Source organism: Pseudomonas sp. 8(2025) (assembly GCF_052665325.1).
Map to the genome: position 1 here is coordinate 1 of NZ_JBQOIE010000001.1, position 56,570 is coordinate 56,570.

The 56,570-nt window shown below is 62.9% G+C and carries 53 protein-coding genes (1 of these 53 running past the window's edge); 32 read left to right on the forward strand and 21 right to left on the reverse strand.

From position 1 onward, the window contains the following. Positions 1-204: 204 nt before the first annotated feature. On the reverse strand, positions 205-1,425 hold the full coding sequence (locus tag ACUXVH_RS00005) for a CaiB/BaiF CoA transferase family protein (RefSeq protein WP_065364946.1): 1,221 nt from the start codon (positions 1,423-1,425) through the stop codon (positions 205-207). 13 nt (positions 1,426-1,438) lie between these two features. After that, positions 1,439-2,620, reverse strand: coding sequence for an acyl-CoA dehydrogenase (locus ACUXVH_RS00010; RefSeq protein ID WP_011058503.1), 1,182 nt, complete (start codon positions 2,618-2,620; stop codon positions 1,439-1,441). A 159-nt stretch (positions 2,621-2,779) separates the two neighbouring features. Here ACUXVH_RS00010 and ACUXVH_RS00015 point away from each other — a divergent pair, with 159 nt between their 5' ends. The 11 genes from ACUXVH_RS00015 to ACUXVH_RS00065 all read left to right on the forward strand — a co-directional run bounded on the left by ACUXVH_RS00015 (position 2,780) and on the right by ACUXVH_RS00065 (position 12,910). Then, positions 2,780-3,679 carry a LysR family transcriptional regulator gene (locus tag ACUXVH_RS00015; RefSeq protein WP_011058502.1) on the forward strand — a complete coding sequence of 300 codons (900 nt, stop codon included), beginning with the start codon at positions 2,780-2,782 and terminating at the stop codon, positions 3,677-3,679. A 451-nt stretch (positions 3,680-4,130) separates the two neighbouring features. Further along, complete coding sequence (locus ACUXVH_RS00020) at positions 4,131-5,252, forward strand: Re/Si-specific NAD(P)(+) transhydrogenase subunit alpha (protein ID WP_065364947.1); 1,122 nt, start codon at positions 4,131-4,133, stop codon at positions 5,250-5,252. A gap of 15 nt (positions 5,253-5,267) precedes the next feature. After that, entirely contained in the window at positions 5,268-5,591 is a 324-nt protein-coding gene (locus tag ACUXVH_RS00025; RefSeq protein WP_005783507.1) for an NAD(P) transhydrogenase subunit alpha, read from the forward strand. Then, positions 5,591-7,027 carry an NAD(P)(+) transhydrogenase (Re/Si-specific) subunit beta gene (locus tag ACUXVH_RS00030; RefSeq protein WP_019095629.1) on the forward strand — a complete coding sequence of 479 codons (1,437 nt, stop codon included), beginning with the start codon at positions 5,591-5,593 and terminating at the stop codon, positions 7,025-7,027. Before ACUXVH_RS00025 ends, ACUXVH_RS00030 begins: the two co-directional genes overlap by 1 nt. A gap of 179 nt (positions 7,028-7,206) precedes the next feature. Beyond that, entirely contained in the window at positions 7,207-8,700 is a 1,494-nt protein-coding gene (locus tag ACUXVH_RS00035; protein ID WP_065364948.1) for an acetyl-CoA hydrolase/transferase family protein, read from the forward strand. A gap of 319 nt (positions 8,701-9,019) precedes the next feature. Further along, the gene (locus ACUXVH_RS00040) at positions 9,020-9,235 is read left to right on the forward strand and encodes a DUF1127 domain-containing protein (protein ID WP_011058498.1); all 216 of its coding nucleotides are present in this window, start codon (positions 9,020-9,022) and stop codon (positions 9,233-9,235) included. 268 nt (positions 9,236-9,503) lie between these two features. Beyond that, complete coding sequence (locus ACUXVH_RS00045; RefSeq protein WP_019095628.1) at positions 9,504-9,707, forward strand: DUF1127 domain-containing protein; 204 nt, start codon at positions 9,504-9,506, stop codon at positions 9,705-9,707. A 167-nt stretch (positions 9,708-9,874) separates the two neighbouring features. Continuing rightward, positions 9,875-10,192: a DUF2388 domain-containing protein gene (locus tag ACUXVH_RS00050; protein WP_011058497.1), complete on the forward strand. Its 318-nt coding sequence runs from the start codon at positions 9,875-9,877 to the stop codon at positions 10,190-10,192. Between the two features lie 103 nt (positions 10,193-10,295). Next, positions 10,296-10,604 (forward strand): DUF2388 domain-containing protein, encoded by a 309-nt coding sequence (locus tag ACUXVH_RS00055; RefSeq protein WP_011058496.1) that lies wholly within the window; start codon positions 10,296-10,298, stop codon positions 10,602-10,604. Positions 10,605-10,631: 27 nt separating this feature from the next. Continuing rightward, positions 10,632-10,952, forward strand: coding sequence for a DUF2388 domain-containing protein (locus ACUXVH_RS00060; protein ID WP_011058495.1), 321 nt, complete (start codon positions 10,632-10,634; stop codon positions 10,950-10,952). Further along, entirely contained in the window at positions 10,949-12,910 is a 1,962-nt protein-coding gene (locus ACUXVH_RS00065; RefSeq protein ID WP_065364949.1) for a DUF7844 domain-containing protein, read from the forward strand. Before ACUXVH_RS00060 ends, ACUXVH_RS00065 begins: the two co-directional genes overlap by 4 nt. 103 nt (positions 12,911-13,013) lie before the next feature. Here ACUXVH_RS00065 and ACUXVH_RS00070 read toward each other — a convergent pair whose 3' ends face one another. Beyond that, positions 13,014-13,415 carry a GFA family protein gene (locus ACUXVH_RS00070; protein ID WP_065364950.1) on the reverse strand — a complete coding sequence of 134 codons (402 nt, stop codon included), beginning with the start codon at positions 13,413-13,415 and terminating at the stop codon, positions 13,014-13,016. Positions 13,416-13,734: 319 nt separating this feature from the next. On the opposite strand from ACUXVH_RS00070, the gene ACUXVH_RS00075 reads away from it, so the two are divergent. From ACUXVH_RS00075 to ACUXVH_RS00115, 9 genes are all read left to right on the forward strand, one after another. Continuing rightward, positions 13,735-15,042, forward strand: a complete 1,308-nt coding sequence (locus ACUXVH_RS00075; protein ID WP_015633664.1) for a CitMHS family transporter — start codon at positions 13,735-13,737, stop codon at positions 15,040-15,042. Between the two features lie 67 nt (positions 15,043-15,109). Continuing rightward, positions 15,110-15,877: a TerC family protein gene (locus tag ACUXVH_RS00080; protein ID WP_011058491.1), complete on the forward strand. Its 768-nt coding sequence runs from the start codon at positions 15,110-15,112 to the stop codon at positions 15,875-15,877. A 216-nt stretch (positions 15,878-16,093) separates the two neighbouring features. Further along, entirely contained in the window at positions 16,094-17,752 is a 1,659-nt protein-coding gene (locus tag ACUXVH_RS00085) for a Na/Pi cotransporter family protein (protein ID WP_011058490.1), read from the forward strand. A 56-nt stretch (positions 17,753-17,808) separates the two neighbouring features. Beyond that, the gene (locus ACUXVH_RS00090) at positions 17,809-19,191 is read left to right on the forward strand and encodes a M16 family metallopeptidase (protein WP_065364951.1); all 1,383 of its coding nucleotides are present in this window, start codon (positions 17,809-17,811) and stop codon (positions 19,189-19,191) included. Positions 19,192-19,369: 178 nt separating this feature from the next. Continuing rightward, positions 19,370-20,413 (forward strand): DUF5924 family protein, encoded by a 1,044-nt coding sequence (locus ACUXVH_RS00095; protein WP_015633662.1) that lies wholly within the window; start codon positions 19,370-19,372, stop codon positions 20,411-20,413. A 54-nt stretch (positions 20,414-20,467) separates the two neighbouring features. Then, positions 20,468-21,616 carry an ABC transporter permease gene (locus ACUXVH_RS00100; protein ID WP_011058487.1) on the forward strand — a complete coding sequence of 383 codons (1,149 nt, stop codon included), beginning with the start codon at positions 20,468-20,470 and terminating at the stop codon, positions 21,614-21,616. Continuing rightward, positions 21,613-22,416 carry an ABC transporter ATP-binding protein gene (locus tag ACUXVH_RS00105; protein WP_011058486.1) on the forward strand — a complete coding sequence of 268 codons (804 nt, stop codon included), beginning with the start codon at positions 21,613-21,615 and terminating at the stop codon, positions 22,414-22,416. Before ACUXVH_RS00100 ends, ACUXVH_RS00105 begins: the two co-directional genes overlap by 4 nt. 1 nt (position 22,417) lies before the next feature. Beyond that, entirely contained in the window at positions 22,418-23,356 is a 939-nt protein-coding gene (locus ACUXVH_RS00110) for an MlaD family protein (protein ID WP_011058485.1), read from the forward strand. Beyond that, positions 23,353-23,982: an ABC-type transport auxiliary lipoprotein family protein gene (locus tag ACUXVH_RS00115; RefSeq protein WP_011058484.1), complete on the forward strand. Its 630-nt coding sequence runs from the start codon at positions 23,353-23,355 to the stop codon at positions 23,980-23,982. The genes ACUXVH_RS00110 and ACUXVH_RS00115 overlap by 4 nt, the downstream gene beginning before the upstream one ends. 72 nt (positions 23,983-24,054) lie before the next feature. Here ACUXVH_RS00115 and ACUXVH_RS00120 read toward each other — a convergent pair whose 3' ends face one another. From ACUXVH_RS00120 to ACUXVH_RS00140, 5 genes are all read right to left on the reverse strand, one after another. Beyond that, on the reverse strand, positions 24,055-25,284 hold the full coding sequence (locus tag ACUXVH_RS00120) for a nucleoside recognition domain-containing protein (protein ID WP_019095624.1): 1,230 nt from the start codon (positions 25,282-25,284) through the stop codon (positions 24,055-24,057). A gap of 176 nt (positions 25,285-25,460) precedes the next feature. Further along, positions 25,461-26,792 (reverse strand): glutamate/aspartate:proton symporter GltP, encoded by a 1,332-nt coding sequence (gltP, locus tag ACUXVH_RS00125; RefSeq protein ID WP_011058482.1) that lies wholly within the window; start codon positions 26,790-26,792, stop codon positions 25,461-25,463. A 745-nt stretch (positions 26,793-27,537) separates the two neighbouring features. Then, complete coding sequence (locus ACUXVH_RS00130; protein WP_065364952.1) at positions 27,538-28,005, reverse strand: inhibitor of vertebrate lysozyme family protein; 468 nt, start codon at positions 28,003-28,005, stop codon at positions 27,538-27,540. Positions 28,006-28,007: 2 nt separating this feature from the next. Continuing rightward, positions 28,008-28,172 (reverse strand): DUF1328 domain-containing protein, encoded by a 165-nt coding sequence (locus ACUXVH_RS00135; RefSeq protein ID WP_003170804.1) that lies wholly within the window; start codon positions 28,170-28,172, stop codon positions 28,008-28,010. 81 nt (positions 28,173-28,253) lie between these two features. Then, positions 28,254-28,538: a hypothetical protein gene (locus ACUXVH_RS00140; RefSeq protein ID WP_015633659.1), complete on the reverse strand. Its 285-nt coding sequence runs from the start codon at positions 28,536-28,538 to the stop codon at positions 28,254-28,256. A gap of 441 nt (positions 28,539-28,979) precedes the next feature. On the opposite strand from ACUXVH_RS00140, the gene algB reads away from it, so the two are divergent. Both algB and ACUXVH_RS00150 read left to right on the forward strand, forming a co-directional pair. Then, the gene (algB, locus tag ACUXVH_RS00145) at positions 28,980-30,326 is read left to right on the forward strand and encodes a sigma-54-dependent response regulator transcription factor AlgB (protein ID WP_011058479.1); all 1,347 of its coding nucleotides are present in this window, start codon (positions 28,980-28,982) and stop codon (positions 30,324-30,326) included. 10 nt (positions 30,327-30,336) lie between these two features. After that, positions 30,337-32,121 carry a KinB sensor domain-containing domain gene (locus ACUXVH_RS00150; RefSeq protein ID WP_011058478.1) on the forward strand — a complete coding sequence of 595 codons (1,785 nt, stop codon included), beginning with the start codon at positions 30,337-30,339 and terminating at the stop codon, positions 32,119-32,121. Positions 32,122-32,125: 4 nt separating this feature from the next. Here ACUXVH_RS00150 and ACUXVH_RS00155 read toward each other — a convergent pair whose 3' ends face one another. The 7 genes from ACUXVH_RS00155 to ACUXVH_RS00185 all read right to left on the reverse strand — a co-directional run bounded on the left by ACUXVH_RS00155 (position 32,126) and on the right by ACUXVH_RS00185 (position 39,542). Further along, positions 32,126-33,745, reverse strand: a complete 1,620-nt coding sequence (locus tag ACUXVH_RS00155; protein WP_015633657.1) for an EAL domain-containing protein — start codon at positions 33,743-33,745, stop codon at positions 32,126-32,128. A 76-nt stretch (positions 33,746-33,821) separates the two neighbouring features. After that, on the reverse strand, positions 33,822-34,601 hold the full coding sequence (locus ACUXVH_RS00160) for an N-acetylmuramoyl-L-alanine amidase (RefSeq protein ID WP_011058476.1): 780 nt from the start codon (positions 34,599-34,601) through the stop codon (positions 33,822-33,824). A 101-nt stretch (positions 34,602-34,702) separates the two neighbouring features. Beyond that, positions 34,703-36,886: a GGDEF domain-containing protein gene (locus ACUXVH_RS00165; protein ID WP_065364953.1), complete on the reverse strand. Its 2,184-nt coding sequence runs from the start codon at positions 36,884-36,886 to the stop codon at positions 34,703-34,705. Further along, positions 36,883-37,761 carry an endonuclease/exonuclease/phosphatase family protein gene (locus ACUXVH_RS00170; RefSeq protein WP_011058474.1) on the reverse strand — a complete coding sequence of 293 codons (879 nt, stop codon included), beginning with the start codon at positions 37,759-37,761 and terminating at the stop codon, positions 36,883-36,885. The genes ACUXVH_RS00165 and ACUXVH_RS00170 overlap by 4 nt, the downstream gene beginning before the upstream one ends. Positions 37,762-37,773: 12 nt before the next feature. After that, complete coding sequence (locus tag ACUXVH_RS00175) at positions 37,774-38,403, reverse strand: thiol:disulfide interchange protein DsbA/DsbL (RefSeq protein ID WP_011058473.1); 630 nt, start codon at positions 38,401-38,403, stop codon at positions 37,774-37,776. A gap of 197 nt (positions 38,404-38,600) precedes the next feature. Next, positions 38,601-39,206: a c-type cytochrome gene (locus ACUXVH_RS00180; protein WP_011058472.1), complete on the reverse strand. Its 606-nt coding sequence runs from the start codon at positions 39,204-39,206 to the stop codon at positions 38,601-38,603. 45 nt (positions 39,207-39,251) lie between these two features. Beyond that, complete coding sequence (locus ACUXVH_RS00185) at positions 39,252-39,542, reverse strand: c-type cytochrome (RefSeq protein ID WP_015633654.1); 291 nt, start codon at positions 39,540-39,542, stop codon at positions 39,252-39,254. 191 nt (positions 39,543-39,733) lie between these two features. Between ACUXVH_RS00185 and yihA the strand changes: the two genes are divergently transcribed. Continuing rightward, a complete protein-coding gene (gene yihA / locus ACUXVH_RS00190) occupies positions 39,734-40,375 on the forward strand; it encodes a ribosome biogenesis GTP-binding protein YihA/YsxC (RefSeq protein ID WP_065364954.1) in 642 nt (213 codons plus the stop codon). A 415-nt stretch (positions 40,376-40,790) separates the two neighbouring features. Here yihA and polA read toward each other — a convergent pair whose 3' ends face one another. Then, positions 40,791-43,583, reverse strand: a complete 2,793-nt coding sequence (gene polA / locus ACUXVH_RS00195) for a DNA polymerase I (protein ID WP_065364955.1) — start codon at positions 43,581-43,583, stop codon at positions 40,791-40,793. Between the two features lie 74 nt (positions 43,584-43,657). Here polA and ACUXVH_RS00200 point away from each other — a divergent pair, with 74 nt between their 5' ends. Both ACUXVH_RS00200 and ACUXVH_RS00205 read left to right on the forward strand, forming a co-directional pair. Then, positions 43,658-43,945, forward strand: a complete 288-nt coding sequence (locus ACUXVH_RS00200) for a DUF2782 domain-containing protein (protein ID WP_011058469.1) — start codon at positions 43,658-43,660, stop codon at positions 43,943-43,945. Positions 43,946-44,010: 65 nt separating this feature from the next. Next, positions 44,011-44,961: a homoserine kinase gene (locus ACUXVH_RS00205; RefSeq protein WP_011058468.1), complete on the forward strand. Its 951-nt coding sequence runs from the start codon at positions 44,011-44,013 to the stop codon at positions 44,959-44,961. A gap of 90 nt (positions 44,962-45,051) precedes the next feature. Here the strand turns inward: ACUXVH_RS00205 and ACUXVH_RS00210 are convergent, their stop codons facing one another. After that, entirely contained in the window at positions 45,052-45,972 is a 921-nt protein-coding gene (locus tag ACUXVH_RS00210) for a zinc ABC transporter substrate-binding protein (protein WP_053154825.1), read from the reverse strand. A 66-nt stretch (positions 45,973-46,038) separates the two neighbouring features. Between ACUXVH_RS00210 and zur the strand changes: the two genes are divergently transcribed. Genes zur through ACUXVH_RS00230 form a run of 4 tightly spaced genes read left to right on the forward strand, consistent with a single transcriptional unit; the run spans position 46,039 to position 48,844 of the window. Further along, positions 46,039-46,521 (forward strand): zinc uptake transcriptional repressor Zur, encoded by a 483-nt coding sequence (gene zur, locus ACUXVH_RS00215; protein WP_011058466.1) that lies wholly within the window; start codon positions 46,039-46,041, stop codon positions 46,519-46,521. Next, complete coding sequence (gene znuC / locus ACUXVH_RS00220) at positions 46,521-47,306, forward strand: zinc ABC transporter ATP-binding protein ZnuC (RefSeq protein WP_011058465.1); 786 nt, start codon at positions 46,521-46,523, stop codon at positions 47,304-47,306. The genes zur and znuC overlap by 1 nt, the downstream gene beginning before the upstream one ends. Further along, positions 47,299-48,087 (forward strand): zinc ABC transporter permease subunit ZnuB, encoded by a 789-nt coding sequence (gene znuB / locus ACUXVH_RS00225; RefSeq protein WP_011058464.1) that lies wholly within the window; start codon positions 47,299-47,301, stop codon positions 48,085-48,087. Before znuC ends, znuB begins: the two co-directional genes overlap by 8 nt. A 37-nt stretch (positions 48,088-48,124) precedes the next feature. Next, positions 48,125-48,844, forward strand: coding sequence for a PA5502 family lipoprotein (locus tag ACUXVH_RS00230; protein ID WP_041114991.1), 720 nt, complete (start codon positions 48,125-48,127; stop codon positions 48,842-48,844). A 56-nt stretch (positions 48,845-48,900) separates the two neighbouring features. On the opposite strand, the gene katE is transcribed toward ACUXVH_RS00230, so the two are convergent. Next, the gene (gene katE / locus ACUXVH_RS00235; RefSeq protein ID WP_255313376.1) at positions 48,901-51,093 is read right to left on the reverse strand and encodes a catalase HPII; all 2,193 of its coding nucleotides are present in this window, start codon (positions 51,091-51,093) and stop codon (positions 48,901-48,903) included. Between the two features lie 215 nt (positions 51,094-51,308). On the opposite strand from katE, the gene ACUXVH_RS00240 reads away from it, so the two are divergent. Genes ACUXVH_RS00240 through ACUXVH_RS00250 form a run of 3 tightly spaced genes read left to right on the forward strand, consistent with a single transcriptional unit; the run spans position 51,309 to position 53,814 of the window. Beyond that, a complete protein-coding gene (locus ACUXVH_RS00240) occupies positions 51,309-52,316 on the forward strand; it encodes a methionine ABC transporter ATP-binding protein (protein WP_019095617.1) in 1,008 nt (335 codons plus the stop codon). Further along, positions 52,316-52,981, forward strand: coding sequence for a methionine ABC transporter permease (locus ACUXVH_RS00245; protein ID WP_011058460.1), 666 nt, complete (start codon positions 52,316-52,318; stop codon positions 52,979-52,981). Before ACUXVH_RS00240 ends, ACUXVH_RS00245 begins: the two co-directional genes overlap by 1 nt. 59 nt (positions 52,982-53,040) lie before the next feature. Next, positions 53,041-53,814, forward strand: coding sequence for a MetQ/NlpA family ABC transporter substrate-binding protein (locus ACUXVH_RS00250; protein WP_015633648.1), 774 nt, complete (start codon positions 53,041-53,043; stop codon positions 53,812-53,814). Between the two features lie 191 nt (positions 53,815-54,005). Here ACUXVH_RS00250 and ACUXVH_RS00255 read toward each other — a convergent pair whose 3' ends face one another. The 3 genes in view from ACUXVH_RS00255 to ACUXVH_RS00265 are tightly spaced (each overlapping or abutting the next) and all read right to left on the reverse strand, a layout consistent with a single transcriptional unit that may run on beyond the window. Next, positions 54,006-54,641 carry an SCO family protein gene (locus ACUXVH_RS00255; protein ID WP_015633647.1) on the reverse strand — a complete coding sequence of 212 codons (636 nt, stop codon included), beginning with the start codon at positions 54,639-54,641 and terminating at the stop codon, positions 54,006-54,008. Beyond that, entirely contained in the window at positions 54,638-55,540 is a 903-nt protein-coding gene (gene cyoE / locus ACUXVH_RS00260) for a heme o synthase (protein WP_065364959.1), read from the reverse strand. Before cyoE ends, ACUXVH_RS00255 begins: the two co-directional genes overlap by 4 nt. Beyond that, positions 55,528-56,570, reverse strand: partial view of a COX15/CtaA family protein gene (locus tag ACUXVH_RS00265; protein WP_011058456.1) — the 3' portion only. The gene runs 37 nt beyond the window's last position; 1,043 of the gene's 1,080 nt are visible here — the last part of the coding sequence; the start codon falls outside the window, past its right edge; it ends in the stop codon at positions 55,528-55,530. The genes cyoE and ACUXVH_RS00265 overlap by 13 nt, the downstream gene beginning before the upstream one ends.

Below are 56,570 nucleotides of genomic sequence, written 5' to 3' on the forward strand. Positions count from 1 at the left end.
TGTCGAAAACTGCGTAACTCGTTGAATCTCAAGGAGTTTTCCGTTTCGACTGCGCCGGAAGTGGGGCGAATTATAGACCTGTAGAATCTGCCGTCAAGACTTAATTTGCATTTTCTATGAATGAGCTCAAAAGAACCCTCTAAGGGTGCTTCTACAAGACTATATAGAGGCACAGGGTGCGCCTCTATATATAGAAGGGCAGCGCTACACCACTCGCGAATGCCTCAAGGCGTCCACAGCCTCGACCCGCATCCCCAATACACGTTGCAGAACCTCTGCAGTATGTTCGCCCAATAGAGGAGGGGCGTTACGGTACTCAACGGGGGTTTGCGAAAGACGAATCGGGCTAGCCACCTGAGGCACCATCCCAGCCAACGCGTGTGGTAGCTCCACAGCCAGGCCTCGAGCCACGACCTGTGGATCAGCAAACACCTGCGCCAGATCATTGATCGGCCCACAAGGCACCCCAGCCAACTCCAGCTGACTCACCCACTCCGCCGTAGTCTTGAACACCGTGGCCTGGCGAATCAGCGGGATCAGCACCGCCCGATTGGCTACCCGCAGCTTGTTAGTGGCAAACCGAGGGTCGTCCGCCCACTGCGGCTGACCTGCTACCTCGGCAAACTTGCGAAACTGCCCGTCATTACCCACGGTGAGGATGAAGTCGCCATCCGCCGTCGGAAAATCCTGATAGGGCACTATATTAGGGTGCGCATTACCCAAACGCTTGGGAGCGACCCCTGTGGTCAGATAGTTCATGGCCTGGTTGGCCAGGCAAGCGACCTGCACATCCAGCAATGCCATATCGATGTGCTGACCACCGCCACCCTGATCTCGATGAGCCAGGGCCGCCAGAATCGCCACAGAGGAGTAGAGCCCGGTAAGGATGTCGGTCAAGGCCACCCCCACTTTTACCGGCCCAGCCCCCTCATCACCCTCAGGTCGCCCAGTCAGGCTCATCAGACCACCCAAGCCCTGGATCATGAAGTCATAACCCGCGCGCTTGGCATAGGGCCCGGTCTGACCAAAACCGGTGATAGAACAGTAGATCAGCCGCGGATTGACGGCCTTGAGCGACTCATAGTCCAGACCGTAAGCCGCCAGCCCACCCACCTTGAAGTTCTCGATGACGATATCCGACTTGGCAGCCAGCTCACGCACCAACTGCTGCCCCTCAGGGCGCGTGAAGTCGATGGTCACTGACTGCTTGTTACGGTTGGCCGACAGGTAATAGGCAGCCTCCGTGGTGTTCTCGCCATAGGCATCTTTAAGGAAGGGCGGCCCCCAGGCGCGTGTATCGTCACCATTACCCGGACGCTCGACCTTGATGACCTCGGCCCCCAGGTCCGCAAGGATCTGCCCGGACCAAGGCCCGGCCAGTACCCGCGATAAATCCAGTACCCGCAGATGCGATAACGCGCCCATGGTCGCTCTCCTATTAATAGAACGCCTGGATACCGGTTTGTGCACGCCCGAGAATCAGCGCATGCACGTCGTGAGTACCTTCGTAGGTGTTGACCACTTCCAGGTTCACCAGGTGACGAGCAATACCGAACTCATCGGATATCCCGTTGCCGCCCAGCATGTCACGGGCCATGCGCGCGATATCCAGGGACTTGCCGCAGGAGTTGCGCTTCATGATCGAGGTGATTTCCACCGCCGCAGTCCCTTCATCCTTCATCCGCCCCAGGCGCAGGCAGCCCTGGAGGGCGAGGGTGATTTCGGTCTGCATGTCCGCCAGCTTCTTCTGGATCAGTTGGGTTGCCGCCAGAGGACGACCGAACTGCTGGCGATCAAGGGTGTATTGACGTGCGGTGTGCCAGCAGAACTCCGCAGCCCCCAAGGCGCCCCAGGAGATGCCGTAACGCGCCGAGTTCAAGCAGGTAAAAGGTCCTTTGAGCCCACGCACATCCGGGAAGATGTTCTCTTCCGGCACGAACACGTTGTCCATGACGATTTCGCCGGTGATCGAGGCCCGCAGGCCGACCTTGCCGTGAATCGCTGGTGCACTCAGGCCCTTCCAGCCTTTCTCCAGGACAAAACCACGAATGTCGCCGGCATCATCCTTGGCCCAAACCACGAATACATCAGCAATCGGGCTGTTGGTGATCCACATCTTGCTACCAGTCAGGCTGTAGCCACCGTCCACTTTGCGTGCACGAGTAATCATCGCACCCGGGTCAGATCCATGGTTCGGCTCGGTCAGACCAAAGCAGCCAATCCATTCGCCGGACGCCAGTTTCGGCAGGTACTTCTGCTTTTGCGCCTCGGTACCAAACTCGTTGATCGGCACCATCACCAAGGACGACTGCACACTCATCATCGAGCGGTAGCCGGAGTCCACTCGCTCCACTTCACGAGCGATCAGGCCATAGCACACATAGTTAAGGCCGCTGCCGCCGTACTGCTCAGGAATGGTAGCGCCCAACAGGCCGACTTCACCCATTTCCCGGAAGATGGCCGGGTCGGTCTTCTCATGGCGGAAAGCTTCGAGAACCCGTGGTGCCAGCTTGTCTTGAGCGAACTGCTCGGCACTGTCGCGGACCATGCGTTCTTCTTCGGTGAGTTGCTGGTCCAGCAGAAGGGGATCGATCCAGTTGAAGCTTGCTTTACCGCCCATGAGTGAATCCTCGTGAAGTAGGTCAACTATCGTGGAACAGATCCTAGGCCTACGGCGCGCCCCCAGGCAAACGAGGATTTCGCATAGTGTTGTGCTAATTTCTCACTTCGTAAGGGCCTAAACCGCCTTTTACAGCATCTATTAGTGAGATTGCCGTACATGCGCAGAAAGATCCCCAGTACCACCGCCTTAATCAGCTTCGAAGCCGCGGCACGTCATGAGAGCTTTACCAAGGCAGCCCAAGAGCTTTCCCTGACCCAGGGCGCGGTCTGCCGACAGATCGCCAGCCTTGAAGAGTTCCTCGGGCTGGAACTTTTCCGGCGTTCACGGCGGGGAGTCAAGCTCACTGAGGCCGGGCTGTCCTACAGCCGCCGGGTCGCCACACAACTGGACGCAGTGGAGCGCGACACACTTTCAGTGATGGGCCAGCAGGGGGCCAACGTCATCGAACTGGCGGTGGTTCCGACCTTCGGGACGCAGTGGTTATTGCCACGCCTGAAGGACTTCCAGCAGCAGCACCCCGAAGTCACGGTCAACCTGACCAACCGCACGCGCCCCTTCCTCTTTGCCGACACCCCCTTCGACGCCGCCATCTACTTTGGCGACGCCGATTGGTCGGGTACCCAGTCTCACTGGCTGATGGGCGAAAACCCGATGCCGGTGTGCAGCCCGGCAATGCTCGGCAAGCAGCAAGAGTTGAGCGCCGAGGCCATAGCCGAACTGCCCCTGCTGCAGCAGACCACGCGGCCTTATGCCTGGCGGCAATGGTTCAACTCACAGCAGCTGAATATCCCCCGCGACATGACAGGCCCGCGCTACGAGCTATTCTCCATGCTCGCCCAGGCCGCCATGCACGACATGGGTATCGCCTTGATTCCGCCCTTCCTTATCCAGCGCGAGCTGGCCGAAAAACGCTTGGTCATTGCCAACCCCCAGGCACTCTCGAGCATCAAGGCGTATTACCTGATGATTCCCGAACGCAAAGTGGAATCGGCCTCTTTACGGGCTTTTCGCGACTGGCTGGTGAACCAGGCAAACAGCTACAACCTTGAAAAATAAAGGCTCACAGCCAATAGCTGACCCCGTAGTCAAATAAATTAGAACCCTACAGATATAACTATTTGTCGCATTTTCACAGACTGTACCGACACCTTGAACAATCGTTCTACAAGCGCCTAACCACGCGGCTTGTAGGGTTTATTCAAGGGCAATGTAAGACTATTCATGTCACGGATGAGAAAAATCTTATTTTCCATAGCAAAGCCTTGAAAGGCACGGCTTACAAGGCTTTAACCTGGTACGTTGCGACATTCGGTCACGGGGTGACTTGTAGTTAATTTTCCGTCACTAGTCAGAATCCCTTGAAGGCCTCAAAGTTCGCCTGCAAAATGCCGCGCCCCGCTGTGATTTCAGCGGGATCGTGCTGATCGGCCGCCCCAGCCGCACCCTCCGAAGTGCGCTGGCCTTCTAAGAAAGATCGAAAGCAATAAGATCAAGCAGGAGATTTGACGTGCACATTGGTGTTCCTCTCGAAACCCAGACGGGTGAAACACGGGTTGCTGCAACCCCGGAAACCATCAAGAAGCTGATCGGCCAGGGTCATAAAGTCACTGTGCAAAGCGGCGCCGGCATTAACGCCAGCGTGGTCGACAGTGCCTATGAAGCGGCAGGAGCCACCATTGGCAGCGCCAACGATGCCTTTGGCGCCGAGCTGATTCTCAAGGTCGTGGCGCCCAGCGACAGCGAACTGGCGCTGATCAAGAGCGGCACCGTGCTGGTGGGCATGCTCAATCCGTTCAGCAATGAAACCATCACCAAGCTGGCCGAGCGCGGGATCACCGCCTTCGCCCTGGAGGCCGCACCCCGCACCTCCCGGGCCCAGAGCCTGGACGTGCTGTCGTCTCAGGCCAACATCGCCGGCTACAAGGCCGTGCTGCTGGCTGCCCACTACTATCCGCGCTTCATGCCGATGCTGATGACCGCCGCCGGTACGGTGAAGGCTGCCCGGGTGCTGATTCTCGGCGCCGGTGTTGCCGGCCTGCAGGCCATCGCCACGGCCAAGCGCCTGGGTGCGGTGATCGAAGCTTCGGACGTGCGTCCGGCAGTGAAGGAGCAGATCGAATCCCTGGGCGCCAAATTCGTCGACGTGCCTTACGAGACTGACGAAGAGCGCGAGTGCGCCGTCGGTGTCGGCGGTTACGCGCGCCCCATGCCGGCCAGCTGGATGCAGCGCCAGGCTCAGGCCGTGCACGAACGCGCCAAACAGGCCGATATCGTCATCACCACCGCGCTGATTCCGGGCCGCAAGGCACCAACCCTGCTGAGCGCCGATACCGTGGCCCAGATGAAGCCCGGTTCGGTGGTCATCGACCTGGCAGCCGCTCAGGGCGGCAACTGCCCACTGACTGTGGCTGACCAGGTCGTAGTGGAGCACGGCGTGACCATCGTCGGCCCGACCAATCTGGCCGGGGCAGTGGCTGCCGACGCCTCGGCGCTGTACGCCCGCAACCTGCTGGACTTCCTGAAGCTTGTCTTCACCAAAGAAGGGCAGTTCGAAGTCAACCTCGAAGACGACATCGTCGCCGCGTGCCTGATGTGCCGCGACGGCCAAGTCATCCGCAAAAACGCCTAAGCAGGGATTCAGACGATGGAAGAGCTTATCTCCCCCGGTATCTACAACCTGATCATCTTCGTGCTGGCGATCTATGTCGGTTACCACGTGGTCTGGAACGTTACACCCGCACTGCACACCCCCCTGATGGCAGTGACCAACGCCATTTCCGCGATCGTCATCGTCGGCGCCATGCTGGCTGCCGCCCTGACCGTGACCCCGTTGGGCAAGACCATGGGCACCCTGGCCGTGGCCCTGGCTGCGGTCAATGTGTTCGGCGGCTTCCTGGTCACCCGTCGCATGCTGGAAATGTTCAAGAAGAAAGCGCCCAAAGCCGTGAAAGAAGAGGTGCAGAAATAATGAGCATGAACCTGGTAACAACCCTCTATCTGATCGCCTCGGTGTGCTTTATCCAGGCGCTCAAGGGCCTTTCGCACCCGACCACGTCCCGCCGCGGTAACCTGTTCGGCATGCTGGGCATGGCCCTGGCGGTACTGACCACCATCGGCCTCATCTATAAGCTGGGCGCGGAACTGGCGACCGCCGGCATCGGCTACGTCATCATTGGCCTGCTGATCGGTGGTACCGCCGGTTCGATCATGGCCAAGCGCGTCGAGATGACCAAGATGCCGGAACTGGTGGCCTTCATGCACAGCATGATCGGCCTGGCCGCGGTGTTCATCGCCATTGCCGCCGTGGTCGAACCTCAGTCCCTGGGCATCGTCAAGCACCTGGGCGACTCGATTCCCGCCGGTAACCGCCTGGAGCTGTTCCTTGGCGCAGCCATCGGTGCCATCACCTTCTCCGGTTCGGTGATCGCCTTCGGCAAGCTGTCGGGCAAGTACAAGTTCCGCCTGTTCCAAGGCGCACCGGTACAGTTCGCCGGGCAGCACAAGCTCAACCTAGTACTGGGCCTGGCCACCCTCGGCCTGGGCGTGACCTTCATGGCCAGCGGCAACCTCGGTGCTTTTGCCCTGATGCTGGCCCTGGCCTTCGTCATGGGCGTGCTGATCATCATCCCGATCGGCGGCGCCGACATGCCGGTAGTGGTGTCGATGCTCAACAGCTACTCGGGCTGGGCGGCAGCGGGGATCGGCTTCTCCCTGAACAACTCGATGCTGATCATCGCCGGCTCCCTGGTGGGCTCCAGCGGCGCAATCCTCTCCTACATCATGTGCAAGGCGATGAACCGTTCGTTCTTCAACGTCCTGCTCGGCGGTTTCGGCAACACAGCCGATGCCGGCGGCCCGGCAGGTTCGAAGGAAGCACGCCCGGTGAAATCCGGTTCGGCCGACGATGCGACCTTCCTGCTGACCAACGCCGATACCGTGATCATCGTCCCCGGCTACGGCCTGGCGGTGGCACGCGCCCAGCACGCGCTGAAAGAGCTGACCGAGAAGCTGACCCACCGCGGCGTGACCGTGAAATACGCGATCCACCCGGTAGCGGGGCGCATGCCCGGCCACATGAACGTCTTGCTGGCCGAAGCCGAAGTGCCTTACGACCAGGTGTTCGAGATGGAAGACATCAACTCCGAGTTCGGCCAGGCCGACGTGGTGCTGGTGCTGGGCGCCAACGACGTGGTCAACCCGGCGGCGAAGAACGATCCTAAGTCGCCGATTGCCGGCATGCCGATTCTCGAAGCCTTCAAGGCCAAGACCATCATCGTCAACAAGCGCTCCATGGCCAGCGGCTATGCCGGCCTGGACAACGAACTGTTCTACCTGGACAAGACCATGATGGTCTTCGGCGACGCCAAGAAGGTCATCGAAGACATGGTCAAAGCCGTCGAATAAAGCTGCTGTAGCGCAATACCCAAAACCTCAGCCTTTAGTAGGCTGGGGTTTTTTATTTACTCCATAAAGCCGACAGAAGGCTCTAGATCAGGGCCTTTCATTCGACCTTTGTCGCGCGGTGTTTTTTTTTGAAATCACTAGACTGCGCTTCTTGCTTCCGTTGCCCGAGATAACAATCCATGTACCGTGATCGTATCCGCTTGCCTTCGTTGTTGGATAAGGTGATGAGCGCCGCTGACGCTGCCGCTCTGATTGAGGACGGCATGACCGTCGGCATGAGCGGCTTCACCCGCGCCGGTGAAGCCAAGGCCGTGCCCCATGCCCTGGCCGAACGGGCCAAGGTAACGCCACTGAAAATCAGCCTGATGACCGGCGCCAGCCTGGGCAACGACCTGGACAAGCAACTCACCGAAGCTGGCGTGCTGGCCCGGCGCATGCCGTTCCAGGTGGACAGCACCCTGCGCAAGGCGATCAACGCCGGCGAAGTGATGTTCATCGACCAGCACCTGTCGGAAACCGTCGAACAACTTCGCAACCAGCAGCTCAAGCTGCCGGACATTGCAGTGATCGAAGCTGTCGCCATCACTGAACAGGGCCATATCGTGCCGACCACCTCGGTGGGCAACTCCGCCAGCTTCGCGATCTTCGCCAAGCAGGTGATCGTCGAGATCAACCTGGCGCACAACCAGAATCTGGAAGGCCTGCACGACATCTATATCCCGACCTATCGCCCGACCCGTACACCGATTCCCCTGGTGAAGGTCGACGATCGCATCGGCAGCACGGCGATTCCGATCCCTGCGGACAAGATCGTCGCCATCGTCATCACTAATCAGTCGGATTCGCCGTCCACGGTTTCCACCCCGGACAGCGAGACCCAGGGCATCGCCAACCACCTGATCGACTTTCTCAAGCAGGAAGTGGATGCCGGGCGCATGAGCAACAAGCTCGGCCCGCTGCAGGCCGGTATCGGCAACATCGCCAACGCGGTGATGTGCGGCCTGATCGAGTCGCCATTCGAGAACCTGACCATGTACTCCGAAGTACTGCAGGACTCAACCTTCGACCTGATCGACGCCGGTAAGCTCAGCTTCGCCTCAGGTAGCTCCATCACCCTGTCGAGCCGACGCAACGCCGACGTGTTCGGCAACCTGGAACGCTACAAGGACAAGCTGGTGCTACGTCCGCAGGAGATCTCCAACCACCCGGAAGTGGTGCGCCGCCTGGGTATCATCGGCATCAACACCGCGCTGGAGTTCGATATCTACGGCAACGTCAACTCCACCCACGTCTGCGGCACGCGGATGATGAACGGCATCGGCGGCTCCGGCGACTTCGCCCGCAACGCACACCTGGCGATCTTCGTCACCAAGTCGATCGCCAAGGGCGGGGCGATTTCCAGCGTGGTGCCGATGGTCAGCCACGTGGACCACACCGAGCATGACGTCGACATCCTGGTGACCGAGATCGGCCTGGCGGACCTGCGCGGCCTGGCGCCGCGGGAGCGGGCCCGGGTGATCATCGACAACTGTGTGCATCCTTCCTACCGCGACGCACTGAATGACTACTTCACCAAGGCCTGCGCCCTGGGTGGTCACACGCCGCATATCCTGCGTGATGCCCTGAGCTGGCACATCAACCTGGAAGAAACTGGGAAAATGCTCGTCGAGTGATTGATACAGTTGGCAGCTGACGCAAACACAGTTTCGTCAGCTTGCCGGCCGCTCGCCAGAGACCGCCAAAAACTGTACTGCTGTACCGGTATTTTCCCCGCCTAAAACCACTTGCCTCCCATCAAAAAGCACCGAAATGCACCATAAAGGTGCTGACAGGTACAGTTGCGCCTTTTCCGAACAGTACAGCCCCTATAAACAGTTAACTGGTCCTTCACAATACAGGTGAACTGTATCTACAGAGTCTTGCGCGGGAAGAGGATCATGGGCACCAGTTAAACCACTACCTGATCCCGCCACAAGCGGAAGGATGTCAACCATGGAACGTACACTCAGTTCCGAACTGTTCTTCGAAGACAAAGCTGAAAAAACCCAGGCTTCCCTGCCTCTGCGCGTTATCGCCAACCTGATGCTGTGGCAGCGCCGCATCTCCAGCCGCCATCAACTGGCTCGCCTGGATTCGCGTCTGCTGGCCGATGCCGGGATCAGCGAAGCACAACGCTACGAAGAGCTGAGCAAGCCGTTCTGGCGCTAACTCAGCGTCGCTGGCCCTGACCCACCGGGTCCACCGCCAGCACCCCGAATTGCACACAACAAGACCCGTCGCGGGAAACCGCGACGGGTCTTGTCGTTCTGGCCGCGGAAAACGCGCTACACAGCTGAAATACAGCCCGTTTCATCGGAACAGGTACAGTTTTATAAAACATAACAATTAACCAGTACAATTTAGCTCGATTGTATCTGTATCACCGCATCGAACCGCCGCACCATGAGGTTGCAGCCAGCTCATCGCTCGGCTGCTCATGGAGGCAAGCATCATGCACTCGTCCCCTGGCACCCACCTTCACTGCACGCCCTTCAAGCGCTGGCTCACGGCGCTCGCCAACACACGGGAGCGGGCCCGCACCCGTCACTTGCTGGCACAAATGGATGAACGACAACTCTCGGACAGCGGCATCAGCCACAGCGATCGGGCAGCGGAACTGCACAAACCCTTTTGGCGCTGAGGCCTGCCGCAACACTGTGCGAATGGGGCCGCTGAGCCTAATATCTGAGGCGACGTGGCGATTTTCATTCGAACTGCGTCAGAGCAATCAGACACAGCACCTCGCAGTGGCTGCCCGGCGTCTCACTCAGCGCCCTTAAATTGTCTGTTCATTCACAGGAGTTACCCATGTCCCGTCTCCGCCTGCTCAGCGCCGCCGCCCTGCTGGCCCTGGCTGCCAATGCCCACGCCACCAGCCTGATCGTGACCACCGACGCCATTGTCGGCGCGCTCAAGGCCACCACCGACGCCACCTCCGATGCCACTTCTTCCCTGCGTGACAACAAGATTGTCCGTGCCGCCCGGGATGATGCCGCCAGTTTCGTCGCCACCGATGGCGCCATTCGCGGGGTAAAACTGGAAAGCGCATTTGCCCACATTCGCCAGCAAGCGCCTCAGTTGCAGGCCTCTGATGCACAGCTGGCCCAGGCCATCCTGGCAATCTGAAGCGTCTCGGTTTCAGGTGCCCCGGCGCACCTGAAACCCTCTGCGCTGGTCCTCCAAGGGGCATTGCGCTAGCCTTGGCGCTGGTTTTCAGCTGTCGAGACTCTTGGGTTTGTTCCGTATTTCGCTTTCCGCTCCCGTATTAATCGCCGCCTGTTGGGCCGGTTCGGTGCAGGCATTCGACCTCACCACCCAAAGCCTGGTTGTCACCGTCTATGCGACAGGCCAGGTGACCTCGGCGCCCTTCGACCATAAACTGCTGCTTGCTGCCCAGGATGACGCCGCTGCCTTCGTGGCAACCGACGGCCAACTGCGCGGCGCCCGCCTGGAGTCTGCGCTGGAATACCTGCGCCAGGACCCGGCAAAACTTCATGCCAGCGACCTTGAACTGGCGCAGGCAATTCTCGTCCAATAACCATCCCTGTTCTTCCGGAGTCGTTCCATGCGTAGCCCGCTGATTGCCGCCACCCTTGGCCTGCTGTTGTTGGCCGACGTGGCCCAGGCACACACCCTGGTGGCCACCAGTAACATCATCGTCCGCGCCTCTGGCCGCACGATCGATTTCACCTCGGACACCACCACTTCGATCCGTGACTCCAAAGTCGTGCGCGAAGCCCACGACGATGCCGCCAGCTTCGTCGCCAGCAACGGTGATATCCGCGGCGCGCAACTTGAAGCGGCGTTCAATGCCCTGCGCACGCAGCTGCCAGAAGCCCGCGACGCCAGCGACCAGGTGCTTGCCGAAGCCATCCTGGCCCTGTGAAACCACTCCTAGCCTGGCTGCTGGCCGGGACCCTGGGGCTGCTCTGCGGCACCGCCCAGGCCGACCTGCAACTGCGCCTCAAGACCGATGGCTTGAGCCCGGCGCAGCAACACGCCAGCCAGGCACTGCTGGATGAAGCGAGGCAGGCGTTGCCGCCGCGTTTCATCCAGCAACTGGATCGCACCATTGATGTCGGCTGGACCGACCGAATGCCCGACAACGCCTATGGCGAGGCATCCCTGGTGTCGGAACTGGACCTCAACCGAGCCTTGCTGCCCAGCCTGACCGACGGCTCCGCCGCCACCCAGAAGACCAGCCGCCCCCATGGCACCGTGCGCCGGGAAATGCTCGCCACGGTACTCCATGAACTGACCCACATTTATGATCGCGCGCGTTTATGGCCCGGTGCCGAGCGTAGCCTGATCCAGCGCTGCACCCGCAAGAACAGCACCTCCGGGCTGATCGGCCTGCCGGATGAGTGTCGCGGCCAGAATGACCGGCGCTTCACCCTCAGCGATGATCCACGGCTGCTGGATCTGGCCGGTTGGCCGCAATACGTCGGCCGCCGTGGCGAACGCGAGCAGCACAACCGTCAGGTCGCCCGCAGCCCGGACATCTACGAGATCACCAACCCGAAGGAATTCGTCGCGGTGAACATGGAGTACTTCCTTCTCGATCCGAGCTACGCCTGCCGCCGCCCAGCGCTGTACCGCTATTACCAGGAACATTTCGGCTGGGCGCCGGCCGCCAAGGACAGCTGCGCCAAGTCCTTCGCCTTCCTCAACGCCGGCAACGACTTCGCCAAGACGCCCCTGGGGCAGGTGGACCCGGAGCGGGTCTACGCGGTGGACTACCTGCTGGCCGAAGCCAACCAGAACTGGGTCAGCCGCTGGGGCCACAGCATGCTGCGCCTGGTGATCTGCGCCCCGGGCCGCCCCCGCGGGCCGGATTGCCGGCTGGACCTGGACCAGCACCTAGTGCTGTCCTACCGCGCCTTCGTTGGTGACGTGCAGCTCTCCAGCTGGGACGGCCTGGTGGGCAAGTACCCTTCGCGGCTGTTTGTCCTGCCGCTGTCCCAGGTCATCGACGAGTACACCAAGACCGAGCTGCGCAGCTTGGCCTCGGTGCCGTTGAAGCTGTCACGCAGCGAGATCGAGGAAGTGGTGGAGCACGCCGCCGAGATGCATTGGAGCTACGACGGCAACTATTACTTCCTGTCCAACAACTGCGCAGTGGAAAGCCTCAAGCTGCTGCGCAGCGGCAGCAACAACAAGCAACTGATCGGCCTCGACAGCATCATGCCCAACGGCTTGCTGGAGGTGCTCAAGGGCAGGGGGCTGGCGGACACCAGCGTGCTCGACGACCCGCGCGAGGCGCTGCGCCTGGGGTATCGCTTCGACTCCTTCCGCGACCGCTACCAGGCGATGTTCGAGGTGATCAAGAAGCGCCTGCCGATCAAGCAGGCCAGCGTCGAAGACTGGCTGTCGCTGAGCGCCGAGGAACGCCGGCACTGGTTCGACCAGGCCGACCTGCGCACCAGCGCCGCCTTGCTGCTGCTGGAGCAGGCCAGTTATCGCCGGCAACTGCTGCTGGCTCAGGACGAGGTCAAGCAGCGCTACCTGGGGGCTCGCGAGCTGAAAAATGGTGGTATGGAGCAGGCCAACAAGACCCTGCAGCAGATCCTCGCCAACAGCGGCTTCCTCAGCCGCCCGGCAGAATTGCTGGGCAGCGGCGGCTACGGCCTGCCTCAGCCCGCTGAATGGCAACGCCTGGAGTCCGAGAGCAGCCAGCGGCAGAAGCAACTGCAATCCTTGACCGGTGACCTGGACAAGGAAGTGCGAGCCCTGCTGGAACCGGCCCGAGCGGCGGAAATCGCCGCCAACGAGGCCAACCTGAAGCTGGTGGGCGAGCATCTGCGGACGCTGCACAAGGCGGCAGGCGGGTTGGAACTGCCGTAGCGCTGCCAAGCCCGCGAGGCTGCGAAAAGGACCGAAGGGCCTTGCTGGGCGGCCTTGAGAGCCTCGCGACCGCTACACGCTCGTGCGCAGCCTACGGCAGCGGCTACAGGGTTTCCTGCGGTTCTTGCGGCAGGTGCTCGTCCAAATGCAACCAGGGCAGGCGGCTGTCGGTCCAGATATGCCGGTCTGCAGGCGCCAGTTCCGGGTGATCCAGGGTGGCGATGGTGACATCGATGCTGTCTGGGCTCAGGTGGGTGATCAGCGCCAAATGAGCACCACAGTTGCCGCAGAAATAGCGCGCACAACTTCCAGATGAGTCGTACCGGGCGGGAACGCCTTCCAGCCATTCGAAAGCCGAGGCGGACAGGGTGATCCAGGTGGTCACCAGACCGCCACTGACCCGGCGGCAGATCGAGCAATGGCAGTGGGCGATGTCCCGCAACGGGCCGCTGAACTGGTAACGCAGCCGCCCGCAGTGGCAGCCTCCGGTGTGCAACTCTCTCATGTGCATGTCTCCCTGGCGCCGATAGCCATCACTTTATGCCGCTGGTCGCCTGCTGCAACATCCGTTCGTTCCTTTCAGCGACGAAAGCTGGCTGAAAGCTTCCCCCATTAGGATCGCCTCCACTACCGGCAACAGACCGGTTGGCCACAGCGGGCGTTTCTCGCGCTCCCGGCCCTATTAACAACAACAATGGTGATTCTGATGTCCGCTCCTACCCGCCTGTTTGCTGCAACTCCTCCCGTACGCCTCGTGCTTGCCGTTCTGCGCTGATCCCACCCGGTTCGCCATTCCCTAGCCGCGCTACGCCTGGAGTAATCCCATGCTGACTTTCCTTGGCTTTGCCATGGTCATCACCTTCATGTTCCTGATCATGACCAAGCGCCTGTCGGCGCTGATCGCCCTGATCATCGTGCCCATCCTGTTCGCGCTGTTCGGTGGCTTTGCGCCGAAGATCGGCCCGATGATGCTCGAAGGCATCACCAAGCTCGCGCCCACCGGCGTGATGCTGATGTTTGCCATCCTCTACTTTGCCTTGATGATCGACTCCGGCCTGTTCGACCCGGCCGTGCGCAAGATCCTCAAGCTGGTCAAGGGCGACCCGCTGAAGGTCTCGGTGGGCACTGCGGTACTGGCCCTGGTGGTGTCCCTGGACGGTGACGGCGCCACCACCTACATGATCTGCGTGGCCGCCATGCTGCCGCTGTACAGCCGCATCGGCATGAGCCCGCGAATCATGGCCGGCCTGATCATCCTCGCCGGCGGGGTGATGAACATGACCCCCTGGGGCGGCCCGACCGCCCGCGCGGCCAGCGCCCTGCACGTGGACCCGTCGGACATCTTCGTGCCCATGATCCCGGCCATGCTGGCCGGCGTGGTGGCGATCCTGGCGATCGCCTACATGTACGGCAAGCGGGAAAGGGCGCGCCTGGGTGAACTGCACCTGGCGGGCGACGAGATCGACCACAGCGAGATCAGCGTGTCGCAGTACCCCGACGCTCGTCGTCCCAAGCTGATCTGGTTCAACGGCGCCCTGACCTTCGCCCTGATGTGCGCGCTGATCGCCGGGCTGCTGCCGTTGCCGGTGCTGTTCATGGTGGCCTTCAGTATCGCCATGATCGTCAATTATCCCTGCCTGCAGCAGCAGAAGGATCGGGTCGCGGCCCACGCCGGCAGCGTGCTGGCGGTGGTCGGGCTGATCTTCGCGGCGGGCATCTTCACCGGCATCCTGTCCGGCACCGGCATGGTGGATGCCATGTCCAAGAGCCTGCTGGCGGTGATCCCGGAAGCCCTGGGGCCGTACCTGGCGGTGATTACCGCGCTGGTGAGCATGCCGTTCACCTTCTTCATGTCCAACGATGCCTTCTACTACGGCGTGCTGCCGGTGCTGGCCGAAGCCGCCAGCCACTACGGCATCACCGCGGTGGAAATGGCCCGTGCGTCGATCGTCGGCCAACCCGTGCACTTGCTCAGCCCGCTGGTACCCTCGACCTACCTGTTGGTGGCCCTGGCCGGTATCGAGTTCGGCGATCACCAGCGCTTCACCCTCAAGTGGGCAGTGCTGGTCTGCCTGTGCATAATGTTCGCCGCTTTGCTGATGGGGATTTTTCCGCTGTTCAGCACTCTATAAAAGCAATGCTTCTGCGCCCGGGCCGGCCTCACGGCCCGGGCTATAACACTCGCTCAAAGGAATACACATGGAATGGCTGACCAACCCGGAAATCTGGGTTGCCTTCTTTACCCTGACTGCCCTGGAGATCGTCCTGGGCATCGACAACATCATCATGATCTCGATCCTGGTCAGCCGCATGCCCAAGCACATGCAGGCGCGCACGCGAATCTTCGGTCTGGCGCTGGCGATGGTCACGCGCATTCTGTTGCTGCTGTCGATCACCTGGGTCATGCGCCTCACGGCCGACCTGTTCGTGGTCTTCGGCCAGGGCATTTCCGGGCGTGACCTGATCCTGTTCTTCGGTGGCCTGTTCCTGCTGTGGAAAAGCTCCCAGGAGATGTACCACGCCCTGGAAGGCGAGGACGAAACCATTGATGAGCCCAAGGGCAAGGGCGGCAACTTCCTCTACACCATCATCCAGATCGCCATTATCGACATCGTCTTCTCCCTGGACTCGGTGATCACCGCCGTGGGCATGGTTTCCCATGTGCCGGTCATGGTGGCGGCCATCATCGTCGCGGTGCTGGTGATGATGCTGGCGGCCGGGACCATCAGCGAATTCATCGACAAGCACCCGTCGCTGAAAATGCTCGCGCTGTCCTTCCTGCTGGTGGTGGGTACGGTCCTGATCGCCGAAGCCTTCGAAGTGCACGTGCCAAAAGGCTACGTCTACTTCGCCATGGCCTTCTCCCTGGCGGTGGAAGCCATCAACATCAAGATGCGCACCGCCATCGCGAAAAAGAAAAAACAGCAGGACCCGGTGAAACTGCGCAAGGACGTTCCTGGTCAATAATCCGGGAATGCGCTGAATGGAAAAGGGGCTCTCGGGCCCCTTTTCTGCGTCTGCAGGAAGCTGTTTTCATGACAGTTTTGTTTCAATCGCCGGTTTGGCTATGCGATGCTGGCGCCTCGTGCGTTAGCCAACTACAGCTTAAGTACATAACGTAGAACGTCGCGCAACAACGTCCACTCGCCCCGCTTGGGGCACTTCACCCCAGGGGGGGCCTCTATGCTGACCCTGCTCAATCTGCTTTCCGCCGTGGCCCTGCTGATCTGGGGTACGCATATCGTCCGTACCGGCATCCTGCGGGTCTACGGCTCCAACCTGCGCCACGTGATCGGCCAGAACATGGCCAGGCGGCCACTGGCGTTCATTGCCGGGATCCTGGTCACGGCCATGGTCCAGAGCAGCAACGCCACGGCGATGCTGGTGACGTCCTTTGTCGGCCAGGGCCTGATGGCGCTGACCCCGGCGCTGGCCACCATGCTCGGCGCCGACGTCGGTACCGCGCTGATGGCCCGGGTACTGACCTTCGACCTGTCCTGGCTGTCGCCGCTGCTGATCTTCCTCGGGGTGATCTTCTTTCTCTCGCGCAAGCAGACCCGCGCCGGCCAGCTGGGCCGGGTCGGCATCGGCCTGGGGCTGATCATCCTGGCCCTGCAACTGATCGTCGAAGCCGCGGCCCCCATCACCCATGCCCAGGGCGTGAAGGTCCTGTTCGCCTCGCTGACCGGCGATATTCTCCTGGATGCACTGATGGGTGCGGTGTTCGCCATGGTGTCCTATTCCAGCCTGGCGGCGGTGCTGCTCACCGCGACCCTGGCCGGCGCCGGGGTCATCAGCCTGCCGGTGGCCATCGGCCTGGTGATCGGCGCCAACATCGGCAGCGGGGTACTGGCCTTCCTCAGCACCAGCATGCAGAACGCCGCCGGGCGCCAGGTCGCGCTGGGCAGCCTGCTGTACAAGCTCATCGGCCTGCTGCTGATCATCCCGGTGCTCGACCCACTGGCCCACTGGATGGACAGCCTGGACTTCAGCCCCCAGGAAGTGGTGATCGGCTTCCACCTGCTGTACAACACCGCCCGCTGCCTGTTGCTGCTGCCCACTGTCGGCCCCATGGCCCGGCTCTGCGCCTGGCTGCTGCCGGAGCGCCCCCAGGAAAACGGCCGCGCTCGCCCGCGGCACCTGGACCCTACCGCCCTGGCCACGCCGAGCCTGGCCCTGGCCAACGCCGCCCGCGAAACCCTGCGCATCGGTGACCTGATCGACAGCATGCTGGAGGCGATGCGCGACGCGCTGCAGGGCAAGCAGACCGCCATCACCCAGGAGCTGCGCGCCCTCAGCGACGACGTCGAAGCGCTGTACAGCGCCATCAAGCTGTACCTGGCGCAGATGCCCCGGGAAGACCTCAGCGACCAGGACAGCCGGCGCTGGGCCGAAATCATCGAACTGGCGTTCAACCTCAAGCTGGCCAGCGATCTGATCGAGCGAATGCTGCGCAAGGTCCAGCAGCAGAAGACCTCCCAGCGCCGCTCCTTCTCCGAGGTTGGCCTGGAAGAGTTGACCGGGCTGCACGCGCAACTGATCGCCAACCTGCGCCTGGGGCTCTCGGTGTTCCTGAGCGCCGACCCGGAAAGCGCGCGCCAGCTGCTGCGGGAAAAACGCCGTTTCCGCGCCCAGGAGCGGCGCCTGGCCCACGCCCACGTCAGCCGCCTGCAACGCAAGATCGTCCAGAGCATCGAGACCAGTTCGCTGCACCTGGAGCTGATCGCCGACATGAAGCGCCTCAACTCCCTGTTCTGCAGCAGTGCCTACGTGGTTCTGGAAACCTCGGACACCGGCGCGCTGGAGGTCGAAGAGATGGCTGACATCACTCATTCACCCTGAACGTCCACAGTCCCACGAAGTCTGTAGAACTTACGCACGCCGTAAGGAAGCTTGTTATGCGTTGTCTGTTATTCGCCTGCCTGTTGCTGGGCAGTGCACAAGGATGGGCTTTGGATCGTTTCCAGGTCGAAGGCTACACCCTGCCCAATGGCCTGCAACTGCTGCTCAAGCCCGGCAGCGAACGCGGCCACGTGGCGATCCGCCTGGTGGTGGGAGTGGGCCTGGACGACTTCGCCTGTGCCGACAAGGAGTTGCCGCACCTGCTGGAACACCTGCTGTTCAGCGGCGTGGATGACAGCGGGGAAGGCGGCCTGGAAGAACGCATGCAGGCCCTGGGCGGCGAATGGAATGCCTACACCAGCAATGCCGACACCACCTTCGTCATCGAGGCCCCGGCGCGCAACCAGCGCAAGGTCCTGGACCTCTTGCTGTCGCTGCTGACCCATACCCGCCTGGACGACAACGCCGTGGCCGCGGCCAAGCAAGTGGTGGAACGCGAAGGCGGGGGTCACTATTCGCACCTGCAACGCTGGCTCGACCGCCAGGACCTGGGACACAAGGCAGGCAACCAGCTGGCGGTGGAACTGGGGCTCAAATGCGCCGAACGCGCCGAGGTCGGGAACCTGACCCTGGCCCAGCTGGAGCAGGTACGCAAGGACTGGTACGCCCCGAACAACATGACCCTGATCGTGGTGGGCGAGCTCGATCGCCTGCTACCGGCCTACCTGGAGCGCACCTACGGTGCCCTGGAGCCGGTGGAGCCCAGCGAACACCCCGACCTGCCGCAGATCCAGGGCACCGCCGCCCCTGAGCGCACCCTGGTCCATGGCTGGGTAGGGCAGAGCGCGCAACTGCACTGGCTGTTTCCCGAGCCCGTGCTGGACCAGCAGCACGACGAGACCTTCGACCTGCTCAAGGACTACCTGGACTGGGCGCTGTATCGCCAACTGCGTCTTGAGCACGAATTGTCCTACGGCCCCTGGAGTGATCGGGAAGTCTTCGGTGGCGTGGGCTTTCTCAGCCTCAATGCCGACCTTGAGCGCGACGACCTGCCCCAAGCCCGGCAAGTGGTAGAGCAGCTCAAGGCACGGCTGCTCAAGGACGGCCTCGACCCGGCCGCCTTCGCCCGCCTGAAACAGGCTGCCATCGATCGCCAGGCCTGGGCCGTGCAGGGCAACAGCGCCCTGGCGGACTATTACTGGAGCGCCCTCGGGGACTTCGACAACGGCCGCTTCAGCGACCCGGCCAAGCGCCTGAAAGCAGTGAGCCTGGAACAGGCCAACCTGGCCCTGCGCCAGCTGCTGCAGCAGCCGGGCTACCTGCGCATCGAACAACCGCTACTCAGTGACGAACAACTGCTCTGGCTGATCGGCGGCCTGCTGTCCCTGATCCTGCTCGGCAGCTTCGGCGTCTACCTGCTGCGCCGCCGGGCCCGCTGACCCATGGCCAGGGAGCTTGCTCCCGCCGGGCCGCGCAGCAGCCCCAGGGACAGGGCAATGCAATCACCTTGGCCGGATTACCTCGCCAGCGCGTGCGCACCTGAGCAAGCTCCCTCGCCACGGACCGCCGCCGACGTTATCCTGTCGCGGTTTTTCCTGCCCTGACTGTGATCCCCCGATGCCGAACCTGACCCTCCTCATCCAGCGCATTCTCGAACTGATGAAGCGCTATCCGGGGATCATTGCGCTCGGCGGTTTCATCTCCGGGGTCGGCAGCTTCATCCTGGTGGACCGGCAACAGAGCCTGGCCTCGTGGATCGCCGTGATCCTGCTGGTGAGCTGGGTCTGGCTGATGCTGGAGAACAGCCTGACCCAGCTGTTCACCAAGGTCTTCAAGCGCGAGATCCCGCAGCCGCTGCTGCGCTATGCGACGCAGATGATCCACCAGGAAAGCCTGTTCTTCGTCCTGCCGTTCTTTTTCATCACCACCAGCTGGAACAGTGGCCAACTGGTGTTCACCGGCCTGCTCGGCGCCGCGGCGCTGATTTCCATCACTGACCCGCTGTACTACAAATGGCTGGCCCCGCGCCGCTGGCTGTTCCTGGCGCTGCACACCCTGACCCTGTTCGCCGCCTTGCTCACGGCCCTGCCGCTGATCCTGCACCTGACCACCGCCCAGAGCTTCAAGCTGGCCCTGGGCATCGCCATGCTCCTGTCCTTTCCGAGCCTGGCCTCGATCCTGCCGATCCGCAGCCTGCGCAGTGCCCTGACCGTGCTGGCCATTACCCTGGCCATCGGCAGCACCGGCTGGCTGCTGCGCTCCTGGGTGCCGCCGGCCACCCTGTGGCTGACCGAGGATGCCATCAGCACCCAGCTCCAGGATCGCACCCCGGGCGACAGCCTGGAGCAGATCAGCACCGCCCAGGTAAGCAGCACCGGCCTGTACGCCTACACCGCGATCAACGCCCCCCGGGGCCTGGACGAGCGCATTTACCACGTCTGGCAATTCAACGGCAGCGAGGTGGATCGCGTCGCGCTGGACATCCATGGCGGACGCAAGGAAGGCTACCGTGCCTGGTCCCACAAGCAGAATTTCCCCGCCAACCCAGCGGGCGACTGGCAGGTGCGGGTGATCACCGAGGACGGCCAGGTGATCGGCGTGCTGCGCTTCGAGATCACCGCTCCAGATCAAGACGCGGCCAAGACCGGCGAGGCAAAGTAACCGGGATCGTGCTATTACGTAGCACTGCGAAATGGCCACACAAGCTCGGAGCTTATGACTAGCAGCGTGACGCCCGGCACCGCTCAACTGGACCTTGCCCACTCCCCGGCGCAATTGCGCATCGGCGGCGACTGGACGCTGGCGCACTACAGCGACCTCAAGCGCCTCAGCCAATCCCTGGACGGCCGCTACGACAGCAGCACCCATATCGACCTCAACGGCCTGGGCGCCCTGGATACCGCCGGCGCGTCGCTGCTGGTGGAACTGCTGGGGGCAGAACGCCTGGGGCAGTCCGCCGAACACCCCGACTGCACCTTGTCCGCCGCCGACCGCGCGCTGCTGCACACGGTCTACACCTCGTTGAACGACTTCTGCGTACCGGTCAAGGAACCGGAGATCTCGGTCAGCGTGCAATTGCTTTCGCGCATTGGCAGCGCGGTCTACACCGTCTGGCAGGACACCCTGAAGGTCCTGGGCTTCATCGGCCTGATCCTGGAAACCCTGGCCCGCGGCCTGCTGCGCCCCAAGCGCTGGCGCATCACCCCGGTGGTGGCACACATCGAACAGACCGGCCTCGACGCGGCGCCCATCGTCGCCCTGCTGACCTTTCTGGTGGGCGCGGTGGTGGCCTTTCTCGGCGCCACCGTGCTGGCCAACTTCGGCGCCAGCATCTTCACCGTGGACCTGGTGGCATTTTCCTTCCTGCGGGAATTCGGCGTACTGCTCACCGCGATTCTCATGGCCGGGCGCACCGCCAGCGCCTTCACCGCGCAAATCGGCTCGATGAAGGCCAATGAAGAGATCGACGCCATCCGCACCCTGGGCCTGGACCCGGTAGAACTGCTGGTGCTGCCTCGGGTCCTGGCCCTGCTGGTGTCGCTGCCAATGCTGACGTTCCTGGCGATGCTTTCGGGGATAGTCGGTGGCGCGGTGGTCTGCGCCCTGTCCCTGGATATCTCCCCGGCGATGTTCCTCTCGCTGCTGCATTCGGATATCGGCGTGAAGCACTTCCTGCTGGGCCTGGTGAAAGCGCCGATCTTCGCCTTCCTGATCGCCGCCATCGGCTGCCTGGAAGGCTTCAAGGTCAGCGGCAGCGCCGAGTCGGTGGGCGCCCACACCACCTCCAGCGTGGTCCAGTCGATCTTCGTGGTGATCGTCATCGATGCCGTGGCCGCGCTGTTCTTCATGGAGATGGGCTGGTGAGCCGGCCGCCACGCGCGCCGGCGAAGGCGGTGATCGAGGTCCGTGGCCTGTGCAACCGCTTCGGCAAGCAGAGCGTGCACGAGAACCTCGACCTGGATGTGTACCAGGGCGAGATCCTCGGCGTGGTCGGCGGCTCGGGCAGCGGCAAGTCGGTACTGCTGCGCAGCATCGTCGGCCTGCGCCAGCCCAGCGAAGGCTCGGTGCGGGTATTCGGCCAGGACCTGCCAAGCCTGCCGGAACAGCAACGTTCGCTGATCGAACGACGCTTCGGCGTACTGTTCCAGAAGGGCGCGCTGTTCACCTCGCTGACCGTGACCGAGAACGTCGCCCTGCCATTGATCGAGCATGCCGGCCTGTCCCGTGCCGATGCCGAACACCTGGCGGCGGTCAAGCTGGCCCTGGCCGGCCTGCCGCTGTCGGCGGCCGACAAATACCCGGCCTCGCTCTCTGGCGGGATGATCAAGCGCGCTGCCCTGGCCCGGGCGCTGGCCCTGGACCCGGACATCCTGTTTCTCGACGAACCCACCGCCGGCCTCGACCCGGTGGGCGCCGCCGCCTTTGACCAGTTGATCCTGACCCTGCGCGATGCCCTGGGGCTCAGCGTGTTCCTGGTCACCCACGACCTGGACACCCTCTACACCATCACCGACCGGGTGGCGGTGCTGGCGCAGAAAAAGGTACTGGTGGCGGATGCCATCGATATCGTCGCCGAGACCGACGACGAATGGATTCACCAATACTTCCATGGCCCTCGCGGCCGCGCGGCCTACCAGGCCGCTACACAGACCAACGAGGGATGACATGGAAACCCGAGCCCATCATGTACTGATCGGCCTGTTCACCGTGATCGTGGTGGCCGGCGCCTTGCTGTTCGGCCTGTGGCTGGCCAAGTCCAGCGTCGACAGCGCCTTCCAGGACTACCAGATCGTCTTCAACGAGGCGGTCAGTGGCCTGTCCAAGGGAAGCTCCGTGCAATACAGCGGGATCAAGGTCGGTGATGTGGTCAACCTGCGCCTGGACCCCAAGGACCCGCGCCGGGTGCTGGCACAGATCCGCCTAGGCAGCGAGACGCCGATCAAGGAGGACACCCAGGCCAAGCTGGCCCTGACCGGCATCACCGGCACCTCGATCATCCAGCTCAGCGGCGGCACGCCGCAAAGCCCGACCCTCAAGGGCAAGGACGGCGAACTGCCCACCATCATCGCCTCACCGTCGCCCATCGCCCGCCTGCTGAACAACAGCAACGACCTGATGACCGGGGTCAACCTGCTGTTGCACAACGCCAACCGCATGTTCTCCCCGGACAACGTGGCCCGGGTCAGCAGCACCCTGGACAACCTGCAGAAGACCTCCGCCAGCATCGCCGAGCAGCGCGACGACCTGCGCCAGCTGATGCAGCAACTGGGCTCCATCAGCAAGCAGACCGGCGCCATGCTGGAACAGACCACCGCGCTGATGCGCAATGCCAACGGCCTGCTCAACGACCAGGGCAAGCAGATGTTCGGCAGCGCCGAGCACGCCATGCGCTCCCTGGAGCAAAGCAGCGCCACCCTGAACAAACTGCTGAGCGACAACCAGGACTCGCTGAACAACGGCATGCAGGGCCTCAACGGCCTGGCGCCAGCCGTCCGCGAGCTGCGCGAGACCCTGAGCTCGCTGCGGGCCATCACCCGGCGCCTGGAAGCCAACCCCGGCGGTTACCTGCTGGGTAACGAGAAGAACAAGGAGTTCACGCCATGAAGCGTGCCTATCGCCTGCTTGCCCCCCTGGGCCTGAGCGCCGCCCTGGCCCTGACCGGGGCCTGCTCGATACTGCCCAAGGGCGAGCCGCTGGACATCTATCGGCTGCCGGTAAGCCAGGCCGGCGCCACGGCGCCGAACCAGGCCCTGCCGTGGTCCTTGCAGTTGCTCAAGCCCCAGGCCGGGGATGCGCTGAACAGCGCACGGATCGCGGTGATTCCCCAGGGCAACCTGATCAGCAGCTACAAGGCTTCGCGCTGGAGCGACCCGGCACCGATCCTGCTGCGCAACCGCCTGCTGGACGGCTTCCAGCGCGATGGCCGGGTCCAGCTGTTGAGCACCGATGACAGCAACCTGCAGACCGACCTGGCCCTGGGCGGCGACCTGCAAGCCTTCCAGACCGAATACCAGGGCAACGCCGCCCAGGTGGTGATCCGCCTGGATGCGCGGCTGATTCGTGGCTACGACCAGAAGATCCTCGCCAGCCGGCGCTTCGAAGTGCGCCAAGCGCTGGCTGAAACCGGGGTGCCGGCGGTGGTCACAGGATTTGGCCAGGCCGGCGATGCGCTGACCCGGCAAGTGGTGGATTGGGCAGTGGGGCAGGGCAATCGGGCGCTGAAACATTGAGAGCCCTTTCGCCGGCAAGCCGGCTCCTACAGAGGGAGTAGGAGCCGGCTTGCCGGCGAAGGCTCGCTCAACTCATCCAAAGAACCAGTAGCAAACCGCAATCGCCGCCACCACACCGGCGAATTCCGCCAGCAAGGCACAGCCCACGGCGTGCCGCACCCGCTGGATGCCTACCGCGCCGAAGTACACCGCCAGCACATAGAAGGTGGTTTCGGTACTGCCCTGGATGGTGGCCGCCACCAGGGCCGGGAAGCTGTCCACGCCCTGGGTCTGCATGGTCTCGATGAGCATGGCCCGTGCCGCACTGCCCGAGAACGGCTTGACCAGGGCAGTGGGCAAGGCGTCGACGAAACGTGTGTCCCAACCGGCCCACTCCACCAGATGACGAATGCCGTCGAGGCCGAAATCCAGGGCCCCGGACGCCCGCAGCACGCCGATGGCGCAGAGCATCGCGACCAGGTATGGCAAGAGGCTCTTGGCGACGTCGAAACCCTCCTTGGCGCCCTCGACAAAGGCCTCGTAGACCTTGACCTTGCGCAGCGCGCCGACCACCAGGAACAGCATGATCAGCCCAAACAGCGTGAGGTTGCCGAGAATCGACGACAGGGACGCCAGGGCCGTGGCCGACAGGGTGGCCAGCAAGGCCATGAAGGCGCCCAGGGCCAGGGCCCCGGGAACTAGGTAGGCCAGTACCACCGGGTCCCACAGGCGCAGGCGCTGCATCACCGCGACCGACAGCAGGCCCACCAGGGTCGAGGCGCTGGTGGCCAGGAGAATCGGCAGGAACACCAGGGTCGGGTCCGCCGCGCCTTGCTGGGCGCGGTACATGAAGATGGTCACCGGCAGCAGGGTCAGGGACGAGGCGTTGAGCACCAGGAACAGGATCTGCGCATTGCTGGCAGTGGTGGCGCTGGGGTTGAGTTCCTGCAGGGCGCGCATGGCCTTGAGGCCGATGGGCGTGGCGGCGTTGTCCAGGCCCAGGCCGTTGGCGGCGAAGTTCAGGGTGATCAGGCCCAGGGCCGGGTGCCCCGGCGGCACTTCCGGCATCAGGCGCTTGAACAGGGGCCCCAGGACCTTGGCCAGCCACTCGACGATTCCAGCCTTCTCGGCGATGCGCAGAAAACCCAGCCACAGGGTCAGGGTGCCGAACAGCAGGACCATGACCTCCACCGACAGCTTGGCCATGGCGAAGATGCTTTCCACCATGGCAGCGAAGATCCCCGCGTTGCCACCCACCAGCCACTGCGCCAGGGCCGACACGGTTGCCACGATAAAGAAGCCAAGCCACAGGCCATTGAGCATCGGTCATACCCCTCGAAAGATGCGGCGAATGATAGCGGGGCGGGCAGAAACGACAAACCCCGGATTAACCGGGGTCTGTCATCTGTTGGGGCTGGATTGCCGCTGAAGGCGGTCTTCAGGCAGTTGAAGGGCTTGGGGCCTCTTCGCTGGCAAGCCAGCTCCTACACAATAGGCGCTTAACCTTTGGACGCTTCGCCTGCTGGCAGTTTTTCCTTGCTGCGCCAGTGCGGCAGGGAGTTCCAGTAGCGCTGGCCCTTGGCGTCGTCGTACATGCCTTCCCAACGGGAGATGACCAGTACCGCCAGGGCGTTGCCGATCACGTTCAAGGCGGTACGCGCCATGTCCATCACACGGTCGACACCAGCGATGAAGGCCAGACCTTCCAGAGGAATGCCGACGCTGCCCAGGGTGGCCAGCAGGACCACGAAGGACACGCCCGGAACCCCGGCGATACCTTTGGAGGTGACCATCAGGGTCAGCACCAGCAGCAGTTGCTGGCTGATGGACAGGTCGATGCCGTACAGCTGGGCGATGAAGATCGCCGCGATGCTCTGGTACAGGGTCGAACCGTCGAGGTTGAACGAGTAGCCGGTCGGCACCACGAAGCTGCAGATGGCTTTCGGCGCACCGTAGGCTTCCATCTTCTCGATCACCCGCGGCAGCACGGTTTCCGAGCTGGCGGTGGAGTAGGCCAGGACCAGCTCATCCTTGAAGATGCGCATCAGCTTGATCACCGAGAAGCCGAACAGGCGGGCGATCAGGCCGAGGATCACGAAAGCGAAGAAGGCGATGGCCACGTACACCAGGATCACCAGCTTGGCCAGCGGCAGCAGGGAGGCGAAACCGAAGTTGGCGACGGTCACCGCGATCAGTGCAAATACGCCGATAGGGGCGTAGTTCATGATCATGTGGGTGACTTTGAACATGCTTTCCGAAACGCCCTGGAACATCTTCACCAGCGGTTCGCGCAGGTCGGACTGCAGGCTCGACAGGCCCAGGCCGAACAGCACCGAGAAGAAGATGATCGGCAGCATCTCGCCGCGGGCCATGGCCGCGAAGATGTTCGATGGAATCAGGTTGAGGATGGTCTCGATGAACGCGTGTTCATGCTGCACCTCGGCCGCAGTGGCCTGGTACTTGGAGATGTCCACGGTGCCCAGGGTGCTCATGTCGATGCCTGCGCCCGGATGGAACAGGTTGGCCAGCAGCAGGCCGACGACGATGGCGATGGTGGTCACGATTTCGAAGTAGATGATGGTCTTGAGGCCGATGCGCCCCAGTTTCTTCGCGTCACCGACACCGGCGATGCCGACGATCAGCGAGGAAATGACGATCGGGATCACGATCATCTTGATCAAGCGGATAAAGATATCGCCCGCAGGCTGCAGGACGTTGCTGATCCACCAGGCCTTTTCAGCACTGAAATGATTGAGCAGCGCGCCAATCGCAATCCCCAGGACCAGACCGATGAGGATCTGCCAGGCGAGGCTTAATTTTGCCTTCTTCATATCATTACCCTTACTTCAGTTGGACTCGGGCTGATGCGCGAACTGGAACGCTCAATGGCGGAAAAGTTTGTGCATCGGCCCCCGTATAAGGTCATCCCGAACGAGCATTTACGGCTCTCTGCGGGCGAAAAAAGGCGCAACTATTCCGATGCTAGGGAGGCACGTCTAATGCCGTAAACGCCTACCCTATGCCGAATCGGCATGAGTTTTTCCAAACAAAACGAGCGTCCCAACCGGTTCGAATACGACATTTCGGCAGGCAAAAATGCCGTGAAACGGCCATTTCAGGCGGCGTGCAGGCTTGTCGGAGGGGTCAGGAAAAAGGCTAAAAAAGTTTAGGATTGCTCTGATTCGGGCGCCCGGAAACGCTGCGCAATTCGCACAAAGTTTCTCGATATACGGTCGCAGAGAAACACCAGGAAACGTTTGATCGGAGTCAAAGGAAGATTTTTTCCCGCGCGAGCACGGAAATTGTCAGACGGACGGCTCTAGCACAGGACTTTGCCATTCAAGCACGCCGCAAGCTCATCAGGCCGGTGGCCGACCTGGGAGCTTGCGCCGCCGCTCTTTCCTGACCCGGCCCTTGCGGAGGCACTCCCTGTACCCCTAGGTCACTCCGATCACCCGTGGATCAGAACATCCCGGCCCCTTGGTCATGCACTCGCCCTCCTCGGGTGGTGCAACAGCCGAAAGCGCCAGGGCGGCCCTTTCGTCTATCTGTTATGCAATATCGGCAATTTGCACATCAGTACCAGTTCGGGTCCTTGCGCAACTGCTCCTGGAGCAGCGCTTGCATGCCGTCATCGGGCTTGCCGAGGAACCGATAATTGGCGTGGCGGGTCGGTGACTTGTCCGCGGGCAAACCCGCCGGCACGTCCACCAGCATCGCGTAGGCATGCTTCTTGTCGAAACTGAAGGCCACAATCAAACGCTGGTTCTGACAACTCTCAGCGGTTTCGCACAGAGGGCCCACCAGATACTGATCGCCGTCTTCGGTCATGGCATTCATCTGTTGCGGCGCATCACCCGAGAGGTTCATCACCCACTCGGGCAGGCGCTCCTCCTTGTGCACGACCCCCTGCCAGGTTTCACGAAACTGCGGGTCCGACCCCAACAGCTGATTGGCTCGTGCCTGGCCATCATTGGCCGCCGACGCCAGGGCGCTGGCGCCCAGCAGCAGCGCGGCAGTCAATGTCTTCAACGAGAGACTCATGGTCAGCCTCGGCCTCGACGGCCAAAGAAGAACGAAGCGATGAACATCACCAGGAACACCACAAAGAGAATCTTGGCGATACCCGTGGCGGTGCCCGCGATACCACCGAAGCCCAGGACCGCAGCGACAATGGCAATGATCAGGAATGTGATTGCCCAGCTCAGCATGATGATTCTCCTTACTCTTCTATTAGTGGTGCTGCCTATGGAGCCAGCCCGGCGCCGCCGATTGCGGGCCCGGCCTTGGTGCTAGAACACCCAGCGTTCCTGACGTGGCGCGTCCGCGACCGGCTGTGCCTGGTCGACGGCCATCAGTTGCATGGGGGCCTGGTCGTTGAGCTGGCTGCTCACCGAACTGAAATGGGTCTGGGTGAAGTGATGAACCGGCACGCGCGGCGCGGGTGCCTGGCTGTCCTGCCAGCGCTGGAACTGTTGCCCGGCGATCAGGGTGACCAGCAACGCCAGAACGGCGAAGAGGCCTTGCTGGAGATGCAGTGGCGCAATACGCAATTGGGCAAGACGTTGGCGATTCATCCTGAAACTCCTCCCACACTGGTGGTGATGTTGTTATGGAAGCCACGGCCGGCGCTTCTCGATGAGAGGGATATTGCAGGCTGCATGCCAGCTTTTTCTTTGAAATTAAATTCAATAAAATCAAATACTTAAATCAAATTACCAAAAGCATTCCACACGCATACTGCACGATGCCCCCATGCCGGCCGTGCGAAATGCACGATGTCCCGGGAAAACAGTGAGCGTTTTTTGATCACAGGGGGAACTTTGATGAATGGCCAATAGCCTGATACAGACCCACCCAGCAGCTACTCTGGGTAAAACATGCGTAATTTCAGCCTGTTAGCCGTTTCAGCCGGAGATATCTAACCTGCTGGCGCTGGAATGGATCAGAATCAACCTTGCAACTTGCCCGATTTTTCCGGGACTAAATAAAGATCATTCATTAAGGAGCCTCGGGAAATGGAGTCAGCGCCGGAGAATCAAGGCCGCATCCTTCTGGTGGATGACGAATCCGCAATCCTTCGCACCTTCCGCTACTGCCTGGAAGACGAGGGCTACACCGTGGCCACCGCCAACAGCGCGGCGCAGGCCGATGCTCTGCTGCAACGCCAGGTATTCGACCTGTGCTTCCTCGACCTGCGCCTGGGCGAAGACAACGGCCTCGACGTACTGGCACAAATGCGTACCCAGGCACCCTGGATGCGGGTAGTGATCGTCACCGCTCACTCTGCCGTGGACACCGCAGTAGATGCGATCCAGGCCGGCGCCGCAGACTACCTGGTCAAGCCCTGCAGCCCCGACCAGTTGCGCCTGGCCACCGCCAAGCAGCTGGAAGTACGCCAGCTCTCGGCACGCCTGGAAGCCCTCGAAGGTGAGGTGCGCAAGCCCAAGGACGGCCTGGACTCCCACAGCCCGGCAATGAAAGTGGTGCTGGAAACCGCGCGTCAGGTGGCCAGCACCGACGCCAACATCCTTATCCTCGGCGAGTCCGGCACCGGCAAGGGCGAGCTGGCGCGGGCCATTCACGGCTGGAGCAAACGCGCCAAGAAATCCTGCGTGACCATCAACTGCCCCTCGTTGACTGCCGAACTGATGGAAAGCGAACTCTTCGGCCACAGCCGCGGCGCCTTTACCGGGGCCAGCGAGAGCACCCTGGGCCGGGTCAACCAGGCCGATGGCGGAACCCTGTTCCTCGACGAGATCGGCGACTTCCCGTTGACCCTGCAACCCAAGCTGCTGCGCTTCATCCAGGACAAGGAATACGAGCGCGTCGGCGACCCGGTAACCCGCCGCGCCGATGTGCGCATCCTCGCCGCCACCAACCTCAACCTTGAAGACATGGTGCGCGACGGGCGTTTCCGCGAAGACCTGCTGTACCGGCTGAACGTCATCACCCTGCACCTGCCGCCCCTGCGCGAGCGCAGCGAAGATATCCTGACCCTGGCCGACCGCTTCCTCGCCCGCTTCGTCAAAGAGTATTCGCGCCCGGCCCGGGTCTTCAGTGATGAAGCCCGGGAAGCGCTGCTCAACTACCGCTGGCCGGGCAACATCCGCGAACTGCGCAACGTGGTGGAACGGGCGAGCATCATCTGCCCGCAGGAACGGGTGGAAATCAGCCACTTGGGCATGGCCGAGCAACCCACCAACAACGCCCCGCGGATCGGCGCCGCCCTGAGCCTGGACGAGCTGGAAAAGGCCCACATCGGTGCGGTCCTGGCCACCAGCGACACCCTGGATCAAGCCGCCAAGACCCTGGGTATCGACGCGTCGACGCTGTACCGCAAACGCAAACAGTACAACCTATGAGCAACACCCTATGAAGTTAGCGATGAAACTGCGCACCCGGCTGTTTCTGAGCATCTCGGCCCTGATCACCGTGGCCCTCTTGGGCCTGGTGCTCGGGCTGGTCAGCGTGATGCAGATGGCCAGCACCCAGGAATCGCTGATCCGCAACAACTTCATCACCCTGGACCTGGGCCTCAAGCTGCGCCAGACCCTGGGCGACCAGTTGATCATCATGCTCGGCAAGCAGCCGGACCGCGCCGCCCTGGAAACCTCCCGGCAGCACTATCTGGAACTGCTCGACGAAGGCATTGCCCATGATCGGCAGACCCAGGTACAAAGTGGCTTCCAGCAGGCCCGTAGCGACTACCTGAGCTTCTACCAGGCCTTCGAGCGCAACAGCACCGCAAGCGGGCTGCATGACAACAACGAGCTGACCGAGCGCTTCAACGCCTTGCGCGGCGGGCTGATCAACGAACACAAGCGCGCCCTGGACAACATCAGCCAGGTGGAGCAGCAGGCCCGCAACCGTGCATGGCTGGTGGCCGGCCTGCTGGGCCTGGTGGCCCTGGCGGTGCTGATCATCGGCTTCGTCACGGCCCATGCCATCGCCCGGCGCTTTGGCGGGCCGATCGAAGCCCTGGCCAAGGCTGCGGACAAGATTGGCGAAGGCAATTTCGACGTCACCCTGCCCATTTCGGCGGCGGCGGAGATGAACCTGCTGACCCGGCGCTTCGGCATCATGGCCGAGGCCCTGCGCCAGCATCAGGCAACCAATGTCGATGAGCTGCTGGCCGGCCAGCAGCGCCTGCAGGCCGTGCTCGACAGTATTGACGACGGCTTGCTGATGATCGACCGCCAGGGCCGCCTGGAACACCTCAACCCCGTGGCCCAGCGCCAGCTGGGCTGGGACCAGGAGCGCCTCGGCCAGGGCCTGGGCAGCGCCCTGCAACGCCCGGAGCTGGATGAGCAGCTACAGCTGGTATTGCGCGGCGGCAACCTGGAACGGGCGCCGGACGACCTGGATATCGAGGTCGACGGCGAGTCGCGCCTGCTGACCTACAGCCTGACCCCCGTCAGCCATACCCAGGGCCATATTCTCGGCGCCGTGATGGTGCTGCACGATGTCACCGAGCAACGGGCGTTCGAACGAGTGCGCAGTGAGTTCGTGCTGCGCGCCTCCCACGAACTGCGTACCCCGGTCACTGGCATGCACATGGCCTTCGGGCTGCTTCAGGAACGCCTGCACTTTCCCGAGGAGTCCCGGGAAACCGATCTACTCAATACGGTCAACGAGGAAATGCAGCGCCTGATGCAGTTGATCAACGACCTGTTGAATTTTTCCCGCTATCAGAACGGCCTGCAGAAACTCACCCTCGCTCCCTGCCCCCTGGAAGAACTGCTGGTGCAGGCCCAGGGCCGCTTCAGCGAGCAGGCCCAACAGCAGGGCATCGACCTGCTGCTGGAGATCCAGGCACCGTTGCCACGGCTGCATGCCGACCGCGCACAACTGGAGCGGGTGCTGGACAACCTGATCGACAACGCCTTGCGCCACACCGCCAGCGAGGGCCAGATCCGCCTGCAGGCGCGGCGCCATGGCGAGCGGGTGATCGTCAGCGTCGAAGACAATGGCGAGGGTATTGCCTATGGCCAGCAAGGGCGGATCTTCGAACCTTTCGTCCAGGTGGGCCGCAAGAAGGGCGGTGCCGGCCTCGGGCTGGCGCTGTGCAAGGAGATCGTCCAGCTGCATGGCGGGCGCATGGGCGTCTACTCAAGGCCCGGGCAGGGCACCCAGTTCTATCTGGCCCTGCCGCTCTAGGGCTTCATGCTTCATCATCCAGGCGCCTGGCCACCAGCCGTCGGCCACGGGTAATCAGCTCAGTGAACTGCAAGGCACTCAGGGCATGGGCGAACAGCCAGCCCTGGCCGAAGCTCACGCCCTCGCTGCTGAGCAGCAGCGCCTGGTCCTCGAACTCGATGCCCTCGGCAATCACCTTGAGTTTCAATGCGTGGGCCATGCGAATGATGTGCGGCGCCACGCCGCTGCTGGCGGCATCGTGCCCCAGGGCATCGATGAACGCCTTGTCGATCTTCAGGCAATCCACCGGCAGGCTCTGCAGGTAGGCCAGGCTGCAATAGCCGGTGCCGAAATCGTCGATCAGCACCTGATGCCCGACATCGCGCAGGGCCTGCAGGTTGTTGCGCGCCACCACCACATCGATCAGCCCACGCTCGGTGACCTCGAAGGCGATCTGCCGGGCCGCTACCCGATGCGTGGCCAGCAGCCGCGCCATGACCATGCCGATCCGCGGGACCATCACGTCGCAGGCCGCCAGGTTGACTGAGATGTACAACTGGGGATTGGCCCGTAGCACATGCCCCAGTTGCTCCAGCAGGCGCTGCAGGACGAAGTCGGTGATCTGGCGGATCTGCCCGGTGTTCTCTGCCAGCGGGATGAACAGGTCGGGGCTGGTCAGGGTACCGTCCGGGCGACGCCAGCGCAGCAGGGCCTCGGCCCCCACGCAGAGCCGGCTACTGAGATCAAAGATCGGCTGGTACAGCACCTGCAGCTCGCCGCGGCGCAGGGCCCCTTGCAGCTCCGCCCCCAGGGACTGGCGCTGGCGGACCAACTGATACACCAACCCACCGATGAACAGCGCCAGCACCAGGCTGGAGGGCAGCAACCACCACCAACCGTCGAGCACTTCGCCCTGCAGGCTGGCGCGGGGGGTGATCAGCACCAGTTGGTACTCGGGGTTGCGAGTGGGCATGCGATAGATCAGCAGGTCCGGGGTGACCTGCAAGGGCCCGTCGCGCCCCCCCCGCCAAGGCTGTGCGGGGGGCCAGGCACGGGCCGGGCCGAGCACCGGTATCGCCCGGGCACCATGATCCACCACCACCATCAGGCTGCCACCGGCAGGCAGATCGACCACATCGGTCAGGTGCCCGCGGGAAGTGGCCACGCGAAAGTTGCCGCGCCCCAGCATCAGGGCAGCAAGGTTCTCATTGGGCTGGGTCGAGGTGTTGAGCCAGTAGCTGTAGGTCGGCCCGCGGATATCCGGCGGCCTGGCCGCCGGCAGGAGGTTCTGCCGTGGCCAGTTGGAACAGGTATGGGTGGCGTCCCTGTAGGCCGCTTCATAAATGAAGCGATAGCTGTAGCTGACCTGCTGCAGAGCTGCGATGAGATCGGCGTTGCACTCGCGCAGCGGCTGCGCCTCCAGCACGTCGAGACCTTCGCGCAGTTGCCCGAACAACTGCTCCAGCCGCTCCAGGAAACGCTGCCCCTGGGCGTTCATCTGCTCGCTTTCCCGTTGCTGGACCTGGTGCATGGCCAGCCCGGCGCTGCCCAGCAGCAAAATCACCGCACTCAGCACAGCCGCCAGCATCGCCAGCGTCCAGGGGCGATGGAACCAGGTACGCAAGGGCTCGCGAGCGGCCGGCATCGTGGGAGATCCGAAGGATTACCAATGAGTTATAGCAACTGATTGGACAATCGGCCCCAACCGTCCGGCGGCGTCATTATTTTGTCTGGTTGAGCACCATCAGGATGGCCGCGCTTTCTGCGTCCGGCGTGCCATCGAAACGCCCCGGCCGGTAGTGCATCTGGAACGCGGCCAGGACATTACGGGTCGCCTTGTCCAGCTCGCCGGTCTGCGGCGTGGCGTAACCCAGCTGGGCCAGTTGCTGCTGGTACCAACCGATGCTCGGCGGGCTCACGGTAAAGAACGCCTGCTGGCGTGCCACTGCCTGAGCATCGGGCCACAGTCCCAGGCCGGCCTCGGCCAGGCGTTTCCAGGGAAACAGCGGGCCCGGATCCAGCTTGCGCATGGGGGCGATATCGCTGTGGCCAATGATGTGGCGCGGCGAGATGTTGTTGCGCTTGCTGATGTCCTTGAGCAGCACGATCAGGTTCTGGATCTGCGCTTCGCTGTAGGGGTACCAGAGCCGCCCGCTGGGGCCATCGCGGAACCCCGGGTTGACGATCTCGATGCCAATGGAACTGGAGTTGAGCCAGGTCCGGCCCTGCCACTGGCTGTCGCCGGCATGCCAGGCACGGTATTGCTCGTCCACCAGCTTGTAGATGGTGGCGGACTTGTCATCGCCGATCAGGTAGTGGCTGCTGACCTGGCCATGGGTCAATAGGGCCAGGGAGCGCTCCAGCGATGCCGAGGTGTAGTGGACGATGATGAACTGGGCGCGCTGATCGTAATTGACCGACGGGTGGCTGGTGTCGATGCGCGGGCCGCTGGCGCAGCCGGCGAGGATCAGCAGGGAGAGGGCAAGAGCAAGAAGTTTCATGGCAAAAGGCAGTACGCTGAAGACAATAATGCAACAGTGTAACGTACTGCCCTGGCGATCATGGGCAAAACAGCGCTCTCATTCAGCAAAGTGCTGGCTCCTCAACCAGCTTCCACCCGGTTACGGCCGGCATCCTTGGCCCGGTACAGCGCCTGATCGGCTCTTTTGATCACCAGATCGCTGCGATCACCGGCCTTGAACGCACTCAGCCCGACGGACACGGTTATGGTCACCGGCTCGCCCTTGAAATGGAACGGGCACGCCTCGATTGCCGCGCGCAGGGCTTCCACAATGCGCACACCCACCGGCCAGGGGGTGTTGGGCAGCAGCAGAACAAACTCCTCGCCACCGAAACGTGCGATGAAATCGCTGCCTCGCAGGCGTTTGCGCAGTACGTTGGCGATGATCTTCAACACCTTGTCACCAGCCAGGTGACCGTAGTTGTCGTTGATCCGCTTGAAATGATCGAGATCGAGCATGGCCAGCAGCAGGCTGTTGCCATGTTGTTGCCATTGGCCGACTTCATGTTCCAGGCGTTCGCTCCAGGCTGCACGGTTGGGCAGGCCGGTGAGCGGATCGATCAGCGCCTTCTGCCGCTGCTCTTCCAGGTGCTCACGGTAGCCCTGGGCTTCCTGCTCCATGCTCGAAACCCGCTCCGCCAGGCTTTGCAGACGGGCGGCCACTTCCCGTTCACGCTCATCGCGCTGCTTCTGGTGGTGGTCCATGGTGCCCAGCAGGCCTTCCAGGTGGCTTTCCAGCACTTGCTTGAGGTCATCCAGGTCGGCGGCCTCCTGCACGCTGCTTTGCAGGCCGTCGACCTGTTCACGGATCTGGCTGTCCATGGCCCGTGCCGCCGAACTGCTGTCGGCATGGCCGTCGCTGGCCGCCTGCAGGTTGCTCTGGAAGGCCTCCAGGCGCTCGTTGAGCTGCTTGAGGTAGGTCTCGAACTCATGCTGGCCGGAGTCGGTGATGGCCAGCATCAACACCGCCAGATCGTCGAGGATCGGCAGCAATTCGTACCAGTTCAACCCATGCTGCAGACGATCGCGCATGGCCTCGGCCTGTGGCCGGTGGCGCTCCGGCAGGCTCAGGTCGTCGAGCAGCCCCAGCAAGGTGTGCTCGATGTGCTTGGCCACCGAACTGTAGGAGGGCTCGGGCGAATCCGGCAGAGCGTAGAGCACATCGTGCTCCGACTGCTCCGGATCGATGGCGGCCAGGGCCTCGGCCATGACTGCCGGCAGGGGCAGGCTGTCCAGCAGCACTGCCGGGGAAACCGTCGGCAGGGGCAACAACTCGTCGGGATTGAGCGCGGCTTCGGCGACAGGCGCGGGCGGCGAATCGGAAGCGGCGACCACCCCGGGATCGACGGACGCTTGTGGCTCCGCGACAGGCGAAATGGTTGCTTGAGGTTCGACCTCGATAGCGGGTACAGGCTCGGCGGGCGCCTCCTGCACCAGTACCGGAGGCACGAACGCTACCACCGGGGCTGGAGCGGGCACTGCAGCAACCTCCGGCTCGTCGCTGGCAACCGGCTGGGCACCCGGCTTAGGTTCGAGCTGCACTTCGGGCTGTGCCGGGGCGGGCGCGGCAGGCGCCGAAACCGCCTCAGGCAAGGCCTGGGTCGGCGTCTGATAGTGCTCGCGCGCGCCATCCTCCGGGGCCGGGGCTTCCTCGGCTTGCGGATGAGCTTCCGCCGCGGCTGCCGGGAGCGGCGGATTCGTCGCAACGGCTTCCTCCGCCGGGGCCGGCGTCTCGCTCGCCTCGCGGCTGCCGAACAGGCGCTGCAACAGGCTTGGGCGGTCGGGTTCGGCCGGGGTTTCCAGCCGGCTCAGGGCCTTGCCCTGCAGGCTGCTCAGTTCGCCGAGCAGCAAGGGAATTTCCCGCGCCTGGCCAACCCGGCCATCCAGTTGCTTGGCAAAGGCTTTCAGCGGACGGCTGACCTCCCGGGGCAGGGGCAGGGACTGCAACTGGCTGACCAGCGCCGTCAGCGCGCTGCTCATCTGCTCGACCCGGGTTTCCCGCCGCTGCTCGGAGTCCAGCACGGCTTTTTCCAGGCGCGGCAGCAAGGCTGCAAGCCCGGCGTCCATATCGTCGGTGCGTACCACCTCGCGCATTTCCTTCATGCACTGGTCGACCGCGCGATCGGTGCCCTCCGCCGCCAGGGTGCTGCGTACCAGGCCACGACGCAGCAAGTCGAGACGGGCCGCCCATCGGCGTTCGAGCTTTTCCTGCTGTTCGATACTTTTGAGGTATTTCTCTTTCCAGCGATTGGCGTCGTCGCTCATTCATCGGTTCCGCGAGGGGCAGGACTCAACGCGGGCAATGCATCAGCCGTGAGCGAACCCGGCAGACGAATCTCTACCGCGACCGGCAGGTGATCGGATATGGGTTGGGCCAGGACCTCCACGCGCTCCAGGGTCAGGCTGGGGCTGAGCAGAATATGGTCCAGGCAACGTTGCGGACGCCAGCTGGGGAAGGTCGCCTGCAGTTGCGGCGCCAAGAGGCTGAGGTCCCTTAGAGGGGAATGCTCCAGCAGGTCGCTGGCGTGGGTGTTCATGTCCCCCATCAGCACCTGATGCTTGTAGCCGCCGATCAACTCGCGGATGTACGCCAGTTGCCGGGTTCGGGTGCGGGCACCGAGCGCCAGATGCATCATCACCACCACCAGTGCCTCGGGACCCTCGCCAAAACGCACGAGGATCGCGCCGCGCCCCTTGGGGCCAGGCAGCGGGTGGTCTTCGATGGCCCAGGGGCGCAGGCGGCTGAGCACGCCATTGCTGTGCTGAGCCAGGCGTCCCAGGTTGCGATTGAGCTGTTGGTACCAGTAGGGGAAGGCGCCCAGTTGGGCCAGGTGTTCCACCTGATTGACGTAGCCGGAGCGCAGGCTGCCGCCATCGGCCTCCTGCAGGGCCACCAGGTCGAAATCGCCAAGCAGGTTGCCGATTTTCTGCAGATTGTCGGCACGCCCATGATGGGGCAGCAGGTGCTGCCAACCACGAGTCAGGTAATGGCGATAACGTTCGGTGCTGATACCGACCTGGATATTGAAACTGAGCAAGCGCAGACGACTGTCTGCCGGCAGGCCGGACGACGCCAAATGGTGCTCGTTGACCTGCGGATCATGCAGGCCAACGATGCGTTCCGAGCTCCAGCGCGGCATGGCGGCGGGCGCTTACTTGGCTGCGCGCTCTTTGGCGATCAACTGGTCAGCCACGCTCAGCGCGCCTTCAGGACCACCGGCGGTGCCCAGGTCGAAACGATACTTGCCGTTGACCACCATGGTCGGTACGCCGGTGATCTGGTAGGCCTGGGCCTTTTTCTTGGCGTCTTCGACCTTGCCTTTGACGGCGAAGGAATTGTAGGTGCTCAGGAACTTGTCCTTGTCGACGCCTTCGCCAGCCAGGAACTCGGCCATCTCTTCAGGAGTAGCGAGTTTCTTGCCGCCATGGATGGCTTCGAATACGGCCTTGTGCACCTTGTGCTCGACACCCATGGCTTCAAGGGTGATGAACAGTTGGCCATGGATGTTCCAGATACCGCCGAACATGGCCGGGATACGGACGAAGTTGACGTCGGCCGGGAGTTTTTCAGCCCAGGGATTGATGGTGGGTTCGAAAGCGTAGCAGTGCGGGCAGCCATACCAGAACAGCTCAACCACTTCGATCTTGCCTGGCACGGCAACCGGAACGGCGCTGCTCAACTCGACATATTGTTTACCGGCTTCAAGCGGTTCGGCCGCTTGAGCGGTCACGCCAAACAGGCTGGCGGTGACGAGTGCGGCGCTGAGAATCAGATTACGCATGCTTTACTCCTGGACAATTTTGGCGCCTCGCTCGACCTGAATTCGGCCAGGTCTTGGCGGGCTTGAGTTCGCTAGTGTAGCGGCAGACGCCATAAAAAAGGGCGGCCTGAGCCACCCTTTATGCTTGCACCGTCAGATTAATCGATCATTAACGTTGCCGTGGCTTAGCACCTTGGGCAACGCTGATCGAGCCGGCCTCAGTGCAGGCCCTGAATATAGCTGGACACCGCTTCGATGTCTTTGTTGCTCAGCTTGCCAGCGATGCTGCGCATCACCAGGGTATCGCCGTCGTTGGTACGGTTGCCTTCGCGGAAGTCGGTCAACTGCTTGGCCACGTACTGTGCGTGCTGGCCACCCAGATGGGGGAAGCCGGCTGCTGCGTTACCCGCACCGTTTGGCGAGTGGCAACCGGTGCAGGCAGGCATGCCCTGGTCCAGCTTGCCGCCACGGAACAGTTCTTCACCACGGGCCACGACTTTAGGATCTGCTGCGCCGACGCTGCCTTTCTGGCTGGCGAAGTAGGCGGCGATGTCAGCCAGGTCCTGATCGCTCAGGTTGGTCAACAGGCCTGTCATCTCTAGCACCTGGCGCTTGCCGGACTTGATATCGTGCAACTGCTTGTTCAGGTACTTTTCCCCCTGACCCGCCAGCTTGGGAAAGTTTGGCGCCATGCTGTTCCCATCAGGGCCGTGGCAAGCACCACAGACTGCGGCTTTCGCCTGACCGGCAGCAGCGTCGCCTGCGGCATGGGCGACACCTGTGATGCCCAAGGTCAACAGCAGACTCACGAGTAATTTGTTCATCAGCTAATCCAACTACGGCTAAGGGTTAAGAGTTATGGACCGGGATCACTCGCTCATCCAATGGATGATGACTCGGTAATCCTCGGCACTGCAGTCCATGCACAAACCACGCGGCGGCATCGCCTTGAAACCCTGGGTCACGTGTTGCACCAGCGTCTCCATACCTTGCGCCAACCTCGGCGCCCAAGCTTCCTGGTCGCCCTTGCGGGGCGCCGTGGGTAGTTGGCCGGAATGACAAGCCCCACAAACACGGTTGTACACAGCTTCCGGATCCTGTGTAGCCTGAGCGCCGTAAAACGGCATCAAGACACCGGCAGCTAGCAGCCATTTCGTCATAAAACGACCTTTTCAGGGTTGAGAGCGTGCTGCGTTCTAATGCGCATTCAAGGTTTATCGCTCTCGTGAACTTCATCCTACGCTGGGACAAAGCGCACACAAAATCTGCGGCATTATATACTGGCGTTACTGAAACGGAAACGACACCGCTCGCCGCGTCCACTCTCGGCATCGCCCCAATCGGAAATCCCATGCAACTCAAGAACCCCATCCTCGGTCTGTGCCAACAGGCTACGTTCATGCTCAGCGCCGCCAAAGTCGATCAATGCCCTGACGATGAAGGCTTCGAAGTGGCTTTTGCCGGGCGTTCCAACGCCGGCAAATCCAGCGCCCTGAACACCCTGACCCACGCCAGCCTGGCACGCACCTCGAAAACTCCGGGTCGCACGCAGTTGTTGAACTTCTTCAAGCTAGACGACGATCGCCGTCTGGTCGACCTGCCGGGCTACGGTTACGCCAAAGTGCCAATCCCGCTCAAGCAACACTGGCAGCGTCACCTGGAAGCCTACCTGGGCAGCCGCGAGAGCCTTAAGGGCCTGATCCTGATGATGGATATCCGTCATCCCATGACCGACTTCGACCTGCTGATGCTGGACTGGGCGGTCGCCAGCGGCATGCCGATGCACATCCTGCTGACCAAGGCCGACAAACTGACCTACGGCGCGGCCAAGAACACCCTGCTCAAGGTGCAGTCGCAGATCCGCAAGGGCTGGGGCGAAGCCGTCACCATCCAACTGTTCTCGGCCCCCAAGCGCATGGGCCTGGAAGATGCCTACACCGTGCTGGCGGGCTGGATGGAACTGGCCGACAAAGGCGCCGAAGCCGAGGCCTGAGAGACGTAGGGAAAATTGCCTGGGGGATGATCAGGCAAGGCAAAAGCGCGGTGCGAAAGCGGAGTTTACTGGCTGTAAATGAGCATTTCGCGCCGCGCTTTTAACGCAGCATGATCATTTCCCAGGCGGTTTTCAGGCAAAAAAAACCCCGGACTTCGTATGGGGAGGGGGAAGTTCGGGGTTCAAGTTCTAGACCGCTAGGGCGGGGTCCAGATATCTGCCAACACTTAACACAACATAGGAGCATCGAAGGGCTTCACCAGCCATTCAGTAACTCTGAGTGGGCGTTCACCTATTTAGTTCCGGCCGGTTGCAAAAACTATTGGCAATAATCGATGAAATTTTCGGTGCTAATAGCTCTTCGCTAGTTTTTGCCGCGACACTATGCCGCGGCAAAAACACCTGAAAAGTGCCCTTAATGGGCCTCATCCCAGTTATTTCCCACCCCCACTTCCACCAATAACGGCACATCCAGGGTTGCGGCACCGCTCATGTGCCCGCGAATTTCCTCACGAACCTGGTCCACCAGGTCCTCGCGCACTTCCAACACCAGTTCGTCGTGCACCTGGAGAATCACTCGGGCATCCAGCCCGGAGGACTCCAGCCAGTTGTCCACGGCCACCATGGCTTTCTTGATGATGTCTGCCGCGGTGCCCTGCATCGGCGCATTGATCGCGGTGCGTTCGGCGCCGGCGCGCTCCTGTGGCTTGTTGGAGTTGATCTCCGGCAGGTACAGGCGGCGACCGAAGATGGTCTCGACATAACCCTGGTCCGCGGCCTGAGCGCGGGTGCGGTCCATGTACTCGCGAACCCCCGGGTAACGCGCGAAGTAGGTGTCGATATAGGCCTTGGCCTGCTTGGTATCGACACCGATGTCCTTGCCCAGCTTCTGCGCGCCCATACCGTAGATCAGGCCGAAGTTGATGGCCTTGGCGCTGCGGCGCTGATCGGAAGTGACGTCCTTGAGCTCGACCTTGAACACCTCGGCCGCCGTGGCGGTGTGCACGTCCAGGTTGTTGCGGAAGGCGTTGAGCAAACCTTTGTCGCGGGACAGGTGCGCCATGATCCGCAACTCGATCTGCGAATAGTCCGCTGCCAGCAGCTTGTAGCCTGGCGGCGCGATGAAGGCCTGGCGAATGCGCCGGCCTTCAGCGGTACGTACCGGAATGTTCTGCAGGTTCGGATCGCTGGAGGACAGCCGGCCGGTGGACGCTACCGCCTGATGATAGGAGGTATGGATGCGCCCGGTACGCGGGTTGATCTGCTCCGGCAGGCGGTCGGTATAGGTGCTTTTCAGCTTGCTCATGGAACGGTACTGCATCAGCACCCGCGGCAGCGGATAGTCGTCTTCCGCCAGCTTGGCCAGCACCTCTTCAGCCGTGGATGGCTGGCCCTTGGCAGTCTTTTTCAACACCGGCAGGCCGAGCTTGTCGTAGAGGATGCTGCCCAGTTGCTTGGGCGAGCCCAGGTTGAACTCCTCGCCGGCGATTTCGAAGGCTTCGCGCTCCAGGGCGACCATCTTGTCCCCCAGTTCGATGCTCTGCACTCCCAGGAGCTTGTCGTCCACCAGTGCTCCCTGGCGCTCGATGCGCGCCAGGACCGGCACCAAAGGCATTTCGATATCGGTGAGCACGCTGGCCAGGCTCGGTATCGCGGACAGCTTGTCGAACAGGACCTGGTGCAGGCGCAGGGTCACGTCGGCATCTTCCGCGGCGTAGGGGCCGGCCTGCTCAAGGGGAATCTGGTCGAAGGTCAACTGCTTGGCACCCTTGCCAGCGATGTCCTGGAAACTCACAGTGCTGTGGTCCAGGTACTTCTGCGCCAGGCTGTCCATGTCATGGCGGGTGGCGGTGGAGTTGAGCACGTAGGATTCGAGCATGGTATCGAAGGCCACGCCGCGCACAGTGATGCCATTGGCCTGGTCGCCGCCGATGGCGCAGTTGGCCAGGATGTTCATGTCGAACTTGGCGTGCTGGCCGACCTTGAGCAGCTTGGGATCTTCCAACAAGGGCTTGAGGGCCAGCAGTACGCTGTCGCGATCCAGCTGTGCCGGCGCGCCCATGTAGGAGTGGGTCAGGGGAACATAGGCCGCTTCGCCGGCCTTGACAGAGAAGGACAGGCCCACCAGTTGCGCCTGCTGCGCATCGATCCCGGTGGTTTCGGTATCGAAGGCAATCAGCTTGGCGCCCTTGAGTTTCTCCAGCCAGGCATCGAAACGCTCCTGGTCGAGGATGGTTTCGTACTGCAGCTCCAGCGGAGCTTGCTCCACAGCCTGCGGCGGCGGCACGGCGGCGGGTGTCGCCTCAGCGCCGCTGAGCTCGACACGCTTGGCATCGCGCTGCAACTCGTCGAGCCAGCTCTTGAACTCCAGCAGGCTGTAGAGCTCCACCAGCTTCTCGCGGTCCGGCTCGCCCAGGTGCAGGTCGTCGAGCCCGACATCCAGCGGCACGTCGACCTTGATGGTCGCCAACTGATAGGAGAGGAAGGCCATTTCCTTGTGTTCTTCGAGCTTGGCCGGCAAGGTCTTGGCCCCGCGGATCGGCAGGGTCGGTACGATATCGAGCTGTTCGTACAGCTCCTTCAACCCGCCATTGACCCCGACCAGCAGGCCGGAAGCGGTCTTCGGACCAATGCCCGGCACCCCGGGAATGTTGTCGGAAGAGTCGCCCATCAGCGCCAGGTAATCGATGATCTGCTCGGGAGCGACGCCGAATTTCTCCTTCACGCCTTCCACATCCATGCTGCTACCGGACATGGTGTTGACCAGGGTAATGTGCCCGTCCACCAGCTGTGCCATGTCCTTGTCGCCAGTGGAAATCACCACCGGGCGGTCCGCCGCCGCGCTGCTGCGGGCCAGGGTGCCGATCACGTCATCGGCCTCGACCCCTTCCACGCACAACAGGGGGAAACCCAGGGCGATCACGCTGGCGTGCAACGGCTCGATCTGCACCCGCATGTCGTCGGGCATGCTCGGACGGTTGGCCTTGTATTCGGCATACATGTCATCGCGGAAGGTCCCGCCCTTGGCATCGAAGACCACGGCGAACGGGCTGTCCGGGTACTGCTTGCGCAGGCTCTTGAGCATGTTCAACACGCCCTTGACCGCGCCGGTAGGCAGGCCTTTGGAGGTGGTCAGCGGTGGCAGCGCGTGGAACGCGCGGTACAGATATGAAGAACCGTCCACCAGGACGAGGGGGGCTTGGCTCATGAGCGGGATCAACCTTTTCGGCGGGTCCGGCGCTAGAATAGCGGGACCGTTGACGACAAAGGGACAAGGTTATCATGCGCACACTAAATCGCTTGCTGCTGACCGGCTTGATTGCAATCGCTCCATTGGCCGCGATCGCCGCAGAAGATGCGCCATCAGCGGACCCGGAAGTAACCATTCGCACGGAAGGCGACAAGACCATCCAGGAATACCGGCAAAATGGCTTCCTGTATGCCATCAAGATCACGCCAAAGGGCGGCAAACCCTACTTCCTGGTGCGTGCCGATGGCTCGGACGGCAACTTCATCCGTTCGGATCAGCCGGATATGCTGATCCCTTCGTGGAAAATCTTTGAGTGGTAAACCACTCCGACTTCAACTCAATGGCGCTGGCTGGATAGCAGCGCCCGTACTGGCAGTTTTTAACCATGTCTGTGTTCACCCCCCTGGCTCGGCCCGAGCTGGAAACCTTTCTCGCCCCGTATGGGCTCGGCCGCCTGCTTGATTTCCAGGGGATCGCCGCTGGTAGCGAAAACACCAACTTCTTCATCAGCCTGGAACAGGGCGAGTTCGTCCTGACCCTGGTGGAACGTGGCCCGGTCCAGGAAATGCCGTTCTTCATTGAACTGCTGGACGTGCTGCACCAGGCCAACCTGCCAGTGCCCTATGCCCTGCGCACCACCGACGGCGTCGCCCTGCGCGAACTGGCGGGCAAGCCGGCACTGTTGCAACCGCGGCTGGCGGGCAAGCACATCAAGCAGGCCAACGCCCAGCACTGTGCCCAGGTCGGTGAACTGCTCGGCCACCTGCACGTGGCCACCAAGGACCACATGATCAAGCGCAAGACCGATCGCGGCCTGGACTGGATGCAGGAAGAGGGCAGGCAACTGCTGTCGCACCTGGCCCCCACGGCCCAGGACCTGCTGCAACGGGCCCTGGATGAAATCGCCGCTCAGAAGGTGAAGATCCTCGCCCTGCCCCGGGCCAACATCCACGCCGATCTGTTTCGCGACAACGCCATGTTCGAAGGCACCCACCTGACCGGCCTGATCGACTTCTACAACGCCTGTTCGGGACCCATGCTCTACGACGTGGCGATCGCCCTGAATGACTGGTGCTCCGACGATGAAGGCGTACTCGACGGCCAACGGGCCCGAGCCCTGCTGGGCGCCTACGCGGCGCTGCGCCCGTTCACTGCGGCAGAGGCCGAACTCTGGCCGACCCTGCTGCGGGTGGCCTGCGTGCGCTTCTGGCTATCGCGGCTGATCGCCGCCGAGAGCTTCGCCGGGCAGGACGTGCTGATTCACGATCCGATGGAGTTCCAGCAGCGCCTGGCGCAGCGGCAACAGGTCAGCATCGCGCTGCCGTTCGCCCTGTAAACGCTTCGCGGGCAAGCCCGCTCCTACAGAGATGCGCCCAACCTGTAGGAGCGGGCTTGCCCGCGAAAGCCCTCGCGCAACAATCCCCGCTTAAAGCTGCTCCAGGCAGCCCGCCAGATCATTCCCCAACTTCTCCAGCACCTGCTCATAGCCTTGAGCGGTCGCCGGCGTGTAACCGCCCAACGCATCCAGCTCCGCCAGTTTCACCGGCAGGCCGGCCACCAGGGTTTCCGCCAGGCGCGGGCGCAGGGGCGGCTCGCTGAACACACAGGTCTTGCCCACCTGCTGCAAGCGCGCGCGCATGGCGGCGACGTGCTGGGCCCCCGGCTGGACTTCCGCTGCCACGCTGAACACCCCGGCGTGCTTGAGGCCGTAGGCGTCCTCGAAGTAGTCGAAAGCTTCGTGGAACACGAAGTAAGGCTTGCCGGCGATCCCCGCCAGGCGGGCTTTCAAGCGGGCATCCAGGGCATCCAGACGCTCGCTGAACGCCTTCAGGTTGTTCTGGTAGCGGGCGGCATTGGCCGGGTCGGCGGCGCTCAAGTCCGCGGCCATGCGGGTGGCGATCACCCGGGCATTGACCGGCGACAGCCAGAGGTGAGCGTCCAGGGTGCCGGGGCGATGATCATGGTCATGTTCGTCGGCATCTTCAGCGTGGGAGTGGCTATCTTCGGCAAAGTGCCGGAGTTTCATGCCCGGCAGGTCCTGTACCGCCACCGAGGGCAGGCTACGGCCCTTCAGCACCCGCGGCAGGAAGCCTTCCATGTCCGGGCCGATCCAGTACAGCAGGTCTACGCTCTGCACCTTGCGCACGTCCGAAGGGCGCAGCGCGTAGTTGTGCGGGGAAGCTCCGGGCGGCAGCAGCACCTCGGGAACCGCCACGCCATCCTGCACGGCGGCGGCAATCAGTTGCAGCGGCTTGATGCTGGTCAGCACCCGCACTTCGGCCTGGGCCGAGCCGATCGCGAACAGGCTGAAGGTAAAAGCGACAAAAAGGCGAAAAAGTCTGGGCACGATGGACACTCGAGGAGGCGAGAACGGGTAACATAATAACGTCTCTCACAAACCTCGTCGCCGCTCATGCCTAAAACACCCCTTGCCAGCCGTCCACACGACCACTCTCACTGCGTACACAGCGCACTGTCTGAGGCCGACGCCCTGTGCGCACGGCAAGGCCTGCGCCTGACCGCCCTGCGCCGGCGGGTGCTGGAGCTGGTGTGGCAAAGCCACAAGCCCCTGGGGGCCTACGACATCCTGGCCGTGCTCAGCGAGCAGGACGGCCGTCGCGCCGCCCCGCCAACGGTTTACCGGGCGCTGGATTTCCTCCTGGAAAACGGCCTGGTGCACCGCATCGCCTCGCTCAATGCCTTTGTCGGCTGCAACCACCCCGAGCACGCGCACCAGGGCCAGTTCCTGATCTGCCGCGAATGCCACGCCGCCATCGAGCTGGAACAGAAATCCATCAGCGACGCCATCATCAGCAGCGCCCGCGACGTCGGCTTCGTGGTCGAGGGCCAGACCGTCGAAGTGGTCGGGCTCTGCTCGGGCTGCCAGGGGGCTTGATGAGCAATGCGTTGATCCGCCTCGAGCAGGTCGGGGTGACCTTTGCCGGGCAGAACGTGCTGGAGAACATCCAGCTCAGCGTCGAACCCGGCCAGATCGTCACCCTGATCGGCCCCAATGGCGCCGGCAAGACCACGCTGGTGCGCGCCGTGCTCGGCCTGCTCAAGCCCGACACCGGCAGTGTCTGGCGCAAGCCCAAACTGCGGGTGGGCTACATGCCGCAGAAGCTTCATGTGGACCCGACCTTGCCGCTGTCGGTGCTGCGTTTTCTGCGCCTGGTGCCGGGAGTGGACCGTACCCGGGCGCTGGCAGCGCTCAAGGAAGTAGGTGCCGAGCAGGTGATCGACAGCCCGGTGCAGAGCATCTCCGGTGGCGAGATGCAGCGTGTGCTGCTGGCCCGGGCGCTGCTGCGCGAGCCGGAGCTGCTGGTGCTCGATGAACCGGTGCAAGGCGTCGACGTGGCCGGCCAGGCCGAGCTCTACAGCCTGATTACCCGCCTGCGCGACCGTCACGGCTGCGGCGTGCTGATGGTCTCCCACGACCTGCACCTGGTGATGAGCACCACCGATCAGGTGGTCTGCCTCAATCGCCACGTCTGCTGCTCTGGCCACCCCGAGCAGGTCAGCGGCGACCCGGCCTTCGTCGAGCTGTTCGGCAAGAACGCACCGAGCCTGGCGATCTACCACCACCATCACGACCATGCCCACGACCTGCATGGTTCGGTCGTCACCCAGCCCGCTTCGGGCCACGCCCATGTCCATGGAGAAAACTGCAAGCATGGCTGATTTTCTGCTCTACGCCCTGCTCGCAGGCCTGGCCCTGGCGGTGGTTGCCGGCCCCTTGGGGTCCTTCGTGGTTTGGCGTCGCATGGCCTATTTCGGCGATACCCTGTCCCACGCCGCGCTGCTCGGCGTGGCCCTGGGCTTTCTGCTGGATGTCAGCCCGGCGGTAGCGGTCACGGTCGGCTGCCTGCTGCTGGCGGTGCTGCTGGTGACCCTGCAACAGCGCCAACCCCTGGCTTCCGACACGCTGCTGGGGATTCTTGCACCCAGCACCCTGTCTCTGGGCCTGGTGGTACTAAGCTTCATGCATGAAGTGCGAATCGACCTGATGGCCTACCTGTTCGGTGACCTGCTGGCGATCAGCCCGGGCGACCTGGCGTGGATTCTCGGCGGTAGCGCGGCGGTGCTGTTGCTGCTGGTGGCGTTGTGGCGCCCCTTGCTGGCGATCACCGTGCACGAGGAACTGGCCAGGGTCGAAGGCCTGCCTGTGGCCTCGCTGCGCCTGGCGCTGATGCTGCTGATCGCCGTGGTGATTGCCGTGGCCATGAAGATTGTCGGGGTGTTGCTGATCACCTCGCTGCTGATCATCCCGGCCGCTGCGGCACAGCGTCACGCCCGCTCGCCGGAGCAGATGGCCCTGGGCGCCAGCCTGCTGGGCATGCTCGCGGTGTGCGGCGGGCTGGCGCTGTCCTGGTTCAAGGACACACCGGCCGGGCCGTCGATCGTGGTCACCGCCGCCACACTGTTTCTGCTGAGTTTTGTTCTGCCCCGTCGAGGGGTGTAGACTTGCTCGCTTTTTGCGCAATTAGAGAGTCGCAGGAATGAAGCCGTTCGCCTCCCGTTATCTGCTCCTTGTCGCATTTTCCCTGCTACTGGGAGCCTGCCAAAGCACGCCACCAGCGGCCACCGAGGTCCCTGATGCACGGGCCACGGCCATCGCGCAGCTGGAACAAAACATCGCCAGCAGCGAACTGGCCACCGCGGAAGATCAACTCAGCGCCTTGCAGGCGCAGACGCCCGACGACCCGCAACTGGTGCAGTACCAGCGGCAGTTGGCCGAAGCCTATCTGCAGCGCAGCCAGATCGTCCTGCAGAAGGGCGATGTGAACGCCGCAGCCACGGCCCTGAGCCGTGCCCGGGCACTGATGCCCAAGGCTCCGGCGCTGACCGGCGGGGTCAACAATGCCATTGCCCACGCCCGCAAGGCGGAGCTGGACAAGGCCGAAGCCGCCCTGAAGGCCGCCGAAGCGCGCCCTGCGGCCAAGCTGATCGATCCGACCGCCGAGAGCACCACCGTCGCCTTGAACGTCACTGATATCCGCAAGCTGCGGCATCAACTCGATGCCCTGGCCGCCGATGTGGTGAATTACCAGTGCGACGTGAGCATCCAGGTACCACGCACCGAGGATTACCCCTGGCTGTCGACCCTGCTCGGCAAGCGGGTGAAGAAGCTCGACCCGGACTTTGAACAGAAGATCAGTCGGCAAATCGTGCGCCATGTACCGGCGCAGATGGTGCTGACGCCGCGCAAGGCGCAGTAAAGCCTTCGCCGGCAAGCCGGCTCCTACACGGAGCAGGCTTGTCGGAGAAAGTGTGTTCAGGCCGGGATTGCCTTGGCCTTTTCCTCTCGGCTCCAGACCCGATGTTGCGCGATGGCGGCAATGAATGCCTTCAGCGCCTTGGCATCGGCCCCCACGATCAAGCCTTCATCCGCCTCCAGCCGCAGGCTGTGCAACAGCTCCCGGGCATCGCCGTGCAGGGCAATCGCCTTGAGGTGCTTGTACGCCTCCAGCAAGTAATGCAGGGCCACGCCATTGCCGCTCAAGGCCTTGATCGACTGCGCACCTCCGGGCACGAACACCGCATCGAAGGCCACCGATGGCAAGCCCTCCATGGACGCATCCACCGGCAGGCGCTTGCCGTCCGCCGTGGTGACCGGCGCCGAGGTCGGCCCCAGTAGCTTGGCGTGCGCTCCTTCGGCCTTGAGAGCCTTCTTCAGCGCATCGATCGCCGCACCATCGACGCCGTTGGCCGCCAGAATCGCCACCTTCCGGGTTTTGATATTGCCCGGCAACAGGTTCGCCTGGCTCAGGGCCGGCGAGCGCGAGAGCGAAGTCTTGCGCTCCGCCACCGTGGCTTTCTTCGGCGCCGCCAGCCCGAGGTTCTCGGCCACTCGCGCGGCCAGTTGCAGGTCGATGTTGGCCAGAATCTCGTTGACCTGGCGTTCGCGGATCCATTCACGTTCCACCTTGCCCAGCTCAAAGCTGTAGGCGGCGATGATGTGCTCCTGCTCGTGCTTGCTCATGCTCTTGTAGAACAGCCGTGCCTGGGAGAAATGGTCGCTGAACGATTCGCTGCGCTGGCGGATCTTGTGCGCATCGATACGCTCGTTGTAACTCTCGAAGCCGCCATCCTCGGCCGCCGGTGGGGTTTCCCGGGGCCAGCCGCCGTCGATGGAATTGGGCTCATAGGATGCCCGGCCCTTGTCCAGGGTGATGCGGTGCATGGCGTCGCGCTGGCTGTTGTGGAAGGGCGCCAGCGGCCGATTGATCGGCAATTCGTGGAAGTTCGGCCCACCCAGGCGGCTGATCTGGGTATCGGTGTAGGAAAACAGCCGTCCTTGCAACAGCGGGTCGTTGGAGAAGTCGATCCCGGGCACTATGTGCCCCGGGCAGAAGGCGACCTGCTCGGTCTCGGCAAAATAGTTGTCCGGGTTGCGGTTCAGCACCATCTTGCCCAGGGGCGTGATCGGCACCAGCTCCTCGGGGATCAGCTTGGTCGGGTCGAGGATGTCGAAATCAAAGTTGTGCTCGTCTTCCTCGGCGATGATCTGTACGCCGAACTCCCACTCCGGGTAATCCCCGGCTTCGATCGATTCCCACAGGTCGCGGCGATGGAAGTCGGTGTCCTTGCCCGCCAGCTTCTGCGCCTCATCCCAGACCAGCGAACAGGTACCCACCGTCGGCCGCCAGTGGAACTTGACGAAGCTCGACCGGCCCTGGGCGTTGATCAGGCGAAAGGTATGCACGCCAAAGCCCTGCATGGCCCGCAGGCTTTTCGGAATGGCCCGGTCTGACATGGCCCAGATCACCATGTGCGCCGATTCCGGCTGCAGCGAGACAAAGTCCCAGAAGGTGTCATGGGCCGAGCCGCCGGTGGGTATTTCGTTGTGGGGTTCGGGTTTCACGGCGTGTACGAAATCGGGGAACTTGATCGCGTCCTGAATGAAGAACACCGGCATGTTGTTGCCCACCAGGTCGAAGTTGCCTTCGTCAGTGAAGAACTTCACCGCAAAGCCGCGCACGTCACGCACGGTGTCGCCAGAGCCTCTTGGCCCCTGGACCGTGGAAAAGCGTACGAACACTGGTGTTTTCTTCCCCGGATCACGCAGGAAACCGGCCTTGGTCAATGCCGAATGGTTGTCATAGCTCTGGAAGTAACCATGGGCACCCACCCCTCGGGCATGCACGATACGCTCGGGAATCCGCTCATGGTCGAAGTGGGTGATCTTCTCCCGCATGATGAAGTCTTCCAGCAGCGAAGGCCCACGAGCACCGGCTTTGAGGGTGTTCTGGTTGTCGGCGATCTTCACCCCCTGGTTGGTCCGCAGGGCCTGCCCGGTGGCGTCGGAGCGGAACGTCTCCAGGCTCTTGAGCTTGCTGTTGCTGTTGCCGCGGTCCAGGGTGTCGGTCCCGGCCATCTGGCTTTTTGGGGTATCGGGCTTCTTCGTGCTCATCAGGCAAAACTCCTCGTTGGCGAAATCCCTGGCGTGCCGGGGCTTCGTGGGCAAAGGCCTCCAGGCACGGCACCTGGCGGCTTTCGAGTGACTTAACTAGTGACTGACGAGAAGGTGCGAGCGTTCCTTTTTTATGACCTTTGATCGCGTTATTGCCAAATGGCAGGATGATTGCGAAATAAATGCTAAGAACCTCTATACGGACAGGCTAAAATGCGCGCCCGGCTAACCGCTGATCCTTTTCTAACGCGCCCCACAAGGTTCGCTACGTGATCGAGTTTCAAAACGTCCATAAAACCTACCGGGTCGCCGGTAAGGATATTCCCGCCCTGCACCCGACCAGCCTTCGGGTCGAGAATGGCCAGGTGTTCGGCCTGATCGGCCACTCCGGTGCGGGTAAAAGTACTCTGCTGCGCCTGATCAACCGCCTGGAAAACCCCAGTGGCGGCACCATCGTCGTCGACGACGAAGACGTCACCGCCCTGGACGCCAGTGGCCTGCGCCGCTTCCGCCAGCAGGTCGGCATGATCTTCCAGCACTTCAACCTGCTGTCGTCCAAGACCGTGGCCGACAACGTCGCCCTGCCCCTGACCCTGGCCGGCGAGCTGTCGCGCAGCGACATCGACCGCCGGGTGGCCGAGCTGCTGGACCGGGTCGGCCTGGCCGACCACGCGAAGAAATACCCGGCGCAGCTGTCCGGCGGCCAGAAGCAGCGCGTCGGCATCGCCCGCGCCCTGGCCACCAAGCCGAAGATCCTGCTGTGCGACGAGGCCACCAGTGCCCTGGACCCGCAGACCACTGCCTCGGTCCTGCAACTGCTGGCCGAGATCAACCGCGAGCTGAACCTGACCATCGTCCTGATCACCCACGAGATGGACGTGATCCGTCGCGTCTGTGACCAGGTGGCGGTGATGGACGCCGGCGTGATCGTCGAACAGGGCCCGGTGGCCGACGTGTTCCTGCACCCCAAGCACCCGACCACCCGGCGCTTCGTCCAGGAAGACGAGCAGATCGACGAGAACGAGCAGCGCGACGACTTCGCCCACGTACCGGGGCGCATCGTGCGCCTGACCTTCCAGGGCGATGCCACCTACGCGCCGCTGCTGGGCACCGTGGCCCGGGAGACCGGGGTCGACTACAGCATCCTCGCCGGACGCATCGACCGCATCAAGGACACCCCTTACGGGCAATTGACCCTGGCCATCACCGGCGGTGACATGGAAGCGGCCTTCGCCCGCTTCACCGCGGCCGATGTCCACATGGAGGTGCTGCGCTGATGGATACCTTCTTCGCCAACATCGACTGGCTGGAAATCTGGCTGGCCACCGGCGACACCCTGATGATGCTCGGCGGCTCGCTGCTGTTCACCGTACTGCTGGGCCTGCCACTGGGCGTGCTGCTGTTCCTCTGCAGCCCGCGCCAACTGCTGGAGCAGAAGTCGCTGTATGCGCTGCTGTCGCTGGTGGTCAACATCCTGCGTTCGCTGCCGTTCATCATTCTGCTGATCGTGATGATTCCCTTCACCGTACTGATCACCGGCACATCGCTGGGGGTTGCCGGGGCCATTCCACCGCTGGTGGTCGGCGCCACGCCGTTCTTTGCCCGGCTGGTGGAAACCGCCCTGCGCGAAGTGGATCGCGGCATCATCGAGGCCACCCAGTCCATGGGTGCCAGCACCCGGCAGATCATTACCAATGCCTTGCTCCCGGAAGCCCGCCCGGGCATCTTTGCCGCTATCACCGTGACTGCCATTACCCTGGTGTCCTACACCGCCATGGCCGGCGTGGTGGGGGCCGGTGGCCTGGGCGACCTGGCGATCCGCTTCGGCTACCAGCGCTTCCAGACCGATGTGATGGTGGTGACCGTGGTGTTGCTGCTGGTGCTGGTCCAGGTTCTGCAAACCGTCGGCGACAAGCTGGTGGTGCACTTTTCCCGCAAATAAAATTGCCGGCCCAGGCCGGCAGGCGCCCGGGGTCGGGCGACTTACAAGGAGCTTGTTGGATGAAAAAACTACTCGTCGCTTTCGCAGCCGTTGCCGCGTTCTCCGCGCACGCCGCCGAAACCCTGACCGTGGCCGCCACACCAGTGCCCCACGCCGAGATCCTGGAGTTCGTCAAACCGGCCCTGGCCAAGGAAGGCGTGGACCTGAAGGTCAAGGTCTTCACCGACTACGTGCAGCCCAACGTGCAAGTCGCCGAAAAGCGCCTGGACGCCAACTTCTTCCAGCACCAGCCCTACCTGGATGAGTTCAACAAGGCCAAGGGCACCAAGCTGGTGAACGTTGCCGGTGTTCACGTCGAGCCCCTGGGTGCCTATTCCAGCAAGTACAAGCAGCTCTCCGAACTGCCGGGCGGCGCCACCGTGGTGATCCCCAACGACGCCACCAACGGCGGCCGCGCGCTGTTGCTGCTGGACAAGGCCGGCCTGATCAAGCTCAAGGATTCCAACAACATCCTGGCCACCATCAAGGACATCACCGAGAACCCCAAGGACCTGAAGTTCCGTGAACTGGAAGCCGCCACCATCCCGCGCGTGCTGACCCAGGTCGACCTGGCGCTGATCAACACCAACTATGCCCTGGAAGCCAAGCTGGATCCTTCCAAGGACGCCCTGGTGATCGAAGGCAAGGATTCGCCTTACGTGAACATCCTGGTGGCCCGTCCTGACGACAAGGATTCGGACGCCATGAAGAAGCTGGTCGCGGCCCTGCACAGCCCTGAAGTGAAGCAGTTCATTCTCGAGAAGTACAAAGGCGCCATCGTGCCGGCGTTCTGATCGGTTGCAGAAACACAAACGGGGCGCCTTGGGGCGCCCCGTTTCGTTGTAGCCGCTGCCGAAGGCCGGGATAAGGCGCCCAGCGCCTTCCGAGGGCCTCAGGAGCGCGTCCTCTTCGAGGCCGATCGCAGCCTGCGGCAGCGGCTACAGGGTTCAGCGGTTCAGCGGTTCAGCGGTTCTAGCATGTAGCGTTATTTGCGCTGCAGCATCACAGGCAGTTGGGCCACCAGCTTCTGGTTGTTCAGCGGAGCACGGATGAAACCGCGCTGGGTGCCGTCCGGGCCGATCACCGCCAGGTTGCCGCTGTGGTCCACGGTGTAGTTGGGCTTGCTGGTATCGGCCGGGATGAAGGGAATGCTCACGGCGTTGGCGAGCTTCTGCAGGTCTTCCACCGAGGAGGCGGTCAGGCCCTTGAAGTCCTTGTCGAAGTAGCCCAGGTACTGCTTGAGCTGCTGCGGGGTATCACGGTTGGGGTCGACGCTGACCAGGACCACCTGCAGCTTGTCCACCGCTTCCTTGGGCAGCTCGCTCTTGATCTGCCGCAACTGCGCCAGGGTGGTGGGGCAGATGTCCGGACAGAAGGTGTAGCCGAAGAACAGCAGCGACCATTTGCCCTTCAGCTCGTCGATCACCACTGGCTGGCCGTCCTGGTCGACCATCTTCACCGCAGGCAGGGTACGGCTTTGCGGCAGCAGGATGATGCCCGCATCGATCAGTGCAGTGGGGTCGCCCTGACCCTTGCCGGACAGTACTTTGTTGACGGTAAGCCCCAGCACCAGGGCCACCAGGGCAACGAGAATAAAGACGGTTTTCTGAGTTCGAGTCATAGGTTCAACAATAGGTAGTGGTCTACGAGCAGGGCGATGAACAGCAGGAACAAGTAATAAATAGAGTACTTGAAGGTGTTGATCGCCGCGTGCGGCCGAGTGCCACGGTACAGCACCCAGGCCCATTGCAGGAAGCGCCCGCCCAGGGCCAGGGCGCACACCAGGTACAGCACGCCACTCATGTGGATGACATAGGGCAGCAGGCTCACCGCCAGCAGGGCAAAGGTGTAGAGCAGGATGTGCACCTTGGTGTAGTGCTCGCCATGGGTGACCGGCAGCATCGGGATATCGGCCTTGGCGTATTCCTCTTTGCGGTGGATGGCCAGGGCCCAGAAGTGCGGCGGGGTCCAGGCGAAGATGATCAGCACCAGCAGCAGCGGTTCGGCGCTCATGTGCCCGGTGGCGGCGACCCAGCCCAGCAACGGTGGAGCCGCGCCGGCCAGCCCGCCGATCACGATGTTCTGCGGCGTCGCGCGTTTCAGAAACCCGGTGTAGACCACCGCATAGCCCAGCAGCGAGGCCAGGGTCAGCCAGGCTGTGAGTGGATTGGTGAAGGTCAGCAGCAGCGCCTGCCCGGCTAGCGCCAGGAGCAGGGCAAAGGCCAGCGCCGCTCGTGGCGATACCCGGCCTTCGGCCAGGGGCCGTTTGTGGGTCCGGGCCATCAGCGCGTCGATGCGCCGATCCACCACATGGTTGACCGCCGCCGCGCCACCCGCGCACAGGGCAATGCCCAGGTTGCCGAACACCAGCACCGTCCACGGAACCCCGGCGCGGGTGGCGAGGAACATGCCCACCAGGGAGGTGATCAGCATCAGCACCACCACCTTGGGTTTGGTCAGTTCCAGGTAATCGCGCCAGATCGCCTGGGGGTGCTGGCGGGCGCCGGTCAGAGTCGCCATGGCATCTCTCCTTTGATGGTGATGGGACCCGCCATCTGTTTACGCGGGCTGAGCCGCCAGCCCAGGGGCAGGCGATCCCGGGCCCGCACCAGGCTGGTACGGGCGTGGTAATTGACCAGCACCAGGGTCAGCAGCAGCGCCGCCCCCCCGGCGTTGTGGGCCACGGCCACCGGCAGGGGCAAATGAAAGAACACGTTGCTAAGGCCCAGGCTGACCTGCGCCCCCAGCGCCACCAGCACCAGCCCGGCCAGGCGGGTCATGCCGGTCTGCCGCAGCTGCCAGGCCAGGCCCAGCAACACCAGGGTCACCAGCACCGCGCCAACCCGGTGGGTCATGTGGATGGCGGTGCGGGCATCGCTGTCCAGTTGCCCGCCCAGGTAGTTGGGGCCGATGTGCTGGGTCAGGTGGAAGCCGTTGGCGAAATCCATATTCGGCCACCACTGGCCATGGCAGGTGGGCAGGTCGATACAGGCCACCGCCGCGTAGTTGGAACTGACCCAGCCGCCCAGGGCGATCTGCCCGATCACCAGCACCAGCCCGGCGGTAGCCCAGTACTGCAAGCGCCGCGGCACGATCAGCGCCGGCAATACCCCGGACAGGCGCAAGGTCAGCAGGAACAACAGGCTCAGGGTGGCGAAACCGCCCAGCAGGTGCGCGGTGACCACTTGCGGCCAGAGCTTGAGGGTCACCGTCCACATGCCGAAGGCCGCCTGGGCGAACACCACTGCCAGGAGGAACAGCGGCAGCTTCAGGGGCTGCCCCGGATGCCGGCGATGGGTCCAGGCCCGGGCCGCCAGGAGCACGATCAGCAGCCCCAGGGTGCCGGCGAAGTATCGGTGGATCATCTCGTTCCAGCCCTTGTGGGCCTCCACCGGGGTATCGGGAAAATGCAGCTCGGCATGGGCCAACTGGGCTTCGCCTTTCGGCACGCTGATAAAACCGTAGCAGCCGGGCCAGTCCGGGCAGCCGAGGCCGGCATGGGTCAGCCGGGTGTAGGCGCCGAGCAGCACCACGATCAGGGCCAGCAAGG

Excerpts from the sequence above, each read along its gene's own strand:
- ACUXVH_RS00140 (WP_015633659.1), bottom strand. The coding sequence starts at position 28,538 with ATGAATCGCCAACGTCTTGCCCAATTGCGTATTGCGCCACTGCATCTC.
- ACUXVH_RS00185 (WP_015633654.1), bottom strand. The coding sequence starts at position 39,542 with ATGACGAAATGGCTGCTAGCTGCCGGTGTCTTGATGCCGTTTTACGGC.
- gltP (WP_011058482.1), bottom strand. The coding sequence starts at position 26,792 with ATGAAGAAGGCAAAATTAAGCCTCGCCTGGCAGATCCTCATCGGTCTG.
- ACUXVH_RS00155 (WP_015633657.1), bottom strand. The coding sequence starts at position 33,745 with ATGCCGGCCGCTCGCGAGCCCTTGCGTACCTGGTTCCATCGCCCCTGG.
- zur (WP_011058466.1), top strand. The coding sequence starts at position 46,039 with ATGCCTAAAACACCCCTTGCCAGCCGTCCACACGACCACTCTCACTGC.
- ACUXVH_RS00175 (WP_011058473.1), bottom strand. The coding sequence starts at position 38,403 with ATGCGTAATCTGATTCTCAGCGCCGCACTCGTCACCGCCAGCCTGTTT.
- znuB (WP_011058464.1), top strand. The coding sequence starts at position 47,299 with ATGGCTGATTTTCTGCTCTACGCCCTGCTCGCAGGCCTGGCCCTGGCG.
- ACUXVH_RS00070 (WP_065364950.1), bottom strand. The coding sequence starts at position 13,415 with ATGAGAGAGTTGCACACCGGAGGCTGCCACTGCGGGCGGCTGCGTTAC.
- ACUXVH_RS00120 (WP_019095624.1), bottom strand. The coding sequence starts at position 25,284 with ATGCTCAATGGCCTGTGGCTTGGCTTCTTTATCGTGGCAACCGTGTCG.
- ACUXVH_RS00040 (WP_011058498.1), top strand. The coding sequence starts at position 9,020 with ATGGAACGTACACTCAGTTCCGAACTGTTCTTCGAAGACAAAGCTGAA.
- ACUXVH_RS00030 (WP_019095629.1), top strand. The coding sequence starts at position 5,591 with ATGAGCATGAACCTGGTAACAACCCTCTATCTGATCGCCTCGGTGTGC.
- yihA (WP_065364954.1), top strand. The coding sequence starts at position 39,734 with ATGCAACTCAAGAACCCCATCCTCGGTCTGTGCCAACAGGCTACGTTC.
- ACUXVH_RS00025 (WP_005783507.1), top strand. The coding sequence starts at position 5,268 with ATGGAAGAGCTTATCTCCCCCGGTATCTACAACCTGATCATCTTCGTG.
- ACUXVH_RS00205 (WP_011058468.1), top strand. The coding sequence starts at position 44,011 with ATGTCTGTGTTCACCCCCCTGGCTCGGCCCGAGCTGGAAACCTTTCTC.
- ACUXVH_RS00080 (WP_011058491.1), top strand. The coding sequence starts at position 15,110 with ATGGAATGGCTGACCAACCCGGAAATCTGGGTTGCCTTCTTTACCCTG.
- ACUXVH_RS00180 (WP_011058472.1), bottom strand. The coding sequence starts at position 39,206 with ATGAACAAATTACTCGTGAGTCTGCTGTTGACCTTGGGCATCACAGGT.
- ACUXVH_RS00015 (WP_011058502.1), top strand. The coding sequence starts at position 2,780 with ATGCGCAGAAAGATCCCCAGTACCACCGCCTTAATCAGCTTCGAAGCC.
- ACUXVH_RS00005 (WP_065364946.1), bottom strand. The coding sequence starts at position 1,425 with ATGGGCGCGTTATCGCATCTGCGGGTACTGGATTTATCGCGGGTACTG.
- ACUXVH_RS00045 (WP_019095628.1), top strand. The coding sequence starts at position 9,504 with ATGGAGGCAAGCATCATGCACTCGTCCCCTGGCACCCACCTTCACTGC.
- ACUXVH_RS00050 (WP_011058497.1), top strand. The coding sequence starts at position 9,875 with ATGTCCCGTCTCCGCCTGCTCAGCGCCGCCGCCCTGCTGGCCCTGGCT.
- cyoE (WP_065364959.1), bottom strand. The coding sequence starts at position 55,540 with ATGGCGACTCTGACCGGCGCCCGCCAGCACCCCCAGGCGATCTGGCGC.
- ACUXVH_RS00090 (WP_065364951.1), top strand. The coding sequence starts at position 17,809 with ATGCGTTGTCTGTTATTCGCCTGCCTGTTGCTGGGCAGTGCACAAGGA.
- ACUXVH_RS00115 (WP_011058484.1), top strand. The coding sequence starts at position 23,353 with ATGAAGCGTGCCTATCGCCTGCTTGCCCCCCTGGGCCTGAGCGCCGCC.
- ACUXVH_RS00255 (WP_015633647.1), bottom strand. The coding sequence starts at position 54,641 with ATGACTCGAACTCAGAAAACCGTCTTTATTCTCGTTGCCCTGGTGGCC.
- polA (WP_065364955.1), bottom strand. The coding sequence starts at position 43,583 with ATGAGCCAAGCCCCCCTCGTCCTGGTGGACGGTTCTTCATATCTGTAC.
- ACUXVH_RS00150 (WP_011058478.1), top strand. The coding sequence starts at position 30,337 with ATGAAGTTAGCGATGAAACTGCGCACCCGGCTGTTTCTGAGCATCTCG.
- ACUXVH_RS00245 (WP_011058460.1), top strand. The coding sequence starts at position 52,316 with ATGGATACCTTCTTCGCCAACATCGACTGGCTGGAAATCTGGCTGGCC.
- ACUXVH_RS00010 (WP_011058503.1), bottom strand. The coding sequence starts at position 2,620 with ATGGGCGGTAAAGCAAGCTTCAACTGGATCGATCCCCTTCTGCTGGAC.
- ACUXVH_RS00165 (WP_065364953.1), bottom strand. The coding sequence starts at position 36,886 with ATGAGCGACGACGCCAATCGCTGGAAAGAGAAATACCTCAAAAGTATC.
- ACUXVH_RS00085 (WP_011058490.1), top strand. The coding sequence starts at position 16,094 with ATGCTGACCCTGCTCAATCTGCTTTCCGCCGTGGCCCTGCTGATCTGG.
- ACUXVH_RS00200 (WP_011058469.1), top strand. The coding sequence starts at position 43,658 with ATGCGCACACTAAATCGCTTGCTGCTGACCGGCTTGATTGCAATCGCT.
- ACUXVH_RS00160 (WP_011058476.1), bottom strand. The coding sequence starts at position 34,601 with ATGAAACTTCTTGCTCTTGCCCTCTCCCTGCTGATCCTCGCCGGCTGC.
- ACUXVH_RS00135 (WP_003170804.1), bottom strand. The coding sequence starts at position 28,172 with ATGCTGAGCTGGGCAATCACATTCCTGATCATTGCCATTGTCGCTGCG.
- ACUXVH_RS00060 (WP_011058495.1), top strand. The coding sequence starts at position 10,632 with ATGCGTAGCCCGCTGATTGCCGCCACCCTTGGCCTGCTGTTGTTGGCC.
- znuC (WP_011058465.1), top strand. The coding sequence starts at position 46,521 with ATGAGCAATGCGTTGATCCGCCTCGAGCAGGTCGGGGTGACCTTTGCC.
- ACUXVH_RS00110 (WP_011058485.1), top strand. The coding sequence starts at position 22,418 with ATGGAAACCCGAGCCCATCATGTACTGATCGGCCTGTTCACCGTGATC.
- ACUXVH_RS00035 (WP_065364948.1), top strand. The coding sequence starts at position 7,207 with ATGTACCGTGATCGTATCCGCTTGCCTTCGTTGTTGGATAAGGTGATG.
- ACUXVH_RS00100 (WP_011058487.1), top strand. The coding sequence starts at position 20,468 with ATGACTAGCAGCGTGACGCCCGGCACCGCTCAACTGGACCTTGCCCAC.
- ACUXVH_RS00170 (WP_011058474.1), bottom strand. The coding sequence starts at position 37,761 with ATGCCGCGCTGGAGCTCGGAACGCATCGTTGGCCTGCATGATCCGCAG.
- ACUXVH_RS00095 (WP_015633662.1), top strand. The coding sequence starts at position 19,370 with ATGCCGAACCTGACCCTCCTCATCCAGCGCATTCTCGAACTGATGAAG.
- ACUXVH_RS00075 (WP_015633664.1), top strand. The coding sequence starts at position 13,735 with ATGCTGACTTTCCTTGGCTTTGCCATGGTCATCACCTTCATGTTCCTG.
- ACUXVH_RS00130 (WP_065364952.1), bottom strand. The coding sequence starts at position 28,005 with ATGAGTCTCTCGTTGAAGACATTGACTGCCGCGCTGCTGCTGGGCGCC.
- algB (WP_011058479.1), top strand. The coding sequence starts at position 28,980 with ATGGAGTCAGCGCCGGAGAATCAAGGCCGCATCCTTCTGGTGGATGAC.
- ACUXVH_RS00230 (WP_041114991.1), top strand. The coding sequence starts at position 48,125 with ATGAAGCCGTTCGCCTCCCGTTATCTGCTCCTTGTCGCATTTTCCCTG.
- ACUXVH_RS00250 (WP_015633648.1), top strand. The coding sequence starts at position 53,041 with ATGAAAAAACTACTCGTCGCTTTCGCAGCCGTTGCCGCGTTCTCCGCG.